The 46716-nt window shown below is 45.0% G+C and carries 50 protein-coding genes and 1 rRNA gene (1 of these 51 cut by a window edge); 16 read left to right on the top strand and 35 right to left on the bottom strand.

Annotation, left to right across the window (positions count from 1 at the left end; translation table 11 throughout):
- Window positions 1–126, bottom strand: a 16S ribosomal RNA gene (locus CVV77_RS18040); the annotation flags it as partial.
- A 293-nt stretch (window positions 127–419) separates the two neighbouring features.
- Window positions 420–1304, bottom strand: coding sequence for a nucleotidyltransferase-like protein (locus tag CVV77_RS18035; protein WP_019257848.1), 885 nt, complete (start codon window positions 1302–1304; stop codon window positions 420–422).
- Window positions 1305–1511: 207 nt separating this feature from the next.
- On the opposite strand from CVV77_RS18035, the gene CVV77_RS18030 reads away from it, so the two are divergent.
- Window positions 1512–1865, top strand: coding sequence for a YgzB family protein (locus tag CVV77_RS18030; protein WP_014113119.1), 354 nt, complete (start codon window positions 1512–1514; stop codon window positions 1863–1865).
- Window positions 1866–1899: 34 nt separating this feature from the next.
- On the opposite strand, the gene perR is transcribed toward CVV77_RS18030, so the two are convergent.
- Together perR and bcp are read right to left on the bottom strand one after the other, a co-directional pair.
- Window positions 1900–2337: a peroxide-responsive transcriptional repressor PerR gene (perR, locus tag CVV77_RS18025; RefSeq protein ID WP_003223285.1), complete on the bottom strand. Its 438-nt coding sequence runs from the start codon at window positions 2335–2337 to the stop codon at window positions 1900–1902.
- 132 nt (window positions 2338–2469) lie between these two features.
- Window positions 2470–2943 (bottom strand): thioredoxin-dependent thiol peroxidase, encoded by a 474-nt coding sequence (gene bcp, locus CVV77_RS18020; protein ID WP_100276110.1) that lies wholly within the window; start codon window positions 2941–2943, stop codon window positions 2470–2472.
- Between the two features lie 152 nt (window positions 2944–3095).
- On the opposite strand from bcp, the gene CVV77_RS18015 reads away from it, so the two are divergent.
- Together CVV77_RS18015 and CVV77_RS18010 are read left to right on the top strand one after the other, a co-directional pair.
- Window positions 3096–4385 carry a glutamate-1-semialdehyde 2,1-aminomutase gene (locus CVV77_RS18015; protein WP_100276109.1) on the top strand — a complete coding sequence of 430 codons (1290 nt, stop codon included), beginning with the start codon at window positions 3096–3098 and terminating at the stop codon, window positions 4383–4385.
- Between the two features lie 219 nt (window positions 4386–4604).
- Window positions 4605–5666: an aromatic acid exporter family protein gene (locus tag CVV77_RS18010; RefSeq protein ID WP_019257844.1), complete on the top strand. Its 1062-nt coding sequence runs from the start codon at window positions 4605–4607 to the stop codon at window positions 5664–5666.
- Window positions 5667–5741: 75 nt separating this feature from the next.
- Here CVV77_RS18010 and CVV77_RS18005 read toward each other — a convergent pair whose 3' ends face one another.
- The 5 genes from CVV77_RS18005 to fabL form a co-directional block, all read right to left on the bottom strand.
- On the bottom strand, window positions 5742–7484 hold the full coding sequence (locus CVV77_RS18005; RefSeq protein ID WP_142397326.1) for an ABC transporter ATP-binding protein: 1743 nt from the start codon (window positions 7482–7484) through the stop codon (window positions 5742–5744).
- A gap of 84 nt (window positions 7485–7568) precedes the next feature.
- Window positions 7569–8099, bottom strand: a complete 531-nt coding sequence (ntdP, locus tag CVV77_RS18000) for a nucleoside tri-diphosphate phosphatase (protein WP_003239685.1) — start codon at window positions 8097–8099, stop codon at window positions 7569–7571.
- A 143-nt stretch (window positions 8100–8242) separates the two neighbouring features.
- Window positions 8243–8503, bottom strand: a complete 261-nt coding sequence (locus CVV77_RS17995; RefSeq protein WP_003239687.1) for a YgaB family protein — start codon at window positions 8501–8503, stop codon at window positions 8243–8245.
- A 172-nt stretch (window positions 8504–8675) separates the two neighbouring features.
- The gene (gene sspE / locus CVV77_RS17990; protein ID WP_003239689.1) at window positions 8676–8933 is read right to left on the bottom strand and encodes a gamma type acid-soluble spore protein SspE; all 258 of its coding nucleotides are present in this window, start codon (window positions 8931–8933) and stop codon (window positions 8676–8678) included.
- 67 nt (window positions 8934–9000) lie between these two features.
- On the bottom strand, window positions 9001–9753 hold the full coding sequence (gene fabL / locus CVV77_RS17985) for an enoyl-[acyl-carrier-protein] reductase FabL (RefSeq protein WP_003239690.1): 753 nt from the start codon (window positions 9751–9753) through the stop codon (window positions 9001–9003).
- An 82-nt stretch (window positions 9754–9835) separates the two neighbouring features.
- Between fabL and CVV77_RS17980 the strand changes: the two genes are divergently transcribed.
- A complete protein-coding gene (locus CVV77_RS17980) occupies window positions 9836–10060 on the top strand; it encodes a hypothetical protein (RefSeq protein WP_003223257.1) in 225 nt (74 codons plus the stop codon).
- 6 nt (window positions 10061–10066) lie between these two features.
- Here CVV77_RS17980 and mutY read toward each other — a convergent pair whose 3' ends face one another.
- On the bottom strand, window positions 10067–11176 hold the full coding sequence (gene mutY / locus CVV77_RS17975; RefSeq protein ID WP_100276107.1) for an A/G-specific adenine glycosylase: 1110 nt from the start codon (window positions 11174–11176) through the stop codon (window positions 10067–10069).
- Between the two features lie 216 nt (window positions 11177–11392).
- On the opposite strand from mutY, the gene CVV77_RS17970 reads away from it, so the two are divergent.
- Window positions 11393–12376, top strand: a complete 984-nt coding sequence (locus CVV77_RS17970; RefSeq protein ID WP_088111281.1) for a metal-dependent hydrolase — start codon at window positions 11393–11395, stop codon at window positions 12374–12376.
- On the opposite strand, the gene CVV77_RS17965 is transcribed toward CVV77_RS17970, so the two are convergent.
- The 6 genes from CVV77_RS17965 to CVV77_RS17940 all read right to left on the bottom strand — a co-directional run bounded on the left by CVV77_RS17965 (window position 12369) and on the right by CVV77_RS17940 (window position 18443).
- The gene (locus CVV77_RS17965) at window positions 12369–14954 is read right to left on the bottom strand and encodes a YfhO family protein (protein WP_100276106.1); all 2586 of its coding nucleotides are present in this window, start codon (window positions 14952–14954) and stop codon (window positions 12369–12371) included. The genes CVV77_RS17970 and CVV77_RS17965 overlap by 8 nt on opposite strands.
- 71 nt (window positions 14955–15025) lie before the next feature.
- A complete protein-coding gene (locus tag CVV77_RS17960; protein ID WP_003239699.1) occupies window positions 15026–16015 on the bottom strand; it encodes a glycosyltransferase family 2 protein in 990 nt (329 codons plus the stop codon).
- A gap of 231 nt (window positions 16016–16246) precedes the next feature.
- Complete coding sequence (locus tag CVV77_RS17955; RefSeq protein WP_088111283.1) at window positions 16247–17107, bottom strand: alpha/beta fold hydrolase; 861 nt, start codon at window positions 17105–17107, stop codon at window positions 16247–16249.
- Complete coding sequence (locus tag CVV77_RS17950; protein ID WP_088111284.1) at window positions 17094–17426, bottom strand: SdpI family protein; 333 nt, start codon at window positions 17424–17426, stop codon at window positions 17094–17096. Before CVV77_RS17950 ends, CVV77_RS17955 begins: the two co-directional genes overlap by 14 nt.
- 87 nt (window positions 17427–17513) lie before the next feature.
- Window positions 17514–18029, bottom strand: coding sequence for an SH3 domain-containing protein (locus tag CVV77_RS17945; protein ID WP_100276105.1), 516 nt, complete (start codon window positions 18027–18029; stop codon window positions 17514–17516).
- A gap of 144 nt (window positions 18030–18173) precedes the next feature.
- The gene (locus CVV77_RS17940) at window positions 18174–18443 is read right to left on the bottom strand and encodes a YfhJ family protein (protein WP_003239709.1); all 270 of its coding nucleotides are present in this window, start codon (window positions 18441–18443) and stop codon (window positions 18174–18176) included.
- Window positions 18444–18567: 124 nt separating this feature from the next.
- Here CVV77_RS17940 and CVV77_RS17935 point away from each other — a divergent pair, with 124 nt between their 5' ends.
- Window positions 18568–18720 carry a small, acid-soluble spore protein K gene (locus tag CVV77_RS17935; protein ID WP_010330867.1) on the top strand — a complete coding sequence of 51 codons (153 nt, stop codon included), beginning with the start codon at window positions 18568–18570 and terminating at the stop codon, window positions 18718–18720.
- A 33-nt stretch (window positions 18721–18753) separates the two neighbouring features.
- Here CVV77_RS17935 and CVV77_RS17930 read toward each other — a convergent pair whose 3' ends face one another.
- From CVV77_RS17930 to recX, 3 genes are all read right to left on the bottom strand, one after another.
- Entirely contained in the window at window positions 18754–19947 is a 1194-nt protein-coding gene (locus CVV77_RS17930; RefSeq protein ID WP_088111285.1) for an MFS transporter, read from the bottom strand.
- Between the two features lie 137 nt (window positions 19948–20084).
- Window positions 20085–20405 (bottom strand): YfhH family protein, encoded by a 321-nt coding sequence (locus CVV77_RS17925; protein ID WP_084994304.1) that lies wholly within the window; start codon window positions 20403–20405, stop codon window positions 20085–20087.
- An 8-nt stretch (window positions 20406–20413) separates the two neighbouring features.
- Window positions 20414–21205, bottom strand: a complete 792-nt coding sequence (gene recX / locus CVV77_RS17920) for a recombination regulator RecX (protein ID WP_019257833.1) — start codon at window positions 21203–21205, stop codon at window positions 20414–20416.
- Between the two features lie 88 nt (window positions 21206–21293).
- Here recX and CVV77_RS17915 point away from each other — a divergent pair, with 88 nt between their 5' ends.
- The 3 genes from CVV77_RS17915 (at window position 21294) to CVV77_RS17905 (ending at window position 22628) form a co-directional block, all read left to right on the top strand.
- A complete protein-coding gene (locus CVV77_RS17915; RefSeq protein ID WP_100276104.1) occupies window positions 21294–22205 on the top strand; it encodes a TIGR01777 family oxidoreductase in 912 nt (303 codons plus the stop codon).
- Between the two features lie 54 nt (window positions 22206–22259).
- Complete coding sequence (locus tag CVV77_RS17910; RefSeq protein WP_003223230.1) at window positions 22260–22370, top strand: YfhE family protein; 111 nt, start codon at window positions 22260–22262, stop codon at window positions 22368–22370.
- Between the two features lie 66 nt (window positions 22371–22436).
- On the top strand, window positions 22437–22628 hold the full coding sequence (locus CVV77_RS17905; protein WP_019257831.1) for a YfhD family protein: 192 nt from the start codon (window positions 22437–22439) through the stop codon (window positions 22626–22628).
- Between the two features lie 38 nt (window positions 22629–22666).
- Here the strand turns inward: CVV77_RS17905 and CVV77_RS17900 are convergent, their stop codons facing one another.
- From CVV77_RS17900 to CVV77_RS17885, 4 genes are all read right to left on the bottom strand, one after another.
- Window positions 22667–23251, bottom strand: coding sequence for a nitroreductase family protein (locus CVV77_RS17900; RefSeq protein WP_100276103.1), 585 nt, complete (start codon window positions 23249–23251; stop codon window positions 22667–22669).
- Window positions 23252–23337: 86 nt separating this feature from the next.
- Window positions 23338–24219 (bottom strand): PhzF family phenazine biosynthesis isomerase, encoded by an 882-nt coding sequence (locus CVV77_RS17895; protein ID WP_100276102.1) that lies wholly within the window; start codon window positions 24217–24219, stop codon window positions 23338–23340.
- Between the two features lie 112 nt (window positions 24220–24331).
- The gene (locus CVV77_RS17890) at window positions 24332–25363 is read right to left on the bottom strand and encodes a FecCD family ABC transporter permease (protein ID WP_100276101.1); all 1032 of its coding nucleotides are present in this window, start codon (window positions 25361–25363) and stop codon (window positions 24332–24334) included.
- A complete protein-coding gene (locus CVV77_RS17885; RefSeq protein WP_019257828.1) occupies window positions 25360–26361 on the bottom strand; it encodes a FecCD family ABC transporter permease in 1002 nt (333 codons plus the stop codon). The genes CVV77_RS17890 and CVV77_RS17885 overlap by 4 nt, the downstream gene beginning before the upstream one ends.
- A gap of 132 nt (window positions 26362–26493) precedes the next feature.
- On the opposite strand from CVV77_RS17885, the gene CVV77_RS17880 reads away from it, so the two are divergent.
- Window positions 26494–27471, top strand: coding sequence for an ABC transporter substrate-binding protein (locus CVV77_RS17880; RefSeq protein ID WP_019257827.1), 978 nt, complete (start codon window positions 26494–26496; stop codon window positions 27469–27471).
- Window positions 27472–27488: 17 nt separating this feature from the next.
- Here the strand turns inward: CVV77_RS17880 and mprF are convergent, their stop codons facing one another.
- Entirely contained in the window at window positions 27489–30059 is a 2571-nt protein-coding gene (mprF, locus tag CVV77_RS17875) for a bifunctional lysylphosphatidylglycerol flippase/synthetase MprF (protein WP_100276100.1), read from the bottom strand.
- A gap of 172 nt (window positions 30060–30231) precedes the next feature.
- Between mprF and CVV77_RS17870 the strand changes: the two genes are divergently transcribed.
- Together CVV77_RS17870 and CVV77_RS17865 are read left to right on the top strand one after the other, a co-directional pair.
- Window positions 30232–30714 (top strand): MarR family transcriptional regulator, encoded by a 483-nt coding sequence (locus CVV77_RS17870; RefSeq protein WP_003239733.1) that lies wholly within the window; start codon window positions 30232–30234, stop codon window positions 30712–30714.
- Between the two features lie 111 nt (window positions 30715–30825).
- On the top strand, window positions 30826–32382 hold the full coding sequence (locus tag CVV77_RS17865) for an MFS transporter (RefSeq protein ID WP_100276099.1): 1557 nt from the start codon (window positions 30826–30828) through the stop codon (window positions 32380–32382).
- On the opposite strand, the gene bstA is transcribed toward CVV77_RS17865, so the two are convergent.
- On the bottom strand, window positions 32379–32915 hold the full coding sequence (gene bstA, locus CVV77_RS17860) for a bacillithiol transferase BstA (protein ID WP_084994319.1): 537 nt from the start codon (window positions 32913–32915) through the stop codon (window positions 32379–32381). The two genes, CVV77_RS17865 and bstA, sit on opposite strands and share 4 nt — an antisense overlap.
- A gap of 122 nt (window positions 32916–33037) precedes the next feature.
- Here bstA and CVV77_RS17855 point away from each other — a divergent pair, with 122 nt between their 5' ends.
- Both CVV77_RS17855 and CVV77_RS17850 read left to right on the top strand, forming a co-directional pair.
- Window positions 33038–34291 carry an MFS transporter gene (locus tag CVV77_RS17855; protein ID WP_100276098.1) on the top strand — a complete coding sequence of 418 codons (1254 nt, stop codon included), beginning with the start codon at window positions 33038–33040 and terminating at the stop codon, window positions 34289–34291.
- On the top strand, window positions 34257–34874 hold the full coding sequence (locus CVV77_RS17850; protein WP_100276097.1) for a TetR/AcrR family transcriptional regulator: 618 nt from the start codon (window positions 34257–34259) through the stop codon (window positions 34872–34874). The genes CVV77_RS17855 and CVV77_RS17850 overlap by 35 nt, the downstream gene beginning before the upstream one ends.
- 37 nt (window positions 34875–34911) lie before the next feature.
- Here CVV77_RS17850 and CVV77_RS17845 read toward each other — a convergent pair whose 3' ends face one another.
- Window positions 34912–36000, bottom strand: coding sequence for an acyltransferase family protein (locus CVV77_RS17845; RefSeq protein ID WP_100276096.1), 1089 nt, complete (start codon window positions 35998–36000; stop codon window positions 34912–34914).
- Window positions 36001–36220: 220 nt separating this feature from the next.
- Window positions 36221–36853, bottom strand: coding sequence for an esterase EstB (gene estB / locus CVV77_RS17840; RefSeq protein ID WP_100276095.1), 633 nt, complete (start codon window positions 36851–36853; stop codon window positions 36221–36223).
- A 284-nt stretch (window positions 36854–37137) separates the two neighbouring features.
- On the opposite strand from estB, the gene padR reads away from it, so the two are divergent.
- Together padR and CVV77_RS17830 are read left to right on the top strand one after the other, a co-directional pair.
- Window positions 37138–37686: a transcriptional regulator PadR gene (padR, locus tag CVV77_RS17835; RefSeq protein ID WP_100276094.1), complete on the top strand. Its 549-nt coding sequence runs from the start codon at window positions 37138–37140 to the stop codon at window positions 37684–37686.
- 51 nt (window positions 37687–37737) lie between these two features.
- Window positions 37738–38337, top strand: coding sequence for a GNAT family N-acetyltransferase (locus CVV77_RS17830; protein ID WP_100276093.1), 600 nt, complete (start codon window positions 37738–37740; stop codon window positions 38335–38337).
- A gap of 36 nt (window positions 38338–38373) precedes the next feature.
- On the opposite strand, the gene lnrN is transcribed toward CVV77_RS17830, so the two are convergent.
- The 8 genes from lnrN to CVV77_RS17790 all read right to left on the bottom strand — a co-directional run.
- On the bottom strand, window positions 38374–39531 hold the full coding sequence (gene lnrN / locus CVV77_RS17825; protein WP_100276092.1) for a linearmycin resistance permease LnrN: 1158 nt from the start codon (window positions 39529–39531) through the stop codon (window positions 38374–38376).
- 14 nt (window positions 39532–39545) lie between these two features.
- Window positions 39546–40736, bottom strand: coding sequence for a linearmycin resistance permease LnrM (lnrM, locus tag CVV77_RS17820; protein ID WP_100276091.1), 1191 nt, complete (start codon window positions 40734–40736; stop codon window positions 39546–39548).
- 12 nt (window positions 40737–40748) lie between these two features.
- A complete protein-coding gene (lnrL, locus tag CVV77_RS17815) occupies window positions 40749–41684 on the bottom strand; it encodes a linearmycin resistance ATP-binding protein LnrL (RefSeq protein ID WP_100276090.1) in 936 nt (311 codons plus the stop codon).
- Window positions 41685–41827: 143 nt separating this feature from the next.
- Complete coding sequence (gene lnrK / locus CVV77_RS17810; protein ID WP_003239759.1) at window positions 41828–42490, bottom strand: two-component system response regulator LnrK; 663 nt, start codon at window positions 42488–42490, stop codon at window positions 41828–41830.
- Window positions 42487–43689, bottom strand: coding sequence for a sensor histidine kinase (locus CVV77_RS17805; protein WP_100276089.1), 1203 nt, complete (start codon window positions 43687–43689; stop codon window positions 42487–42489). The genes lnrK and CVV77_RS17805 overlap by 4 nt, the downstream gene beginning before the upstream one ends.
- Before the next feature lie 123 nt (window positions 43690–43812).
- Window positions 43813–44994 (bottom strand): Gfo/Idh/MocA family protein, encoded by a 1182-nt coding sequence (locus tag CVV77_RS17800; RefSeq protein WP_100276088.1) that lies wholly within the window; start codon window positions 44992–44994, stop codon window positions 43813–43815.
- Between the two features lie 9 nt (window positions 44995–45003).
- Window positions 45004–45945, bottom strand: a complete 942-nt coding sequence (locus CVV77_RS17795) for a sugar phosphate isomerase/epimerase family protein (protein ID WP_100276087.1) — start codon at window positions 45943–45945, stop codon at window positions 45004–45006.
- A 27-nt stretch (window positions 45946–45972) separates the two neighbouring features.
- Window positions 45973–46716: the 3' portion of a sugar porter family MFS transporter gene (locus tag CVV77_RS17790; protein ID WP_100276086.1), read on the bottom strand. Its footprint extends 705 nt past the window's final position; the window shows 744 of its 1449 coding nt (coding positions 706–1449); the start codon falls outside the window, past its right edge; it ends in the stop codon at window positions 45973–45975.

Genomic DNA, 46716 nt, shown 5'->3' with positions numbered 1-46716 from the left:
TACCCACGTGTTACTCACCCGTCCGCCGCTAACATCAGGGAGCAAGCTCCCATCTGTCCGCTCGACTTGCATGTATTAGGCACGCCGCCAGCGTTCGTCCTGAGCCAGGATCAAACTCTCCGATAAATGGATCACAGGTTAAGTCCACCGCATTCTGCGGCGACACCTGTGTGACCTGCATCGCGCAGGCCCTAGTTTGACTGACTACGCACATCGCTGTGCGATTTATTTAAAAATGAATTAACAGGTACGTTTTGTCTTGTTTAGTTTTCAAAGATCATTTTCACTTCTTGTTGAAGCGACTTTATTAATATAACATTTCGACTTTCTTTTGTCAAATGTTTTTTTGATTTATTTCTCCGCCGCTGTGAGCTTGTTTTTTCAGAAGCGCATCAGCGACGTTTAATAATATAACATGGTCAAGAATCAGAGTCAACATCTTTTTTAAAAAAATATCCTCGGTGATAGACAGCCTGTCCTTTCGTTTCTATCTGGCAAACGTTGATAAGTCCCTTTTCCGTCAGGTAATCAAGCATAACGCCAAGGTCTTGCGTATAGTGCTTTAAGTCAGGATGCTGAAGAAGCTCACCAAATTGCCAAATGTCTTTTCCTTTCATTACTTCGAAAAGATGTGCTGAACCGATCTCAGCTTTGGAATGGATGAGAAAATCATTTGCTAAGAATAATAATTCGAGTCTTTTTTCCAAGCTCTCGTGACTTTCAATCAGCTCGGAATATAATTTGTACACTTGGGGCTCCATCTGGCGCACTTGGCTCCATACCGTTGTTTCCGGGTGAAATCCCCTATCGATCACTTCAATACGCGCTAAATGATGCAACGCATGAACAACCGCGTTGTAGGCATCTAAAAATTGATTCGCTTCAAAAAAAGCTTTTCCTTCAACATATCTTCTGATTAATTTGCCGTATTCGAGTCCGATCTTCAGTTTGCGTTCGGCAAACGGAAATGTATTCAGCCTGTCAATCAGCTCGGCAATGTATTCATTACGGTCAAACATGACTCTGCCATTTACAATCCAATCTATGATTCTTCTATTTGTCCCGAGCAAAATCCATTCTTGAATCTGAGAATCTGTTACCACATGCAAAGAAGCTGTTTTTTGATCAAATTCATAATGCTTTATAAAAACAGGCTCGTCAGCCTCCTTTACAATTACCAGCAGAGCAGCATCAAAGTTATCTGTTAAGGAAGATGTTTTGTTTCTTCTCTCAATCATAATGACAGCCAATGTATTGGGATGACTTGCTCTTTCTTGGTAAATTGGACGGAGAAGATTATCCATCACTATTCCTCCAATGCAATTGTTCAAATTTTTTTATTCTCTATTTGATTCAATTCTATGGTTAAAACGAAATTCCTTTTTTCTAAACACATTGAACTATTATAAACAATTTCACAGTAAGTCTCCATATGTAAATTCCAGTTCGATCGAAAACATGAAGAAAATCCCATTGGGTTTGTGCTATAGTTAAATCAGAGGGGGATGGACATGGCGAAATACTCCAGCAAAATTAATAAAATCAGAACATTTGCGTTAAGTTTGGTTTTCGTTGGGTTTATCATTATGTACATCGGGATCTTTTTCAAAGAGTCAGTTTTGCTTTCTAGTTTGTTTATGATACTTGGGCTTTTATCCATCGGTCTCAGTACGGTTGTTTACTTTTGGATCGGAATGCTTTCGACCAAAGCGGTTCGCGTTATATGTCCGGGCTGTGAAAAAGAGACAAAGGTTTTAGGAAGAGTAGATATGTGCATGCATTGCAGAGAGCCGCTGACTTTAGATAAGGGATTAGAAGGAAAAGAATTTGATGAGTCTTATAATAAAAAGAAAATGTCCAAATAAAATAAGCTGACCGTTTCGTGCGGTCAGCTTATTTTTAATGGTTCTCTTTTTTCGAACACTCTTGGCAGACGCCGTAAATTTCTAAACGGTGGTGGCTTACTTTAAAACCTGTGACATGGGCAGCCAGCTGCTCCACTTCGTCAAGGCCCGGATAGTGGAAGTCCACAATTTTACCGCAGTTTTCACAAATCGCGTGATAGTGATCGGATGTGACAAAATCGAATCTGCTTGAAGCATCGCCGTATGTGAGCTCCTTCACCAAACCGGATTCCCGGAACACACGCAAATTGTTATATACCGTCGCTACGCTCATGTTAGGAAATTTCCCTTCCAGAGCTTTATATATATCGTCCGCTGTTGGATGAGCCATAGAGTTAACGAGATATTCCAGAATCGCATGACGTTGAGGAGTAATGCGAACTCCGGTTTCCTTCAACGTTTCTAAGGCTTCTTTTAGTTCATGTGCAGCCATCCGTCATGCACCTCTCTTCTAAAAAAAATTCTTACATTGTAATGTTTATAATTAGTGTAACTCTTTTTACGATAATTTGTCAATTGATATTAGGGCAAAAGTAAGCATATCATTTGAGGCTGAGAGACGAATTTACTTTTCCGACATATCTTTGAGGGTTTGAAGCGCTTCGGCTACATGGTCTTTCACTCTTACCTTTCTCCATTCTTTAACGAGCCGGCCTTCTTTGTCAATCAGAAAAGTAGAGCGCTCAATTCCCATATATTCTTTTCCGAAGTTCTTCTTTAGCTTCCATACGTCAAACGCTTCCGCCAGTTTGTGTTCGTCATCAACAAGAAGCAGAAAAGGAAGGTTATGCTTCTCTTTAAATTTTCCGTGCTTTTCCTGGCTGTCCGGGCTGACGCCGATAATAACGGCATCCAGTTCAGCGAAGCTTTCGTGGCTGTCCCGAAAATCGCATGCCTCAGTTGTGCATCCCGGTGTCATGTCTTTTGGATAAAAGTAAAGCACGATATACTTTCCTTTATAATCCGATAATGTTACTGTTTCCCCATGATCGCCTTTTAACTCAAGATCAGGCGCTTTTTGTCCGATTTCTATCATCATTACGTTACCTCCGAGTGTTTTTTTATTAAGCGTATCCAATTCTTGTCCAGATTACAACTATCGTCCCTGCAACTTGAGCCTGAATCCATTGTTCTTGTTTGGAAGCATGCTACAATAGAAAGGACGCATGGAGATATAGGAGGTTTTTATTCTTGCATACAAAATCAATTGAACTTCACAATGAGGCATTAGAGCACATTGTCGGCGGTGTAAACAGCCCGTCTAGATCATATAAAGCGGTCGGCGGCGGTTCTCCCGTCGCAATGGAAAAAGCAAACGGCGCTTATTTTTGGGATGTGGACGGCAACAAATACATCGATTATTTAGCGGCGTATGGTCCGATCATTACCGGACATGCCCACCCGCATATTACAGAAGCGATTAAAAAAGCAGCAGAGAACGGTGTATTGTATGGAACACCGACGAAACATGAGGTTACATTTGCAAAGATGCTCAAGGAAGCAATTCCTGCTATGGACAAAGTAAGATTCGTCAATTCGGGAACAGAAGCTGTTATGACGACCATCCGAGTGGCTCGCGCATATACAGGCCGGACAAAAATCATTAAATTCGAAGGCTGTTATCACGGACATTCAGATCTTGTGCTTGTCGCCGCCGGCTCTGGCCCGTCTACTCTCGGCACACCAGATTCAGCCGGTGTACCAAAAAGCATTGCAAACGAAGTGATCACAGTTCCATTTAATAATATCGAAAGCTATAAAGCGGCCCTTGATAAATGGGGCAGTGAGATCGCGGCGGTTCTCGTTGAACCGATTGTCGGCAACTTCGGAATTGTTGAGCCGAAAGAGGGCTTCTTAGAAAAAGTAAATGAATTGACACACGATGCGGGTGCTCTCGTTATTTACGATGAAGTCATTACAGCTTTCCGCTTTATGTATGGCGGCGCACAGGATCTCTTACAGGTGAAACCTGATTTAACAGCTCTCGGAAAAATTATCGGCGGCGGACTTCCGATCGGCGCCTATGGCGGTAAAAAAGAAATCATGGAGCAGGTAGCTCCGCTTGGACCGGCTTACCAAGCTGGAACAATGGCCGGGAATCCCGCTTCCATCCTATCAGGCATCGCTTGTCTGGAAGTGCTCAAAGAGGAAGGCGTGTATGAAAAGCTTGATCATCTTGGCGCTATGCTGGAGGAAGGCATTTTACAGCACGCAGAAACACACGGCATCACGATTACCGTCAACCGGTTAAAAGGCGCACTCACAGTTTATTTCTCTGATGAGAAGGTCGAAAATTACGAGCAGGCTGAACGCAGTGACGGAGAAACATTCGCTAAGTTTTTCAAGCTGATGCTGGAACGCGGAATTAATTTAGCACCTTCTAAATATGAAGCCTTGTTTATTACAACAGCACATACAGAGCAGGATATTAAAGACACGCTTGTGGCGGTTGAGGATGCTTTTAAACATCTTAAAAACTAGAATCAGACACCCTGAACAGGAGCTTTATGCTCCTGTTTTTTTATTCATTTAAACAGCGTGTAAGATTTTGGTCTTTTTCTTGAAAAATAGCTTGAATATTTGTATCGATCCCTGTATATTACTTAATTGTTTAGCAAATAAACTGACCGGGAATTTTAAGGATTAGCCCATTTGCTATGTCACACAATTTACTATAGAAAGGAATGCACGCACAAACCAATGAAACTTGGTGCCCGCATTTTCAAAACCGGGATTGCGATTACACTCGCCCTTTATTTGGCTTCGTGGATCGGGCTTCCCGCGCCGATTTTTGCTGGAATTGCAGCGATATTTGCGATCCAGCCGTCGATTTACCGCTCTTTTCTCATTATTATTGATCAGGTTCAGGCAAATATTATCGGAGCTGTGATTGCCACAGTGTTCGGCCTTATTTTCGGACCCAGCCCGATTATGATCGGGTTGACAGCAGTTATTGTCATTACAATCATGCTGAAACTTAAAATTGAACATACAATTTCGATTGCTCTTGTAACAGTTATTGCGATATTAGAATCTGCCGGTGACGACTTTTTAATGTTCGCCCTGGTCAGAACAAGCACAGTCATCTTAGGGGTGCTTTCTTCCTTTATCGTTAACCTTGTGTTTTTGCCTCCTAAGTATGAAACAAAGCTGATTCATAATACGGTCGAAAACACAGAAGAAATTATGAAGTGGATCAGGCTGTCCATGCGGCAGTCAACAGAGCATTCGATTTTGAAAGAAGATATTGAAAAACTGAAAGAAAAAATGATCAAGCTTGATCAGACTTATCTTCTATATAAAGAAGAAAGAAGCTACTTTAAGAAAACGACCTATGTGAAATCAAGAAAGCTTGTCCTGTTCAGACAGGCCATTATCACTGCAAACCGGGCGCTTGATACATTGAAGAAGCTGCATCGTTTGGAAAACGACATCTATCATATGCCGGAAGAGTTTCAGGAAACACTGACTGAAGAGCTTGATTACCTGCTTTACTGGCACGAACTGATTTTGATGAGGTTTGTCGGCAAAATCAAGCCGCATGATGACGCGGATGAAGAAGGCATTCGATATAAGCAGCTTTTAACAAAGTCATTTTTGAAAAATCAGCAAAACACGGATGATGAGCTTATTGATTACAACATGCTCAATATTATGGCAAGTGCCGTAGAATATCGCGAGCAGCTCGAACATTTAGAAACGCTCATCACAAGTTTTCAAACGTATCATCCGAAAGACTGCGAAATAGAAACAGAAGAGTAACCCGGTTGAACAGCCGGGTTTTTTTATATACAAAAAAATCTTATATCCTTCGTTAAAAGGATATAAGATTGATGTTCAGCTCAAGTTTTGAATGGTAAATAAGTGCTTGTACTGACTGTCATAGTCCATGAGTTCATCATGGGTTCCGACTTCAATGATTGTGCCGTTTTCCATGACAACAATCTTATCCGCATGTGTGATGGTCGATAAGCGGTGGGCGACAACAAAAGTTGTTCTGTCCTTCGCCAGTTTGTCCATCGCTTCTTGAATGTAATGCTCACTTTCCAAATCAAGAGCTGATGTCGCTTCATCTAAAATGAGGAGCGGCGGATTTTTCAGAAATACCCGAGCGATTGAGATTCGCTGCTTTTGTCCGCCTGACAGCTTAACGCCTCTTTCTCCCACCCGGGTCTCATACCCTTCAGGAAAGCCCATAATAAATTCATGGGCATTGGCAGCTTTAGCGGCTTCGATAATCTCTTCAAGCGTGGCATCAGGTTTGCCGATTGCGATATTTTCCCGAATCGTTTCACTGAATAAAAAGGTATCCTGAAGCACCATGCCAACCTGGTTGCGAAGGCTTCTCGCTTCATAATCGCGAATATCTGTCCCGTCAATCAGCAGTCTGCCGGTTGTCACATCATAAAATCTCGGGATCAGGCTGACGAGTGTTGATTTGCCTCCTCCACTCATGCCGACGAGAGCTACAGTTTCTCCTTTATTTACTTTTAAAGAGACATCATGGAGAATGTTTTCTTTTTCCTTCTCATATTGAAACGAAACGTTTTGAAATTCCACTTCTCCGCGGATCTGATCAGCCTTAATGGCATTTGGTTTGTCAGTGAGTTCATATGGCTCGTCAATAAATTCAAACACCCTGTCCATTGATGCGATTGACTGTGTCAATGTTGTAGACGAATTAATCAGCCTTCTGACAGGGTTGTACATTCTATCAATATATCCGACAAACGCGACCATTGTTCCGACTGTCAGCGGTCCATTAATGACAAAATAGCCGGCGCACGCAATCACGATGAGCGGCGCCAAATCTGTAATGGTATTGACGACTGCAAAGGTTTTAGCATTCCAATTCGTGTGGCGGATGGCTTTATCTAAGAAATGGCTGTTTTTCTCATTAAAATGAGCCTGTTCATGATCTTCTATCGCAAAGCTTCTGATGACCGGCATGCCTTGAATACGCTCGTGCAAATGTCCCTGCACTTGAGCGAGCGCCTGCGAACGCTCCCTTGTCAGCTTTCTTAATCGGCCGTAAAAATACTTCACTGATATGCCGTATAATGGAAACAAAACGATAGAGATCAGCGTTAATTTAATGTCCAGTGTCATCATGATAGAGATCACAATCAAAATCGTCAGCATATCGAGCCATATATTCATCAGCCCTGTGATAACAAAATCCTTTGTTTGTTCAACATCATTGATCACTCGGGAAATGACTTCCCCTGTTCTCGTATTCGCATAAAAACGAAGGCTCAGCTTCTGTATATGATCAAACAGCTTGGCTCTTATATCATAGAGCACCTTGCTGGCTGTCCACTGGGCAAAATATTGCCGATAATATTCTACAGGCGGGCGCAAAATTAAAAATAAGGCGAACATGATCGCCATAATGGTGAACAATGACGTTGTTTTGTCATTGGCCGTGCCGCCTCCTTGAATAATGTCGTCTACTACGTACTTCAGAAGCAATGGGAGAGCAAGCGGAATGGAGAATTTTACGATCCCAATTAATACTGTGACGAAAATTTGCTTCTTATAAGGTTTGACGAATTGCATGTAGCGTTTCATAACCCCCACGTTGATTCCCCCTCTCTTTATCATGATGTGTGTGAGCCCATGTGAAAAACCTGTTGTACCCCGCAACAGGTTTTTACGTAACGATTATTTTGTATAGCGCAAATACCGTTCATACCACATATCGACAAACTCGGGCGCAAACGGTCCCTGCCGCTGGTGAATCCAATGGAGCAGCGTGTTTAAGTAGTCTCTTAAAATACTGTCGATTTCTTTTGGATAATTCATGGATTTCCGATGATCATCATATTCGTCTTCATCGAGAATATTGTAGGTCATGTCAGGAAAAACCTTAACATCTAAGTCATAATCAATATATTTAATTGCTTCGCCATCATAGGCAAACGGTGAACTGATGTTGCAATAGTAATGAACCCCGTCTTCCCTCAGCATCCCGATGACATTAAACCATTGTCTTGCGTGAAAATAACAGATTGCGGGCTCTCTGGTTATCCATGTCCGGCCGTCTGATTCGGTTACCATCGTCCGGTCATTGGCTCCGATGACACACATTTCTGTACTTTTTAAGATTGTTGTCTCATTCCAAATTCTATGAATCAGCCCGTTGTGCTTATAGCTGTGAATTTGAATGGTTTCTCCTTCCTTGGGATAGCCCATATTTCTCCCCTACTTTCTATAAAGCCCTACAGTTAGTATGTCCAAATTTGCTTACCGACAACGTCTTTTACCTATTATAACGTTACAAATTGAAAAATGAAAATAAAAGAGCCATTCCGGCCGGGGAATGGCACATTCCTGCTCTACACAAAGGAAGACGGCTTTTCTGAGCTGCGATAAGAACGAATCACTTGCTCTGTCTGCTTTTGAAACATATCCTGTATATCGGCAAGATGTTTCCGTTTTACCGCAATTTCATTCTGAATTCCGAGCAGCCTTGCATCCCTTTCCAAATGCCGGAGTTCTGCTTCAATTTGTTTGCAGCGGTCGAGCTCTGATTGGAGATCGAGAAGCTTGTCCATCGTTTTCATCTGTTCACTTACCAGCTTTTCAAATTCCGTCATCGGTTCCTCCTTCAGCCTGGTGAAAGTATAAACGTTTCCTCCTTTAATCATTTCGATCTCAATAAAGCAAACCCTTTGACTCATTCTGTAGACCTTTCACAAGTTTTGTCGTTTTTCAAACAGAAAAAAGCACTTCCACCCGAAGATGAAGTGCTTTTTTCTGTTTCAGTGATTAGCTGTTTTGTTGTTTGTTTTGTTCAGCAGATTGGTTTTGCTGTCTTACCTGCTGTGCGTCAGTTTCACTAGCGAATTCAGTGCCGAATTGACCTTGTTGGCCAGCAGCTGATTGCTGGTTTTGTTTTTTGACTTGCTGAGCGTTTGTTTCGCTAGCAAATTCAGTGCCAAATTGACCTTGACCAGCAGCTGATTGTTGGTTTTGTTTTCTAACTTGTTGAGCGTTAGTTTTGCTTGAATTATTTGAGTTAGCCATTGTTATCACCTCCACGGTCATTAGAATGTGCAGGTGATCGTATGGCTATTCCTCTTTTTTAAAATTTTTAAACGAGCAGTGAGCGTCCGCCGTCAACGATAATTGTCTGTCCGCGGATCATGTCAGCCTTGGAAGACACTAGAAATTCAACAGTATCAACCATGTCTTTAATTTCGACCATGCGTCCCGCCGGCGTGTTTTGACGCGCATCCTCAAGCAGATCCTCTCTGTTCGGGAAGTGTTTGAGCGCATCAGTGTCAATCGCTCCGCCTGAAACGGCATTGACGATAATTTGTTTTGGTGAGAGCTCAACCGCAAGATAACGGGTTAAAGCTTCTAATGCCGCTTTTGATACACCAACCGTCGTGTAGTTTTCAAGGTAGCGGATAGAACCTAATGAACTGATGCTGACGATATGCCCGCCTCCGTTCTTTTCCATTAGCTTGGCAGCTTCCTGAGCGCAGAAAAGCAATGCTTTCGCATTAATGTTCATCGTCCAGTCCCAGTGTGTTTCTTCTAATTCCATGACAGGTCTCAGAACGCCTGAAGCGGCATTATTGACAAAAACATCAAGTCTGCCGAACGTTTCTTCAATTTGCTGAAACATTTCTTTGATTTTTGCAGGCTGTCCTACGTTTGCTTTAACGACAAGCACTTTGACGCCAAGCTTTTCGATTTCTTCCGCTGTTTCCAAAGCGGCTTTTTTGCTGCGTGCATAGTTAATAACGATGTTATAGCCATTCTCAGCAAGTCTAAGCGCTGCCGCTTTTCCGACACCGCGGCTGCTTCCTGTTACGAGTGCGCATTTATTTTGTTCCATTTTTTCCTCATCTCCTTGTAGCGTATAGTTCTTTTATTTCCACAAACAATAATGGCAAGAACTTAAAAGGGGGTCTTCTGTTATGTATGTCGGACGTGATATGAGCGAATTAAACATGGTTTCCAAAGAAGATTGGAAAAACAGTGAACTCGCCTATTTTCATCATGCCTTTCAGCAAATTATGCCTTATTTGAACGAAGAAGGCCAATCAAAATACCGGGAATTAACGCAAGAAATTGAAGCGCGCGGCGGAATGAAGCGCAATGAAGCAGACTACAGCCACGGCACGCGCGTCTCCTACGATTAAGAATGTTTACGGAGCGGCCGAGTATACGGCTGCTTCCACTGCCATCTTCCAGATTTTTTGATGTGACACCGGGAACGCAAATTGTTCGAGCTCTTCTTTCGTTACTTTTTTCAGCTCTGAGGTATCCGACACTTGTTTTACTTTACCGAAAAACACAGAAATATTCCATACCAGGTGGGTGAAAACGTGCTCGACTATACCTTGCAGATCACTGATATCAGCTTGTATCCCGCATTCGTTTTCTAAAAATGCAGTAAGCTGTTCACGCTCGGTTTTGATCCCTTTTTGTGTTTCGAGATTAGGGAATTCCCACAGGTTGGCGAGCAAACCCTTTGACGGCCGTTTGTGTATATACACTTGTCCGTCTTCATCAGTCAGTACGATCGCGGCCATTGTTTTGATCCCGGGCTTTTTCTTTTTGCTTTTTACCGGAAGCTCCCGTTCAGTGCCCTCTTCAAATGCTGAGCAATGCTGCTGAACCGGGCATAGCAGGCATGAAGGCGATTTCGGCGTACAGATCAAGGCTCCAAGTTCCATCAGGCCTTGATTGAATTCAGATGGTTTTTCTTTTGAAATAAATGCACGGACTGCATCTTCAAAGATCGTTCTTGTTTTTGGTTTGGCAATATCATCCCAAATGGAAAGAATTCTGGACATGACACGCATCACATTTCCGTCAACCGCGGGAATGGGTTTATTGTAGGCGATGCTGAGCACAGCTCCCTTTGTATAAGGGCCGACACCTTTTAAGCCGCCAAACTCTTTCTCGTCTGGAGGAACAATGCCCCCATACTCCTGTTTCACTTCTTTTACCGCGCTTTGCAGATTCCTGACTCGCGAATAATAGCCGAGCCCTTCCCATGCTTTCAGTACTTTTTCTTCATCAGCATCAGCGAGTGCTTCCACTGTCGGGAATTGTTCCACAAACCGAAGAAAGTAAGGAATCACTGTCTCTACTCTCGTTTGCTGCAGCATCACTTCAGATACCCACACTTTATATGGATCTTGGTCCTCTCTCCACGGCAGAATGCGCTGCTCTCGTTCGAACCATGAGATTAAATCATCGCGAAATTGCTGTATGTCTTTTTGTTTTAATTTGTCTTCAAGTACGTTCATATGTGTTTCTCCCCAGTCTTTCGCGCCCCGCTTTTCTTTAGACTGTTTTTTGTTGTACACTAAGGGCACAGTACGATAATATGTTACATTAAATAGAAGTAAAGAAAAAGCGGAAACATATGAGAAAGATTGAATCGGTTTAAAAATCGGGTATATGAAAATGGGGAATATCTTACAAAAGTGAATGTGCAGGACAATTCTGCAAGGAGGTCACCTATGGATACGGGCACACATGTCGTGATGGGCATCGCACTAGGCGGTATTGCGACGCTTGACCCTGTTGTCGGAGCAGATCCGGCAATGGCTCACGCTGTTATGATCGCAACGCTTGCGGGCTCTCAGGCTCCGGATATTGATACTGTGTTAAAGCTTAAAAATAATGCTGTTTATATAAGAAATCACAGAGGATTTACCCATTCAATTCCCGCCGTTTTGTTTTGGTCTGTCATCATTCCGGCGATTCTGTATTTATTTTATCCGCAGGCCGATTTTCTGCACCTGTGGCTGTGGACGCTGCTGGCAGTCGTTCTGCATGTCTTTGTTGATATTTTCAACGCGTACGGAACACAAGCGATACGTCCGTTTTCGAAAAAATGGGTTGCGCTCGGGCTGATTAATACGTTCGATCCGTTTATTTTTATCAGCCATCTGGTGGCTATCGCGATTTGGTACGCCGGCGGCAGTCCCGGCATCACGTTTCTCAGCTTATATATCATATTGGCTGGCTATTATATGGTGCGCCTGATCATGCAGCTGAGAATCAAACGAAAGCTTCATGAGATGATTCATGATGAGATCGAAAGCATTATTATTTCACCGACGATGAAATTCAGGCAATGGCGGATCGCCGTAACGACAGCCCATGCTTTCTATGTAGGAAGAAGCATGGAAGGGCATGTAGTGATTCTGGATACGTTTAATCGGGTGCCAGTTCCTGAAACCGAAGTGATGCAAGCGGCAAAGCAGGATGATAACATTGCAGCGTTTCTTTCATTTTCTCCGGTTTACCGGTGGGAAGTGGATACGTTCAAAGACCATTATGAGGTGAGATTTATTGACCTGCGTTATCGGAGCAAAGGCCATTATCCGTTTGTGGCCATCGTTCATATCGGCCATGATCTCACGATTCGCTCATCCTATACAGGATGGATATTCAGCGAAGAAAAGCTTCAGAAAAAATTAAAGCTCGGCTCTATTTAGAGCCGGGCTTTTTTCGTCTTATATATAAGACAGCAAGCAGCAGACTGACGAGAGATATGAGCGCCGATATTTTGAAGTATGGCGGATAGTAGGCCAGTTCAATGTCATTGTCTCCCTTTTGCGCCCTAAAGCCTATGAAAGCATAATCCGCTTTTTCAATCGTCTGTGGTTTCCCATTGATCTTCAGCTCCCAGCCTTTTTCATAGGGGATCGGAAGCATGATGTACTGATTTTTTGGAAGACGATATGCGAACGTCAGCTTATTTTTATCCCATTTCAGATTGTCTGCTTTGTCTGTTTTATTTTGCAGCGCTGCGCTTTTCAGCGTTTGGTAATTTTCTTCATAGAGCGCTATGTTTCTCAGCTCATACGTTCCTTTCGGAAGTTTGATTGAGATATGGCCTGATTTAGGCACTCTGATCGTTATATCATTTACTCCGGTTTTATAAATCGATTGGTTCGATTTCCTCGTTGTGGCATAATCATTTACCTTTAACGTAAATCCTTTGTCTTTTGCTTTGCTTTTCAAATAAAAGCTGACATAGTAGTCTCCCGGTGCGGATGAAGCCTCTTTCGGAGTGATGATCAGTTCTCCTCCGTTTTCTCCAGTCACAGTGAACAGTCCGTTTTGATACTGGGCATGTTTTGACGTGATGTCGGACTTAGTAATCAGATTGGCCAGTTTTGGTGTCTGTTCCGTTTTCCCCGATGGATCCGCTACTACAATTCCTTTCAGCATTGCCTGTTCTTTCGCAAGAGCAGGCAATTTGTTCAGCTCGCTTTCGCTGTATATGGCATCGGCTGTTTTGATGAAAGGAAGCATGTATTGATTTTCATAAACGACATAATGCTCCGATTCCAGATGCTTTTTGAAGCCGTACGGGACATTGGCTTCGTTTGTTTTTTCCGTCATATAATATTTGCCGTAAAGCAGACTGTACAAATTCGCCCTGTCTCCCAATGACGCATAACGACTGACGCTTTCCCTTCCCATATCGATGCTCAAATCATTCCAATAGAAGGTCAGCAAATGTTTGTTTAAAATGCTGGAATAGGCGCTGAAACCATTGAATCCGTAAATGATTGGCGTATTATTGCGAACCCCGTTCATCCAGTCGATTCTCATGAGCGGATCATCGTCTTCCTTCTGTAAACGTCTGATGATCTCAGATGATTCTTGCCCTTTGTATTCCTCACCCGTGAGATATGCTTTTGTCACACTGTCCAGGCCGCCGCCTTCTGAGAGTGTGTATTTTTGATAGGTGTTGGCGACAAACAGCGAAGAAAGAATGATCACACCGTACACCGCCACCGTTGCTTGTTTTTTCGCAAAAGCTGCGGTAAACAAAGCAGCGATTGTCAGAAATAAGAGCAATAGAATGCTTTCATTCGCAGGCTTCCATATATCAAGCTCATACCTTTGGATATGATACAAGTAAAGAAGAAGGACAACGGCGGCAGCCGGGAGCAGTTCTTTCCGTTTCAGTTCAGACAGCTGTGACAGGCCTGCCGCAGCTGCTCCCGCAATCGTAAAGGCCAGAACATATTCAAATCGGTTTTGAGGGGCGGAAAAGCCGTTAAATACGCTTGCCGCATACGGACTGAAATGAAAAAGAATAAACAGCAGGCTCAATCCGGCAAAGAGTCGAAACACGCGGTTTTTGTAAAAAGAAACAATAAACAAAAACAGCAGAAAGGCTGCCGGCAAAATGATGATCCGGCTCGAAAATAAGATATTATCGTCGAAATTGAGCCACTCTATTTTCTGGCTGTACGGAGGGCGCAGGTTGTTTAAAAAACCGTATACCACCGGCACAAACGCCGCCGCACTGATGCCGAAAGAAATGATCCCTGAAACCAAAAACATTCTGCATTGAATCCATCTTTTCTCTTCGTGCTTCTCCAGTCTTATCAGCCATCTGAACAGCATGTAGATGCCGATGAAAATGAGGTTTATGTATGCAAAGTAAAAATTGTTGATTAATGTGAGCGAGCACGCAATGATAAACCATGCCGGACGCCGCTCTCTAATGATTTTTTCAGCTCCGAGCACAAGCAGCGGAAGCCAAATCATAGTATCGGTGAAAAATTCCCAATACGCTTCGTGGCGGAAATAAATGATCGAGACACCGTATAAAACAGCCCCCGTGAACGACGCTGCTCTATGTTTGAGAATATAGTGAAAAACAGAAGCGGCCGTAAAGATGATCACGCTCAGTTTGAAAATACTGATAAAAACAGCTGACTCCGCCCAAAAAAGTGTATTCGCTTCTCCAATCAGCTGAACGGCTTGAAGAAGCCAGACGGCGGCGGATACCGCAAGAAAAAGAAAGGAAGCAGAAAAATAATAGCCAAGCTGACTGAATGTGCCGCCGCCAAGTCCGAATGAATAATTGTAGAAAAAATTCCCGTGGGTATATTGTTCAAATAGTAATTTTTTAAATACGATCATTTGCGCAAGCCCGTCTCCCGGACCTGTCATATATCTGCCGTCCGCCCATCCTTTCACAAAAAAAGCATGTGCCAGAACGGATGCCAGCAGACTGGCCGCATAGATCATGACATATTTTCTTTTCATATAATTTCTCCAGTCTTGCTTTTGAAATGGTAGACACGCAAAAAAAGCACTGCCAATGGCGCTTGGTGATTTCAGTGCATTTTTGTCAGACGCCGCACGCTTTTCAATTCGTTCGTTTCAGGCAGGTCTTTGTTCGGGATATTCGCTTCTTTAATCAAATAATGCGGGCGTTTTTTTGTTTCATAATAGATTCGGCCGATATATTCGCCTATGATTCCGAGGCTTAACAGCTGTACTCCCCCGAGAAATAACACTGCTGAGATGATAGTGAAATATCCGGGCACAGAAATGCCGTTAGTCAGAATTTTAACGAATGTGGCAATGATATAAATGATGGAAAGCAGTAAAATGAAAATGCCGGTATAAAAGCATATTCTCAGCGGCTTATGATTAAATGAAACGACACCGTCCATTCCGTAGTTAAACAAACTGCTGAATGACCATTTGGATGTACCGTTTTTTCGTTCGACATTTTCATAAAACACAATTTTCTGATCGAAGCCAATCCAGCAAAACAGACCTTTTGAGAAGCGATTGCCTTCGCTCAGCTTCAAAAGGGCGTTCACGGCTTGGCGGCTTAACAGCCTGAAGTCTCCGACACCGTCACGCAAATCAACCTCCACCGCTTTATTGATGAACTTGTAATACAGAGATGACAAGAGTGAGCGGACAGGGCTGTCCCCTTTTCTGTTCCTTTGGGCAATGACTTGATCATAGCCTTCTTCATAGCCTTTGATAAAATCCTTTAGCAAATAGGTCGGATGCTGCAGATCGGCGTCCATTACAATAACCGCCTCGCCTTGAACATGCTCAAAGCCCGCCAGAATCGCGGCTTCTTTTCCGAAGTTTCGAGAAAAAGAAATGTATTTTACCCGGCTGCATACGGCTGCCAAGTCTTTGATCTGCTGAAGCGTGTCATCAACACTTCCGTCGTTTATGAAGAAAATTTCATAATCATAATGAATGCTCTTGAATTCCTTTTTTAAAGATTCATGAATGAGTTTGACATTATATCCTTCATTGTAAGACGGGATTATAATCGAGATTAATCCTTGCTTCATTAAGGCACCTTCTTTTTATTATTCTTTTTAAGTATTGCCTTAGGGGAGTTTCACACAAATCTTCAGTAAGGCTATTCCTTTTTTTAAAGTCGTTTAAACCTGTTTTTTGTTACATTTTTATGGTGACATTCATGATTTTTAATGTTATTTTGTCATGTTTAAAACAGAGTATGAAAAAACCGCACAGAAAAAGTCTGCCATTATGACAGACGAATGGAGAGAAAATCTGACTTATTGTTTTTTAAGATATTCCAAAATAAGCTGATTGACGATGGCAGGTTTTTCGTGGTTAATCCAATGGGAAGCTTCATCAACAAAAATGAGATGTCCATTCGGGCAATGCCTTTCCGTTTCTTTCGCAAGCTTTTTGCTTAAAAAGCGGTCCTCCATTCCCCAGATCATCCGGTAGGGTGCTGTTTCGCAAGTGGTTTTCTCTGAAAGGCTTCCTTTTCTGAGGGCTCTGTACCAGTTCAGCATAGCTGTCAGCGCGCCCGGCTGTTTCCACGCTTCTTTGTACCTGCTGACATCCTCAGACGAAAAAAGCTCAGGACGGGTCGATAATCCAATCGCTTTGTCTAATGTTTCATAATCATTTTCCTTTAGTGATGCCTCCGGTATGTCGGGAAGCTGGAAAAATGCGATATACAAGCTTTTCAGCCATTGCGGCGGATAAACCGGCGTTACGGTTTTCATGATGTGCGGGTGCGGGATGTTGATGGCGATCAGCTTTTCAAGATATTCCGGGCGTGTGGATGCCAAATGCCATGCGACAGCTCCTCCCCAGTCATGCCCGATGACTATTGCCTTTTCATCTGTGAATTGCGTAATAAGCCCGATGATATCATCTCTTAATGTATCAATCCGATAGGCATCAATACCGTCCGGTTTATCACTGAGATTGTAGCCTCGCTGATCAGGAGCAATGACACGATACCCCGCATCGGCGAGCGGTTTGATTTGATTTTTCCAGCCGTACCAAAACTCAGGAAATCCGTGGAGCAGGACAATTAACGGGCCGTCCTCCGGCCCTGCGGCTGCAACGTGGAGCGTGATTCCGTTTGTTTTGACAAACTGGCAATTAACTCCGTCCACTCATATCTCCCCCTTGACTGTGCGTGATGTTTTTCAGCCTTTTCTCCGTTAGCATAAACGTGATGACACAGGCGGCAAGCAGCAGGATCAGCTGAAGAATGATCAAGTTTGATCTCAGCAGCAAGCCCAACGCCGCAATCACCAAGCCCGACATGATCATCAATGATGCACTGTAACGGTTCGCTTCATTCCATAATCTTTGATCTGACATTGAGCGTCTCGTTCTGTATCCGTACACACTGTTGATGGATTTGGGAGGAAACAGTTTGATCAGTATACCCGCAATGACCATTAGCCCTCCGCTGATTAAACCAGCCATATCATCATCCCCTTTCTCATTGTTACGTGCAGAAAGAAGAAATGTTTCATATCCAGGCAAAAAGACAAGCCTCGGCCTGCCTTTTTATCATATTTGTAAGTCCTTTGTGTGAATATAGCCTTTGACTCCGCCGTAATCAACGAATGCCCAGGTAAAGTCAAATCCGCCGTTTTCACTGAACCCCCACCCGAGTATTGTCACCTCTGTTCCGGAAGAAAGCTGTTTGGCTTTTCCGTTTTCGGGTGTCGGTGCATAGAAGGCTGTCTGTTTCGCTGTTTTCGCTTGGCTTGCGGTTTTCATTAAGAAGTGTGTTGAAATATATGCTTTTTTTCCTTTGAATTGAATTTGAGCCCAATCGGCATTTGCGAAACCATTGACTGTAACTTTTTGTTCTGATGATATAGTGCCAAGAATGTCACCTTTATGATTTGGCTCAGTCCGGACATTCAGCTTTCCTGCTTTTATGATGTAAGAATCGGATGATGGCATGCTGACAGATATGTCATGAAGGGGCGCAGCTTTTGCTGCGGGAGCGGAATAAGTTGCTGTCAAACCCAGTCCTGCGGCAGCTGTTAAAGCGAGCAATACTTGTTTCTTTTTCATATAAAGCTCCTCCTCGCATTTGACAAGATATAAGTGGTATTCCCTGATTGACCGATGGTTGAAACACGTTTTGTTTATTTTTTCTGCCTGTTAAGGTAATTTTAAGGAAATGAAAAAAACTGCCGGATGCTAACGGCAGTTTTTTTAATGCAAAAGGCCTCTGCTTTGGTTTAAGTAATCATTTACGTCGTCACGGGAGCTTTGGAAAAGGTGGAGCTGACCGCCATAGTTTTCGATCCATTGTGTGACGATTTTTTCGGTCATCTTTTCACCCTGATAGGCATGTCCCGCTTTTGCATAGGTTGCTTCGAAATCGCTCCATAGCAATTCCACCCATGTTTTTGCCTGTATATAGCTGATCATATCGTTCTTTTCCAGAAGCAGATTTGTCAGTTTCTCAATGTACGTATTCATGTGTGCAGTCTCCTTTCTTCAGGAAAAAAATGACGCTTTAAAACGTGCTGTTCTCCATATACTAACCTTACGTCTTCATCTGGAAAGACGCAACTTTTTGATCTCGAACCTAGGGGGAAATGACATGGTCCGAAATAAAGAAAAAGGATTTCCTTACGAAAACGAAAACAAATTTCAGGGTGAACCGAGAGCAAAGGACGACTATGCTTCAAAGCGTGCTGACGGATCAATCAATCAGCATCCTCAAGAAAAAATGAGAGCCTCCGGCAAACGGTAAAGAAGAACAGCTGCATGCGCTGCAGCTGTTTTTTTACCCTTTATTGACTTGATACTCATAGATGCTCTTCTTTTCTGATACATGTGCGAAGGTAGAAAGCACGAGTCCGCATGCGGTCATAAGCGCTCCGCCTGCAAACAGCCAGGAATAAGAACCTGTTCCGCTTAAAATCATTCCGCCGATCCAGGCACCGAGTGCATTAGCAAGGTTAAACGCTGATACGCTGACAGCGGCGGCAATGGTTGTGCCGCTCTCAGATGAGGAAATAACCTTCGTTTGCAGCAGAGGCGGCGTGCCGAATGCGCATGCTCCGAATAAGAACGTTGCAACAATAGCTGCGGCCGGGTAAATGGCGATGTAAGGAAATACGGCCAGCACACCGATTAAACCGATCATCACGCCGATCATCGTCCGAGTCAGCAGAGGAAGCGGCACTTTTCCCGCAAAGAAATTCCCTGCAACGCCTCCCAAGCCATACGCAAAGAGAGCGCCTGTAATGCCGATCGTGCTGAATCCGGCTGAATGTCTCAAAATCGGTTCGATAAAGGTGTAGGCGATAAAGACGCCGGAATAGCCTAAAATCGTAATCGCGAAGGAATACAGCACTTGTTTGTGTTTAAATACTCCCCACTCATTCATAAGCATTGGGATCACTTTTGGTTTTCTGTTCGGCACGGCAGCCATGAGGCCTAAGAATCCGATGACACCAAGTGCGGTAATGATAGAAAATACCGCTCTCCAATTCAGGACATCTCCGAGATAAGAGCCGAATGGAACACCAAGCATCAGAGCCACTGTCAGCCCGCCGTTCATTGATGCAGCAGCTGCGGCACGCTTTTCCGGCGGAACCATTTCACTCGCGAATACCATGGCAATCGCGAAGAAAGCGCCGTGAATGGACGCAGATAAGATTCTTGAGACGGCCAATACCGTAAAATTCGGCGCCAGCGCGCTCATCAGATTGGAAAGGATAAAAACCGCCATTAATCCAAGCAGCACAGGCTTTCTTGGAAGCTTGACGGAAATGATGGTGACGACCGGGCCAGTCAAACAGACGCTTGCCGCATAGGCCGTGACAAGTAGCCCCGCAGATGAAACCTGTATATGAAAGTCGTTGGCAATCGACGTCAAAATACCCATCACCGCGTATTCTGTGTATCCGATTGAAAATGTACAAATCATAAGAACAAATATAATGAATTTTACAGAGGGGTTTTTGATACTCAACGTCATCGCCTCCTTTGATTTTAAAAAACAACGAGTTTCATCTTAAAAGATTTTTGGAGTGAATTCAATGATTTTTTCTTTAAGATTTCGTGTAAATGTGCTGCATATAAAAAAGAGGCTGATATTCAGCCTCCCTGTTACGCTTGCTTCTTTTCTTGCAATACTGAGATTGGCAGCGCTTCCTCTTGATGAGGAGACGAGGTTCTTTGCCCCCAAGCGAAAACGCCATTTAAATAGCTGATGGTAAACTCGTCTTCAGAGTCTTCCACACGATACGTTTCTCCCGGTGAGAAATCTTCCGGGTTCAGCAAATATGCTTTTGCCATCGTAATTTTCCGTTCGAGCACTGCCAGTTCGTTTATGATTCCATGCTGTTCGGCTTTTCTTGCTTTTTCAGAAAGTGATGCAATTTCGGTATTGAGTTCGTGCGGTGTCATTTGACTGTATCGTTTCTCCATTTTTTCAGCTACTCCTCTTCCTGCAGAAATTGCTCGATTAAATCGAGTGAGAATCCTTTACGGAATAAAAATTGTTTGACCTTCATGGCGCTTTCATATGAGCCGTCATAGCGATATTTTCTAAACGCTTTTTCCGCGTGAAGGCGCAGCGCTTCTTTCTCTGTGTCTTCATCATTTTCATATTCAATCTGCTCCAGCGCCGCGCTGATGACATCAAATGAGAAACCCTTGCGCTGAAGCTGCATCTGGGCGCGCTGTTTGAGTTCTTTTGTCGAAAGTTTTTTATCTTTTTTGAGAAGCTTTTCAACATGCTTGACCGCTTCTCTTGTCTGGTCCTCAAAGGAAAAGGAACTTAGCGCCTCCTTAATTGTATCGTCGTCGATCCCCTTCGCTCTCAGCTCTCTGAACAAAACGTCAGGGCCTTTTCCGTTCGTTTTTTTGTGGGTGCTGACATAGGCTGCGGCAAATTCCTGGTCATTTAAGTACTTATAGTCGTTGAGCTTATGGATGACTTCCGCAATGACGGGCGCCGAGATTTCTTTTTTCTTTAAGTGGTCCTCAACCTCTTTCGTTGACCTCATTCGGTAGGATAAAAAATCAAGCGCACGGTTGAAGCCTTTCTTCACTTCATCGCCGTATTGAATCTCAATGATGTCAAGGTCATCAAGCTCTTTTCCCTTTTTGAGCTCAAATTTCACGAGCACGTCCGCGTCCACGCTGAAGGCGTATTTTTCATCCAGAAAAATATTGAACCGTTCCGTATTCTTTTTTTGCGTTGATATTTTTGTAATAAATGGCATCTTAATCTCCCTTCTCAGGCCTGAAACGCGTTTTCTTTCATTAAAATGAGGTAAAGTATATTTATTAGAACGACGAGGAGAGATAATCATGAATATAGCAATGACGGGCGGAACCGGTTTTCTCGGCCAGCATCTGACAGGCATTCTTACCCGCCAGGGACACCATGTTTATATTTTATCAAGAAACGCAAGGGAAACTGAACAAAAAAATATCACATATGTCCAATGGCTGACAGAAGGAGCCGCGCCTGAGCAGGAACTTCCTCATATAGATGTCTGGGTAAATCTTGCGGGAAAATCGATTTTTGGCCGCTGGACAGAAAAAACGAAGCAGCAAATTCTCTCCAGCCGTATCAATGCGACGCGTGAAGTGCAGCGGCTTATTCAAAAACAGAAGGAAAAACCGAAAGCGCTGATCCAGGCCAGTGCGGTGGGCATTTACGGCACAAGTCTTGAAAAAACCTTTACAGAGGATTCCACGACGTCAGATGAGGATTTTCTCAGCCATACTGCACATATGTGGGAAAAGGAAGGACAGAAAATTGAGGCGATGGGCATCCGGACGGTTTATGCGAGATTTGGCGTGATGCTTGGAGAAAAAGGCGCTCTTCCGCTTATGGTTCTTCCCTATAAGCTTCTGGCCGGCGGCACGATCGGAACAGGCAGACAGTGGCTGTCATGGATTCATGTCGAGGACGCAGCCCAGTTGATCTGTTATGCGATGGAAAACGCCGGCATCTCAGGTCCAATGAATGTCACCGCGCCTAATCCTGTGGAAATGGAGCAATTCGGAAAAACGATTGCAAGGGTGAAGCATCGCCCGCACTGGCTCCCTGTTCCGGAATTCTTTTTATCAAAAGCATTGGGTGAAATGAGTCTTCTGATTGTGAAAGGGCAGCGCGCTCTGCCTAAAAAAGCGATGACCTCTGGATTTCGTTTTACATATTCGGATCTTGAATTCGCACTCTCACAGCTGATAACGGAACGAAAGGCTGTATAAAAACGGAAGGAAGCGTCAACCTTAAGAATAACATGGTTGAAGGAGGTCCTTTTTATGGAAAAGAAGAGGGAGAAGCATCAGCAAGGAGCCAACCTGAAGAAAATGCAGGAAGTGCTTTATTCAGGCGAATTTAAAAAAGCGGAAAAAGCTGCTAAGCGGAAGTAGGAATACATAGCCCCTTAAAGCCAGATACTATGTTTGTTTGATATCACTTTTTAGGGGGAATTTGATATGGGCAGAAATCATATCCACAAAAACCGTGATAAAAACAAACAAAAACTTCCTCAAGTTCCTGATGCATTAAAAAGGGAAACAGACGGCGTTTACGAAGAATATTCAAGCGAGCTTGCTGACGCGGATGACCGCGAAGCGCAAGAGCGTGCGAAAGCAGCCGACAACAGAGCGAAAAAGAAAAAACGTTAATGAAAAACCCCTTGTCTCCGTTTGAGACAGGGGTTTTTTTACATGTCGGTGAAGCGTTCACGAATCGGCGTGCGTTCTTTTACTTCCGGCGCTTCGTCAGGATAGCCCGTTTGTATGATGGCGGCGAATCGTTCATTATCCTGTAAACTAAAGGCCTGATGCACTTCTTTGTCGTAAAGGATTTTTCCGCTTTTCCAAACCATGCCGATTCCTTTTTCCCAGGCAAGAAGCTGAAGATTTTGGATCAATGAGCTGGTTGCCGCAAAATCATCATCTCTCGCTCTTTCGTTTTCATCTTCTTGAAACACGACGAGCAAAAATCCTGGGACACGTCCGAGTGTGTTTTTAAAATTTTGAAGCTTTTCCTCTGTCAGATCCGGCTTGGATTTCTTAGAGAACGCCGCAAATGTGTTGATCAGGTTTGCTTTTCCTGTTTCACTGGAAACGTAAATAAATCTCCATGGCTCTGTCACTCTGTGATTTGGCGCATATTTTGCTGTTTCAAGCATGTCAAGAATGACTGCTGAAGGCACTGGCTCTTGTTTAAATTTTCGAATCGATCTTCTGCTGCGTATAATGTCCCGCAGTGCTGAATGTTGATCTATCTGTTCGGATTGAGGCATACCGTCTCACCTTCCTAAGCAATTGAAAATGATTATCATTAGTAATAATAACGGAAAGTGCATCTTTTTGTAAACCATCATCCGTATTAGATTTTAAGAATACGGGTTTCTGAGTACACGGCCGTTCCTGTCATGTTCACTTTTACATGGCCGCCGTCTTCGTTCATTTCGATTTCCACTTTTCCGTCTTTCCCGATTTCCTGCCCTTGTTCAATGATAAATTCACGCTGCTCGGCATTGCCGTACTGTTTCATATAAGCCCCCATCACGCCGGATGCTGTGCCGGTCACGGGGTCTTCTATCGTTCCCGAATACGGAGATGAAAAGTGGCGTCCGTGCAGGTCGCTGCCGGTATGAACGGTTTCAAAGGTAAACGGGTGAACTGAAGCCTTTGGCAGATCGACTAACACGTCCGGAAATTGTTTGTTATCAGGCACCATCTTTTTGGAGGCCTCTAATGATCTAAGCGGAACGATGGCTGTCCATATGCCAGTGCTGCCAAAAACAATCGGAAGGTCTTCATGAAAATCTTCTTCGGTGATTCCCAATGCGCCTGCAAGTTTTTCCCGATCGCCTGTAAATGGTTTGAATTGCGGAGAAGCCTGTTCAAGCGTAATATGTATGCGGCCGCCTTTTTCAGAAATTTTCACAGGCAGGATACCGGCTTTCGTTTGGATGCTGTACGTTTTACCGCTCTCCAGCATTCCTTTTTCACATAATGCGTAAAGAGAAGCGACTGTTGCATGACCGCACAAATTCATTTCGTGTCCGGGGGTAAAGTAACGGAGTTCAAGATCAGCCGACTCGCTTTTCCGGATAAAGGAGGTTTCTGAATATCCGGCGCGCTCAGCTATGATCTGCATCTCTTCTTCAGTGTAATCGTCCCCCTGCAATACGACTCCCGCGGGGTTTCCTTTACCGGGACTGCTTGTAAATGCTTCATATTTTAATACCTCTGCTTCTTTCACTTGTCTGCCGCCCTTTCTTTATCAATGTCTCTGTCAGTATAGCAAAAATGATTGTGAATTTTCAGTCATTATCAAAAAAACCCATTTTCTTTTTTGAAAATGGGAGTAAAAATTAAGAGTTTCTCGTTTTATAGAGCAAATAAATAAAATAAGGGGCGCCGATAGCTGCTGTAAAGACGCCTGCTGGCACTTCCACCGGAGCAAATAAGGTTCTGCCGACGATGTCAGCTGTTAAGACGAGCAAAGCTCCAATGAGTGCCGACGCCGGGAGCAGCGAGCCATAAGATGAGCCGACGAGCCGCCTTGCAATGTGGGGCGCCATCAGTCCGACAAAACCGATTGTGCCGGCAACCGAAACCGCACAGCCCGTAAGAGCCGTACTCAAAAGAAGCAAGAAAAAACGATTTCGCTGCACGGCGCTTCCCGCACCCGCCGCAATATCTTCGCCCAGCACCTGTATATTCATATTTTTTAGCGCGATAAAACAAATAAATAAGAGAATGACAGATAAGATAACAGCTATTTTCACATGCTGCCAGTTTGACCCATAAACAGACCCAGTGATATACACATTGGCTTGTGATGCTCGGTAAATCGGGCCTTTGATCATCAGCAGGGTAGTCATCGCCTGCGCCGACATTGAAAATCCGATTCCGATAAGCACCAGCCGAAATGTGGAGGCACCATTTTTGTATGCCAGTAAATAGACGATGAGTCCAACAGCTGAGGCCCCGATAAATGCGGCCGCCGGAAGCCATGACAGACTGATCGTAAGTGAACTGCTGCGGTCTGAGAAGAACATCATTAAAAGCACGACAGCTACCGCCGCTCCTCCCGTTATTCCGATAATATCCGGTGATGCGAGAGGGTTTCTGACGAGCCCCTGCAATATCGCGCCTGCCGCTGCCAGGCAGACGCCGGCGCATAAAGCGGTCAAAATTCTTGGCATGCGGAACGACATGATCATCAGCTCATCCAGCTTGGAACCTGCACCAAAAAATGTTTTTGCTACATCCCAGGGAGGAATAAACCTTTGTCCGAGACCGGCACTAATGATCAGTACAGCTGCTGTTAATCCCAGTAAAATAAAAAAGACGATCCATGCTTTCTTTTCAGCCGCGGTAACGCCAAAATGAAGTTTCATAGCTTTGCCCCCCTTCTTGCAATGTAGACAAACACAGGCATACCGATGATGGCTGTCATGACCCCGACAGGAACTTCCTGAGGCATAATGATATATCGCGCCCCGATATCCGCGGCAACGAGCAAAATCGCACCCAAAACAGCGGAAAACGGCAGAACCCAGCGATAATCATTGCCGACGATAAATCGGGCGAAATGCGGAATAATGATGCCGATAAATGAAATCGGCCCGGCAATGGCGACAGCAGATCCGGCGAGCAAGACAACACAAAGCGCCATCACAAATTTCAGCAGGCCCGTTTTTTGGCCGAGTCCTTTTGCCACATCTTCTCCCATGACGAGGAGATTAATTTTTTGGCCAAGAAAAAAGCAGATCACAAGCGCTGCAGCTGCATACGGGAGCATCGTGATCAGCAGTTCCAGACTCCTGCCCTGCACAGAGCCGGTCAGCCAAAATAGCACCTGAGCAAGCTCGAGTTCATTGACAGAAAGCAAGCCTTGTGTCAAAGAAGAAAACATGGCCGCCATGGCAGCTCCCGCCAGCGTCAGTTTGATTGGCGTCAGTCCTTCTCTTCCAAGCGATCCTGCAGCGTAGACGATCGCAGCGGTAAATGTTGCCCCAAGAAACGAGCTCCATACTAGCGCCTGAGGTGACTGAATATGCAGAAAAAACGATCCGGCAACAATAAAAAAGCCTGCACCGGCGTTAATTCCGAAAATCCCCGGTGACGCAAGCGGATTTTTTGTGAGCGCCTGCATGAGAGCGCCCGCGGCTGCAAGCGAGGCGCCGACGACTGTCGCAACCAAAGCGCGCGGAAGCCTGACATCTTTGATGATGACATGCTCATTTGTTCCGTTGAAGGAAGTAAACGCCTGATAGACCTGTCTCCATGACGTACCTGTATAGCCGTAAACGACGCTTGCGCAGACAGCCGCCAGTAAAATGAAAATCAGACATACTAACACAATCCATTTTGAAGATGCCTTTTTGCAGATCATGATCTAATTCTCCTAGGTTTATTTACTATGTAATGTTTGTTTTTGAGAATAATCCTCAATTAGGGATTGACACTCTTAACACTGCTTATTATGATCTAAATGATAATGAATTTCAATATTGGGAGGAAAAAGATGAAAAAGCATATCAGCATGCTATTCGTATTTTTAATGGCCGTTATGGTACTTTCTGCCTGTAATAGTTCAGAAAGTTCAAGTAACAGCGAGGGGTCAAGCAGCAAAACAAGAACGGTCAAACATGCAATGGGGACATCCGACAACATTCCCGCCAATCCAAAACGGATTGTTGTTTTAACTAATGAAGGAACAGAGGCGCTCTTAGCGCTTGGCATTAAGCCGGTCGGAGCCGTAAAGTCATGGAAGGGCGACCCGTGGTATGACTATCTGAAAGATGACATGAAAGGTGTTAAAAACGTCGGTCTTGAAACGGAACCGAATGTGGAAGCCATCGCAGAATTAAAGCCTGATTTGATTATTGGAAACAAAGTGCGCCAGGAAAAAATTTATGATCAGTTAAATGCGATTGCGCCGACAGTTTTCGCTGAATCTTTGGCTGGGAACTGGAAGGATAACCTGACTCTATACGCCAACGCGGTGAATAAGGCGGACAAAGGCAAGGAAGTTATTGCCGATTTTGATGAGCGCGTTTCTGATTTGAAAGACAAGCTTGGCGACCAGACAAACAAAACCGTTTCTGTCGTACGCTTTTTATCCGGCGAGTCAAGAATCTATTATACCGATTCATTCCCTGGGATTATTTTAGACCAGCTTGGCTTCAAACGCCCTGAAAAACAAGTGGAGCTGTTTAAAAAACAAAAGGACCAATTTACATTCTCAACAGACAGTAAAGAATCTATTCCTGATATGGATGCTGATGTGCTGTTTTATTTCACTTATAAAGCCGATAATGCAAAAGAAAATGAAAAATGGGCCAATCAGTGGACAAGCAGTTCACTATGGAAAAACCTGAAGGCCGTGAAGTCAGGTAACGCCCATGAAGTCGATGACGTCGTGTGGACAACCGCAGGCGGAATTAAAGCCGCAAACTACCTGCTTGATGATATTGAAACCTATTTCTTAAAGGCGAAATAAAAAAAGACTCCGTCTGGTTAGACGGAGTCTTTTTTGCTTTTTCCGATCAGCCGCGTGACGAGGAACATGGTGACAGAAAGAGATCTGTTTTTCCGGTACGCCAAGTATTTGCCGCGCCACTCCGGTTTGTATTTTTCTTTAAAGGCCCTGAGGCCGCTGAAGCTGTACATGTATCTGACATTATTAAAAATGATAGCGGCAAATCTTTCTGACCAGAAGGATGTAAAGGCGGTGCCGACATTGGCCAAGGGCGCCATTCCCATGTTAAACGACGTGCAGCCTTCCTCCTTCGCCCATAAAAACATCCGGATGAACAATGCATCCATAATGCCGTTCGGGGCGTCATCGCGGTAGCGCATCAGATCAACTGATATCTCTCCTTCCTGATACATCGGCATGACATTTGCGAATGCAACGATCTCCCCTTCTGCATTTTTCATGTAGGCGATCGGCGCTTTCTGTAAATAGGAAGGATCAAAAAATCCGAGCGAGAATCCCTTCTCCTTTTTTGAGCCGAGCCATTCATCTGAAATTTGTTTCAGTTCCTCCAAGAACGCATCAGAAAATGGGGGATGATCCACATGGAAGGTATATTCCTCCCGCTCAAACCGGTTATTGATTGCCCGAAGGCCGGCTTTTTTCTTCCCTGTGAGGGTAAATGTGTTTAAGTCCACATAGGCTTCCTCGCCCAGCTTAAAGAAGTTATAGCCAAAATCGTGATACAGCGCCATGTCCTCTCGTTCAATTTGATAGAACAAAACACTGAATCCCTTCTGGTGTGCTTCGTTCAGAAATTCTTCCAGCACGAGCGGGAACGATTCTCTTTGTCCTGACGGATCGCCGAGTACGACCAGCCTTCTGGCGATTTTTCCAAACATCAGCAGTGCATTCCCGTCACTTGAAAAATAAAACCGCTTATCTCCAAGATAGCCGAGATGGCTCAGCGCGTTGCCTCCGTTTTCATTTAAAAACGAAGCAAGGCGTTCGGGATCAGCTTTTTCCCCGATGGGTTTTGTCTTCTTATGATACACCATTGTAAATATGAAGAAGAACAGCGGCACGATGATAATTGCCATGATCGTCGCATGCGTGATATGAGAATCGCTGTGGACGAAATACTCGTGGCGCAGCACCTTCTTCATCCGGTCCCAAATGAAACCTGCGATGATGTTGTAGTTAAAGAGCGCCACAGTGAAAAGCGCTGCAGCGAAAATCATTTGTCCGAGCGTATAGGATGCCTGTTCTCGGACAAATTGTTTTTTCAAAAGCACAAGCAATACAATAATCATCGGCAGTAGGAATATCGCACTGATGTTGAGTCCTTTTAAGAAGCTGAACACAAAGCCGCCGACAAGCGCTGTAATCGCCATTGTATAGGAGCGTTTTGTCCGTTTATAAAGCTCGATCGGCAAAATCAGCAGAATGAGCGCTGAGCTTAAGGACAGGCCATTGAACAGCAAAAGGGCCGGGCGCGGAATGTGCGGAATAACGGTAAGCCTGTCAATCGGCAAGGATACTGAAGCCAGGACAATCAAACCTGCAACGAATATAATAAGGGAAAGTGAGCCTTGTAAAATTCTCACTAATATCGCCCGCTGGACAACAAGCAGAACGTTTGTCGTCTCAATTGCCGGTGCGATGCGCGGGTTCGTTTCGAGCCGTTTCATTGTATTTTCAGTCAGGTCGCCGGCAGCAAAGAACAGTCCCAGGCCGAATGGGATAAATGAATAGACGATCCTGTACAAAACAATAGATGTAACAATGGCCTCCTGATGATAGCCAAGCTGCTCCATCCCGAGCAAAAACAAAAGGTCAAACGAACCAAAGCCGCCCGGCACGAGACTGATCATCCCTCCGATCGCCGCAATGACGAATACCCCGAACACATACCTGATATCAGCATGAATGCCCATAGCGAACAAAGACAGATAGATGACGATTCCAGCCATAACCCATTCGGCAACGGAAGCGCCAATATAAGCGAAAATCGGATTTTTCACTTGTTCCGCATTCTCTTCGTCTCCGCCTTTGCGGCCTTTGATTTTAGACACTGCCAAGGATAGCGGCAAAATCAGTGCGAAACCGATAACGACTGCCCACAGCCAAGGCTTTTCATGAAGCACTTCATCCACTGGCAGCACTCGTGCGGCGACGAAAATGCTGAAAACAGATAATCCGAGCAGCATAGATGATGTGAGCCAGGCGATTCCTTTTACTAGCGCCTTATGGTCTTTCGTATGCTCTTTATAAAACATCATTCTTAACCCGACTCCTGCTAAACCGCCGAATCCGAGCACGTTATTAAATGAATTGGCGATCCAGGAAACCCTGAATACCTTTCCGTTTGTAATCGATAGACGAAGTGAGTATTTCAGGACGTAATCATACAGCGACATGGCAGCAACAGCCAGCAGGCCTATCAATACAAGGATGAATAAGTCCGTTCGTTCCAGCCCATTGATGACCATGAGCGTGCGTTTGAATGACAGATTTGTCAGTTCTTTTTTCGATTGATAAATAACAAATAGTAAAACAGCAATAGGAAAAACAATTTTTAAAATTGATAAAGCATTCTTTTTAATCAGCAATGGTCTCTCCAATCATATTCTAGTTCGATCTTCTTCCCCCAATAATCTCCAACTCATTATACACTACCTCTATTTTTCGGACAAAGTCCCTGATGCAGTTTCTGCTCACTTTCTTTCAGCAGTGAAAATCGAGTAATATGGTAAGAGGAGCGAATGATGAGGAAGTGATGAAATGGAATATAATTTACATGATACAACGGTGTTAAACGAAAACATTCTTTCATCTGAGGAACGGGAAATATGGGTGCTCTATATGAAAGTCTTAACCTCAGCCGGTCTCGGTGATGTGTCCGAGTGGATGAAGCTTGATATGAGCATGCCGCAAATGAAAGTGATGATGCTATTAAACAACCATGGAACACTAAAGGTCAGCGACATTGCTGAAAAAATGGGGGCTTCCCTGTCCAATACAACAGGGCTGCTTGACCGTCTTGAGAAATCAGGGTTTGTCAAACGATCACATTCTGAAGAGGACCGCCGTTCAGTGGTTGTTCAGTTGACGGAGAATGCAAAAAATATTTTTCGGGGTCTATATGAAAAGGGCCATCTGAAATTAAAGCGTTCATTGGAGCTGCTGTCTCCTGAAGAAAAGCAGGCGGTTTCCGAAGGGCTTTCTATCCTTTCCAAAGCATTGGAGAATGCAAAAAAAGAATAAGTCTTTAAGTCTGTCATCCGCAAACTGCGGAAGCAGGCTTTTTTTATTTGACATTTAGTTCACTTAAAATGAATAATATATTCGAAGTGAATTAAAAAGGGGTTGATGAATATGTCTGAAGCATTGACAGAGCAGAAAAGCCAAAAGTGGGCGATCAGCCTGTTTACGATTGGTGTGTTTATGGCTGCGCTGGATAACGGAATTATTTCGGCTGCTTTAACAACGATAAACGAGTCATTTGCCGTTTCTCCTTCCTGGGGATCATGGGGCATTACCCTCTATACGCTCGGTCTTAGCGTCAGTGTGCCGATCGTCGGAAAGCTTTCAGACCGCTACGGCAGAAAGAAACTCTTTCTCATTGAGGTTTGCCTGTTCGGACTTGGTTCTTTGCTTGTTGCTTTGAGCCAAAGCTTCCCGCTCTTTCTGATCTCTCGGCTGATTCAGGCGCTTGGGGGCGGCGGGATTTTCATTATCGGCAGCTCGCACATTCTCGCTACCCTTCCAAAGGAAAAGCAGGGGAAGGCGCTTGGGCTGCTTGGCGCAATGAACGGGATGGCTGCTGTGCTCGGGCCGAATATTGGAAGCTTTCTGCTTGATTGGACCGGGTCTTGGCATTGGCTGTTTTTGATTAATTTGCCGATTGCAGTGCTATTGGTTGTTTTCGGTGCATGTTTTATTGCGGAAACAAAAGCGCCTGAGGCTAAACGCCTCGATACGGCCGGAATTTTCCTTCTGTCTCTGTCGATTTTAGCTGTGATGTACGGCATGACGAATCTTGACGGGGCAAATCTTTTAAACAGCTTGGGAGAACCAGAAGTGTATGGATGTATTGTTTTTGGCATTCTCTGTTTTGCAGCGCTTATCTCGTTTGAAAAGAGGGTTGAAATGCGCGGGGGCGATCCGATTTTGGCGTATTCTCTGCTGAGAAACCACATGTTTCAGCGCACGCTTATCATCGGTTTATTATCCGGCGGACTCTTGGCGGCGGTCATTTTTATCCCGTCATATGTTGAGCAGTATTTGGGCGTTCCTGCTGCAAAAGCAGGCTATTGGATGACACCGCTTGCGTTAGCTTCCGGAATCGGCGCTTGGCTTGGCGGAGCGCTCACCGACAAAAAAGGGCCGGTGAAAACCGTTATTCTTTCGGGCATCATTTCATGTGCGGGATTTGCTTTATTTCCGCTCTGGGTGACGGAAAAATGGGAGTTTGTAATCGCTAGTGTAGTGGCTGGCATTGGTTTTGGCTTCCTGTTAGGCGCTCCGCTGAACGTCCTTGTATCAGAGGCGGCTAAAACGAATAAGGGCACGGCGCTCGGCACGCTTTCATTGGTAAGGCAAATCGGACTGACATTGGCGCCTACTCTTTATGCAGGTTTTATCACAGCCGGGTTTGACCAAATAGATGATGAAATCAGCAGCCGCTTATCGGAGAGCGGACATTCAAGAACGGCGATGCAGATGATTCCGGAGATCGACAGTTCTGATGTTTCTTCTTTACAAGAACAAATCGAACGGATTCCCGTGCCTGAAGTCAAAACCGCGATAAGCGACGCCATTCATGCGAGTGTCGCCAGCGGCTATGATCATTTATATGCCGCCGCTGCTGTGATTTCACTGCTGGTGATTGCTGCTATCAGTCTTCCGGCTTTCCGCCGGCAAAAGCGTTAAGACCACCCCATCCGTTTGGAAAGCTCCGTAATATGAGCGATATGATGATGTGAGTGCCAGACATACAGCCCGAGCGCGTTTTCTAGGGTCATGATCTCCTTTGTATCGGGATGGTAAAAGCCGCGCTGAAATTGCTGATCCGTCAGGGTGCGGAGAAGAGCCGTCCATCTCCCGTGAAGCTCCTGCAAAAGTGCGAGTGAACCGCTTGGATCTGCTGTTTTCGAGTCCTTTAGCTCCGACCACGCTTTTTCATCATATGGACGGATGGCCGGTGTCTCTTCCGTCAAGCTCAATTTAAACCGAATATAGCTGTTCATATGACTGTCAGCCAGATGATGAATAACTTGCCGAACGGTCCATCCCCCGTCTCGGTACGGTGTGTCAAGCTGGCTTTCCGTCATACCTTCAACGGCTTTCTTCAGTTTGGCCGGCACTTTTTCAAGCGCTTGAATCCATTCATCTTTTTGCTCCTTCGATACCGATTCCCTCGGCTGGTATTCTCCTATTGGATAGCTTAGATTGGCTGTTGTCATGTATGTTCTCCCTTCTGTTCAATCTTCTCCTTTATTTTACAAGAAAAAGATTGTATATTGTGTCTTTTTCCCATACAATAAAAACGACACAAGTGTCATTTTAATGATCAGGAGGATGAATCATGGAAAAACCATTTTTTCGCAATCAAAAAGGACTGATAACACTGTTAGCCTCGCAAACCATTTCTTCACTTGGAGACTGGCTTCACATTTTGGCCGTGCTAACATTAGCCGCTTTTCAGCTTCATGCTTCACCATTAGATATGTCGCTTTTAATGATGTCGTTTGCTTTGCCTGTCATTGTACTCGGACCTGTATCGGGTCTGCTTGCCGACCGTTTTGACAGAAAAACGATCATGTTTCTGTCTGAAATCGGCCGTGCCCTGACCGTTATCAGCTGCGTTTATGTCAGTGAGCTTTGGCAGCTTTACGTATTGCTATGCCTTCAGAGCTGTTTTTCTTCACTTTTTTTACCTGCTAAAAATGGAAAGCTTAAGGAATTGGCTCCGGAAGCACACATTCAGCAGGCCGTTTCCATCAGCAGCATCATTGATAACAGCGCAAAAATCTTCGGCCCTGCCCTTGGCGGCACGCTGATCGCTGCTTTCTCGATACATTCTGTTTTTTATATAAACGCCGGCGCCTTCTTTCTTTCCGCTGTCATTTTGTTTTTCCTTCCCAGAGATGCTTTTTTACAAAAAGCCAATACACCTCAAGAAAAAACATCAGCACTTACTTCTATCAAGGAAGGCCTTCAGTTTTTGAAACGGATGCCGCTTCTATTAACAGGCTTACTCACAGCTTGTGTCGTTCTCTTTGTTTTGCAGATTGGTGATTCCCAAGCGATTATTCTTATCCGCTCCTTTTCAGGAGCTCCGCCCGAGCTTGCAGGCTGGTGCATGGCCGTAAGCGGAGCCGGGATGCTCCTTACAGCGGCCATTACCGGCAAACGGCAAATCACTTCTTACTTGCTTTATTTCTCAACTGGGACCCTTCTTCTTGGACTAGCGACTGGAGGTGCACCATTTCTAAGCGGAATGGGAATTGCCGGCATTGCTCTTTTTATTTTCGCTTTTTTCATCATGGGAGCGGCTTTCGGTCTGGTCCATATTCCATTTCAAATTCTCGTGCAAACAACAGTGCCTGTCGATTACAGCGGCAGGGTGTTTGGCGCCATTCAGAGCGCGACAACCCTCGCCTCCATCCTCGGCATGGCGGGCGGGGGCGTGCTGGCGGAATGGATCGGTGTATCACTTGCTTTTCTTGTCTGTGGCTGCTTGCTGATCATGGTCGGGTTGATTACACTTGTAGGTAAGAAAGTTGCAGAAAGCAGGCGATATCTTGTCACCGAAAGTAACAAAGGAGCACAAGGATAAACGGCAGGCAGAGATTTTAGAGGCTGCCAAAACGGTTTTTAAACGAAAAGGATTCGAATTAACAACAATGAAGGACGTTGTGGAAGAGTCAGGTTTCAGCCGAGGGGGTGTCTATCTTTATTTTTCAAGCACCGAGGAGATGTTTCGGCGAATCATTGAAGCAGGGCTAGATGAAGGGCTCCGAAAGCTTGATGACTCAGCTGAACACCGAAGTGTTTGGACCGCCATTTCCAGCTATTTTGATGAACTTGCTGAGGGCCTGCGTGATGCAGCGGACACACTGGCGCCGGTGCAATTTGAATATTTAGTGACGGCTTGGCGCAATGAAGAACGAAGGAAGTATTTAGAAAATCGGTATGATCTTTTTGTGGCAAGGTTTTCAAAGCTATTGCAAAAAGGAATCGATCAGGGGGAATTTCAGCCTCTGCAGCCTCTGGCGACGATCGCGAAATTTTTCCTCAATATGAATGACGGCATCATCCAGAACGCGCTATATTTCGATGAAGAAAAGGCTGATGTATCTGGACTTGCTGAATCTGCAAAACTGTATTTAAAAACGGTACTGCAAGTAGATGAGAAATAAAGAAATGCGGCAGGAACCTCTCTCCTGCCGCTTGTTTTCATCCTGCGTGATCACGCACTTCTAATGTGGCTTTCTTCTGTTTTGGCTGATAGATCTTCCCCACAAATAAATAACCGTATTTGAATTTATTCAGTGCCCATGAGGTCAGAATCGGGCCGGCTGTGCACACGGCAAACAACAGGAGAACAGCCGGTACGGCGGGAATCCCGGGCATATTTAAAAGCAAAACGTAGCCTATGATCATAAAATAAGCATGAAGCAGATAAATCGAAAAGGAATAGTTGCTGATAAACATAATGATTTTCGGTACATGCTTCATTTTAGAAAACAAGTGAAAGCACAGGAAAATCATGCTTGTCGAATACAGCATGATATCAGGCCGTTTCGAGCTGATCATGCCGATTTCACCGACATAAGAAACAGTGACAACCAGCGCAGCAGAAGCTAGCGCGGCGCCGTATATCACTATGCGGTATTGGTTCAGCAAGGCTAAAAAGCGCTTATACTCCTTTCCGCAATAGTAGGCAAGACAAAAGTAGAAAAGCCAGCCTGCGAACGGAACCCAGAAGAACGGAAACCCACCGCCCTCTTCTGAAGCGGGAGCCGGGCTGACTGCTGAAAAATAGCTTAAATAGGCGGCTGTCACCACAAATGAGATGGACAGCACCCATTTCGGCGATGCTTTTTTCAAATACTCATGAAACATCATATGCAGAATGTAAAATTGAAAGATGACGAGAATAAAGTATCCGATAAAGTTTCCTAACAATACGTTCGTCAAATACTTTTGCACAATCGCGAGAAAGGTGATCTCTCCCCCCATCGCACTGGTCATCAGCAGTGCATCGATGGCCGCGATAAATAAAAAAGGAACGAAAATCACTTTTCCCCGCTTCTTTAAAAAACCGTTTGGCACCCCGTCAGGATAAGAACGGGCCAGCAAAAATTCAGAGATGAAAATGAAGGCAGGCGTGCTGAACATCAGAAGTGTGCGGAAAGAATCTACGGTGTGAGAAATATCTGCGAGAGCTTCTGCCTGAAGCATCAGGACCATTGAAATGATATGGAGCAAGACGACACTTAAGCACGAAATGCAGCGGATCATAAAAATTTCTTTAATTTGCATAACTGCGCTCCTTTTATTTCAAATTTTTAGAAATCGATGGTTGTACCTTAACATGTCTGCTTTATTTGAAAAAGTGCCTGATGTCATACATTGGGGTATGTATTATAGACTAAGGCAATAAAAACCCCTGACTTTTTGGTGTATCTTTCTCAGACGAGATTACTAAGAGGATCTCAAAAAACCTGCTGTAACAGAGACGGCAGGTTTTTTTATGGAGATATTAATTTGTATTGAGGCCTCCGCCATTCAGCCCTTCTTTTATATAACCATTCACTAAACTATTAGAAAGCAAGCCAATATGGCCGATGCCATAAAGCTGAATATTTCTTGCTCCTTGCAGTCTGGAAAGACTATTAACCACTATTTCATCATTTAGACTGTAGATAGATGTATAGAGGATTTTCTGATTTGGATCTGTGCCCGGCAGTGCTGTTGACGAAACTAAACCATTAGCCCCTCCAAGCGTTACGACATTTTGAATCTTATTGCCTCCGCCTAAATATTTAATATAGTACAGCGTGTTTGCGCCTCCCATACTATGAGCCACAATATCTACTTTTTTGGCTCCCGTTTCTTTTAGAACGCGGTCAACATATGAAGCGAGCTGCGGGCCGTTATTTAGATTGTTCCCTGTTTTATCATAAAAATCAATTGCATACAGTTTGTTGTTTTGCCAGCCTTGAGAAATTAAGTAGTTTTTAATAGCGAAAAAGTTGTATGAGGCACCACTTATTCCATGAACAAGAACAACAGGATTATGTACTGATTCAGCTCTTGCGCTTGACGGCGAAGTAGCTAGAACAGATAGAATCAGCGATAAACAGATAGCGAATGTAATCAATACTTTTTTCACATTCATTCCCCCTTAAAATGTTTATACCACCAATTTCCTATTATACATAAAACATCAATATAGTTAATATTTTTTCAGAAAATTAAATATATCATTTTTTATGATCGATGGAAATGAATCCGATATCTTCTTAAATCATTACATACCTTATATCTTAATTTCACAAGTAGACCGGGTTGTGTTCCCTTCCTCCCTTTTCTATAATAAGGGGAATAGGCAGTTAGGATCACAGATGAGCACTTGCTCATCTTTTGTGCGAAACAGCCATAGACACGGAGGATAGCATGAGAGTATTAAAATACGCCATATTAGGGCTTTTGCGAAAAGGCGAATTGAGCGGATACGATATTACGAGTTATTTTAAAGAGGAGCTTGGCCAATTTTGGAGCGCCAAGCACAGTCAGATTTATCCTGAGCTCAAAAAGCTGACAGATGAAGGATTTATCACGTTCCGGACAACAATTCAAGGCACAAAGCTGGAGAAAAAAATGTACACCCTGACAGACAGCGGAAAGCAGGAGCTGCACGACTGGCTGATCCGCCACCAGCCGATACCAGAGACGGTGAAGGATGAATTTATGCTGAAGGCTTATTTCATTTCTTGTCTATCACGGCAGGAGGCTTCCGACTTGTTCACAGACCAGCTGCTGAAACGCAAGGTCAAGCTGTCTGATCTGCAGGGAAGCTATGAGAAGCTTATGGCTTCAGCAGAGCCGATGTCGTTTTCTTCACCGGACTTCGGCCACTATCTCGTGCTGACGAAAGCGCTGGAGCGGGAGAAAAATTACGTTTCTTGGCTGGAATCAATTTTGGCCATGATAGATAAGGATTGACCGGGAGCGGCCTTCTGGCTGCTCCGATATTTAATGCGGGGGGACGGACAATTGAAGGTGACATTGCGTGAATTAACAGGGGAACTGATCCGAGCGGTGCCGATGGATAAAAGCCATATTCAAGGTTTATATGAAGCTGCAAATGATGAAAACATCTGGGCGCATTTACCGAAAACCATCAGAACGCTGCATGATATGGAGGCTTTTGTTGAGGAAGCACTGCAAGCGAAAGATTCGGGTGCAGAATGTCCATTCGTGATTATACAACGCGAGACTGGCAAAATCGTCGGCACGACACGATTTCTGTATATGTCATCCGCTGCAAGAAGCCTTGAGATCGGCTGGACGTGGTTTCACCCTTCAGTGTGGGGCACCTCGGTCAACACTGAATGCAAATATTTGCTGTTACAATATTGCTTTGAACAGCTGAACACGATTCGGGTGCAGTTCAAAACAGATGAGCGGAATATCAGATCGCAAAAGGCCATTGAACGGCTGGGAGCAGTTAAAGAAGGCATATTGCGAAACCAAATGATCAGAAAAGACGGAACATTCCGCAACTCGGTATTTTACAGCATCATCGACAGTGAGTGGCCGTCCGTGAAACAGCATTTGGAACAGAGACTGCAGCTTACAGAAAAAACAAAATGATTGCGAAAAACATCTGCCCCGGGGGCAGATGTTTTTTTAGGCGCGGAGCGCTTTCAGCCCCACTATGAAGGTAATTGCAGCAAAAGCAAGCAAGATACCGCAGATCCCGAAAATATCTGTGACGTGCGCACCGTTAGCGATAATCTCAGTCAGCCCGCTCATCGCCCACTTTTGCGGAAGAAATTCAGCGATAGACTGCATAAATGTTGGTTCAATGTCTATCGGCCAATACATTCCGCTTACCATACATGTTGCGATGACGAATAAGTTGCCGTACGCAAGCTGCTGTTCCGGCGTTCTGACATTGGCCGCAATCACCAATCCGATGCCGACAACGGTCAGCAGAAAAAGCGACACTAACACAATAACCGCAGCCGGATTCCCCCAGTTGATGCCAAACAGCCAATGGGATGCGAGAAGCAAGATGCCAAATTGAATCCAGCCTATGACAAAGAAGGACAGCACATACCCAGCACCGATTTCCGCTCGGCTGACAGAGGCTGTAAGCAATCTGGACCAGACGCCGTTTTTTCTTGCTTCAAGAATGGTTCCCGCCGCCCCCATCATAGTCAGCATGACAAACAGGATGGAAAAGCCTGCTGCTCTGGAAGCTATGTCACTTGCGTCTGCACCCTCTTTTTGATTGCTGAGCGTCTTTCGCTTTACGGCTGGCGCTGCATCTTCGTGATCTTTGGCGATAACCGTTTTATAAGCCGCCTTCCAGTTCTCTCCCGCTGCCTGAGCTGCCGTTTTCGCCGCGGCAACTTGAATATTGAGCTTTGCCAATGTGCTTTCCGCGTACTGTTTGGCCATCGGCGCTTCCGACAGCTCCGGGCCGTGGCGGAAGATCAGCTCAGGATGTTTTCCTTTTTCCAGCTGTGCTTGGAAGGAGCGGGAAATGACGATGATCCCGGCAATTTTCTTTTGTTTCAGCTTTTCTGACGCTTTGCTTTCAGACATGTTTTCGAATGTATACATATCATCGTGTGACTTCAGCTGCCGAATGTAATGCTGTGAGAGAATCGTGTCGTCCTGATCAACGATCGCAAGCCGCAGCTTGTCGTCATTGCCGCCGAGCATACTTCCAAATACAAAGGTCAGCAAAAGCGGGGCAGCAAACATCATCAAATAGTTCTGCCGCTTCTTGAAAATGAGAGAAAGCTCAATGCCGCAAATGGCTATGATTTTTTTCACCTTGGTGTACCTCCTTATCTTGTATGAAGCCGTCTGATACCAAGCACGAGCGAACAAAGGCCAATCGCCGCAAAAAGAAGCACAGGCTTTTGAAGGCCAGCCCAGCCTCCCCCTTCCATTAAAGATAGAAAGCCGTCAAGCGCCCATCGATTCGGTACCGCTTTGGATACAGACTGCAAGAAGTCAGGAAATTGGTACAGCGGCAGCATGGACCCGCCGAGAACCGCAAGCAATTGAATGCCGAAGCCGCCTATCGCATCGGCCGATTTCATATCGCTGATGCACGACGCAAGCAGCATGGAAATGCCGGATACAGCTGCAGCGTATGAAAGCCCGAGTACACTCACAAACAGCAGATTATCGCCCCAGTCCACACCGAATACATTGATCGTGACGATCAGAAAAATAAAAAATTGTATGATGGCAAACAGATAGGTTCCAAGCCATTTTCCGAAGAGAATGGCGTATTTTTGCACAGGCGTCATCAGCATTCTGGCAAGCGTCTCCGTATCCTTTTCCTGTAAGAATGATTTCGCCCCGACTGTCATATGAAACAGCATAAACATGCAAAGCATTGCTGCCGAATAGTATTGAAAACTCGTAACGGCCTTGCTGCCGACTGATTTTTCCGCAATAGTCAGTTTGTCACCCGTTTCTTTTTCAAGCGTCTTTACCAGCTTTTCTGCAATCTGTGAGGGATCAAGTTTTCCTTGCTTTACAGCTGACGTTTTGCTGACGTAGTCCATTGAGGCTGACGCGGCTTCCCGAACCGCTTTATATTGCTCTATAAAAGAGCCGGCGGCTGTTTCGGTGATGGAACTTTTTAATGTTTGATCAGGGTCAGCATAGACAAAAGCTGACGTTTTGCCGGCTTCCCAATGGCTTGGGATAACGATACCGACATCGATTTTCTTTTCATCAAGCAGTTTCTTCATCTCTTCTTCACTGCTGGCTTGTGTGACCTTTATCGACTTCATTTTTTTGAGCACATCTGTTTTAAACATGTTCGCTGCATCTGACTGGCCTGATTGGACATAGCCGACTTTGATGTCGTCAATCTGGCTGCCTCCGTCAACAACCGATCCGAGCGCCGCCCCTAAAATACAGGTCAGGATCAGCGGCATTAAGATAAGCATCATAAACCCTTTTCTGTCCGTGATTCTGATTTTGACATCTTTCCATGCGATCCATATGCTTTTTTTCATAGCCGTCCCTCCTTAATCCCGCAAAGTGCGGCCGGTCAGATTCAGAAACAGGCGCTCCAGATTCGGTTCCTGCACCTGAAGAGACAGCAGGTTTGTATGATGGGCGGTTGCTTCCGCAAGCAGACTTGTGACGACTTTCTCATGATGAGCCGCAGCAATTCCAATTTTGAGCTCTGACTCATGTACTGTTACATCATTGACATGAGCCAGAGAACGGATCGCAAATAGAAACGCTTCGTCGATCCCGCTAACCGTGAGCTGAATGATGGTATCGCCTCCAAGGCGGCTGCACAAATCGGTTTTTGTGCCGATCGCAATCATTTCTCCCTGATCAATAATGCCGATCCGGTCGCATAAATACTCAACCTCTTCCATGTAATGACTCGTGTAGATCACCGTCATGCCCGTTTCATTGAGCTGTTTCACCGTTTCTAAAATATGATTTCTCGATTGAGGGTCGATTCCGACAGTCGGTTCATCCATGATCAGCAGCTCAGGCTTGTGCATTAAGGCGGCACCAATGTTGATTCTCCGTTTCATTCCGCCTGAGAATGTTTCAATTTTATCTTTGGCCCGCTCAGTCAGGCCGACATATTCAAGGACCTCTGCCGATCTTTTTTTGGCCTCGCCATGCGTAAGTCCGTACATTTTCCCCCAAAACATAAGATTTTCATGAGCCGTCAGCGTCGGATATAAAGCAATTTCCTGCGGGACAACGCCGATTTTTTGTTTCGCTTTAGCTGTTTCTTTTCCGATGACATAGCCGCCCACTGTGATGTTCCCGCTGTCATGCGGCACGAGGCCGGAAATCATCGAGATGGTTGTGGACTTCCCCGCACCGTTTGGCCCGAGCAGCCCGAACGACTCTCCCTTTTGGAGGGAAAAAGAAATGCCTTTCACGATTGTTTTTTTCCCATAGGCCTTTTTGATGTTTTCTGCTTGCAGCACGTCGTTTCACTCCTTTTTTAATCCCATTGCCATTGTAGAAAAAAGAAGGGCGTGCGGCATGTAGCGCCGGATAGAACATAAGGCATGAAAAAAAGGCCTGTAAAAGGCCTTTTCAGAGAAATGTATATGCTGAACGTCATATGTCAAAAGACAGATACGCCATATCTGACTGAATAGATGGCGGCTTGGGTTCTGTCTCTGACAGACAGCTTGCTGATAATGTTTGAAACGTGATTTTTCACTGTGCCTTCTGTAATGTACAGCTTCTCGGCAATTTCTTTGTTATTCAGCCCGTACCCCAGCTCAGCGAGAACTTCCATTTCACGATCGGTCAGGTCGTGCAGCTCCTTAGGTTTTTCTTTCTCGTTTATTCCTTTCAGCTGTCTTTCACGCTTCCATTCATTCAGCATTTGGGCAGTCAGTTCCGGAGGAAGCACCATACCCCCAGATTGAACAGTCATCACCGCTTTTACAATCGTATCGGCTGACATGTCCTTTAGCAGGTACCCGCTCGCTCCTTCTTCAAGCGCTTCAGCAATCAGCTCTGAATCCTTGAAGGTCGTCAGCATCAAAACCTTTACGCCGGGCAGCGAGCTTGTAATCAATTTTGTCCCTTCAACTCCGTTGGAAACCGGCATTCGGATGTCCATTAACACAATATCGGGCTCAAGTTCTTTCGCCTTTTCGAAGGCTTCCTGCCCGTTTCGCGCTGTTGCGATCACATCAAGCTCTTCTCTGAGCTGAAGCAGCGATGCCAGCCCTTCTCTGACGATATCCTGATCGTCGGTAATGATGATCTTAATCATGATAAACTCTCCTTTTGCTGCGCGGGCCCGAAGCTCCATTTTTTATTAGCCAGTGAAAATTTGGCGATCACAGTAAATCCTTGATCCCGTTCGCTCTCAAAGCGGATCATTCCGCCATGCTCCGCTGCCCGCTTTTTCATGTTCAAGAGACCAAAGCCGAGTGCCGCCTCGGGATTTCCTTTTCCGTCATCCTTAATGACAAGGCTGATGCTGTCCGGTGCGCAGGCAAGCTGTATCGAACAGGCTGTGGCGCCGCCGTGCCGTTTAGCATTGGTCAGCGCTTCCTGCACTGTTCTGACCAGAGTCGGATGAAGAGACAGCGGGATCATCGCCGGATCACCGCTGACCGCAAAATCGGTTGTGATTCCCGCATTTTTGTAAAAGTCTTCTGTCAGCTGTTTCAGCGTTTCGATTAACGAAGGTTCGTTTTCCGTTTGAAGGGTGCGCACTGATAAACGGACATCATCAAGTGCTTCACGGGCAAGCGTTTCACATACCCCGACTGTCTCCTCCGCTTTTTGGCTGTCTCTTTTTTGCCATTCACGCAAAAGCTGCAGCTGTACGAGGAGCGCCGTCATTTTGTGCCCGACTGTATCATGGATGTCCCTTGCCATTCTGTTCCGCTCATGAATGGCAGTCAGCTCTTCAACCTGCTTCGCATATAAATGCAGCTCCTGGTGCGCAGCAGACAGCGCCAAGTGTGACTCCGTCAGTTCCTGAAACTGCTGTTTTGCCGTTTCCTGCGTATCCAACAGCTTGCGGATTAATTTACCGACAACTCCGCAAAAGACAACGAATGTCATGCTGATACAATGATCCATCACATATTCATCGCCGAACATACGATATGTACGAATGAGCACAATCAGCCACATGATAAAACAAAAACAAAGGACAGACCATACTGTTTTCCGGTCAAACCCTTTCAAAAAAAAGGTAACAGCAACCGGGCTGAGCAATGTGATATATAAACCTGTACCCGGAAATATAAAACCGAATGAAAAGCCAACTGCAATATCAATCAGACAAAAAATAACGGCATATTTTTCTACTCTTAATAAGAGATGATTTGCTAAGAACACACCCGCACCGCCAGCGATGAACAAATACTCAAACCAGCGGTCATCTTTTACAAGAAAAAAGTAAACCGAACAACTTACCATTAAGGTGAAAATCCTAGTAAATATAAGAGCCTTCACGCTCATCACTCCCGTTACCCAATTCCTTTCTTATCATACCTGCCTCAGGTCATTTTTGACAGGAGTTTCTGGAAAATAAAAACCGCATATGAACTTAATGTCATATGCAGCGCTTTCGTTTATTTATTTGAATTCAACCCATACTGATCCTTGGTCTGCTGAACGCACGCAATTCTCAATCCAGCGGATGCCCTCGATTCCTGCATCAATGTCAGGATACACCAAGTTGTTCAAGGTTTCTTCATCTTCGCGGTTTTTCGCATCAATCGCAACGGCAAACTTAAGATAAATATTGGCCCACGCGTCTGACAGCCCTTCGCTGTGTAAGGCGCCCAGACGTTCATCAGCACTGCACGCACGGTCTAAATACGGCATGCCGCGAACGAGTGTCTGAATCGGCTCTCCCTGCACTTCATACGTCAGTTCGTTTGGCTTGCTGTCCCACCATTCGATGCTTGCTTTTGAGCCGACAATCCGGATTCTATGGCCATCCATACATCCGGCATTGATTGATGATGTCCACATCGTTCCGACCGCTCCGTTTTCATAATGCATGAGCACATGTGCGTTGTCCTCCAGCGGCGCTCGGCTGCCGACGAAGCTCTGGCGGTCACACAGCAGCTCTTTGATTTTCATCTGCGGCATAATGAGCTGCGACATATAATACGTGTGGGTAGATAAATCGCCCAGCACAAAGCTTGGCCCGGCGATCGCAGGGTCGACACGCCATTTCTGTGCAGCGCTTATGTTTTCGCCCTCATCTGCTGCACAAAAACCGTGTGTGTACTGCAAGTCAACCACACGAATATCGCCGATCTTGCCTTGCTCAATCATCGCACGCATTTGAAGGAGCATTTGATTGCCGGAAAAACCGTATGTCACGCCGACAATTTTCCCTTTTTTCTCTGCGAGCGCTTTGATTTCATAGCCCTCTTCTGAAGTGAAGAACAGCGGTTTTTCACAAATGACATGAAGATCTGCTTCAAGCGCCGCCTTACAGATCTCATAATGAGTGCCGTTCGGCGTGGCAATCGATACAACCTCTATGCCATCCTCTTTTTTCGCTTCCTCCGCAAACATTGTTTGATAGTCAGGATAACAGCGTTCCGCATCCACTCCGAGGTTCACCCCGAAGTCTTTTCCTCTTTCGGCATCGATATCAAAGGCGCCTGCAATTAATTGAAAGGCAGTATTGTCTCTCAGCGCTCCAATACGATGTTTATATCCAACCTGGCTGAGCCGCCCGCCGCCTACCATTGCCCAGCGCAGCGGTTTTGAAATGATTCTTTCTCCATTTAGCATCAGAAAAACCTCCTATTGGCTGATGGTTTGTTTTAAAGCTTCTATCGATGTGCGGATGCCCGCTTCCGGTGACATCGTTAAGTCCTCCATTTCTAAGGAAACCTCACCGTCATACCCCATCATTTTTACGACTGAAAAAAATTCCTTCCACCACTGTAAATCCTGTCCGCAGCCGACAGCTACATAATTCCATGCCCGGTTTGCAGGATCTGTCACTTCTTTTGTTTCTAACAGCCCGTTAACTGCAGCTAAATGTCTTTCAATTCTGACATCTTTTCCGTGAACATGGTGAATGGCTTCTCCGAGCTCCCTTGCCGCGATGATCGGGTCTGCGCCCATCCATAATAAATGGCTCGGGTCAAGATTCAAACCGACCATCGGGCCGACTGCATTTCTGAGCCGAAAGAGAGTCTCAGGATTATAGACTAATTGAGAGCTGAAATTTTCAAGCGCGATTTTTTCAACACCGCAGGCTTCCGCTTTTTGGACAAGCTCCTTCCAATAAGGAATCGCAACATCTTCCCATTGATAGTTGAGGATATCTTTTAAAACGGGAGGCCAGCTCACTGTGTATGTGATCCAGTTCGGCACTTTGTCGTCCGGGCCGCCTGCTGGCAGGCCGCTCATCATGATCACTTTTTTGACGCCTAATAATCCAGCCAGCTCCATCGTTTTGTCCGTTACTTCTCTGTGCAATTTGCCCAGTTCGCCTGAATCCAAAGGATTCCCCGAGCAATTTAAAGCGCAAAGTGTCATATTCCGCTTTTCCAGCGCTGCTGAAAACTCTTCTCTTTTGTGGCTGCTTTGCAGCAGTTCATCAAGATTCAAGTGAGGCGCAGGCGACCAGCCTCCAGTTGTCATTTCAAGCGTATCAATGCCAAGCTCCGCGGCAAAATCGAGCATTTCTTCAAAAGGCAAATGTCCTAAGCTGTCTGTTACATAAGATAGTTTCATTGATAGATTCCTCCTGGTATCTGCAGATTACGATAAGTGAGTTGTTTGATTTTGGATTTCCTGATCAGCGCGGCGGCCATACTGGCGAAAGGAATGCTCAAGCTGTTCAAGTGACCGCCCTTTTGTCTCAGGCACATATTTTTTCACAAATAGAATCGCTAGGATATTCATAGCGACAAAGATAAAAAATGTCGCCGACATCCCAATATGATTGAGCAAAATGGGAAAGGTGAATCCAATGAGAAAGTTAGCTGTCCACAAGCAGAAGGTGCTGACCCCCATGCCAAGCCCCCGCACATGCATAGGAAAGATTTCCGAGAGCATCAGCCACGTCACCGTAGAAATGGCAGCCTGCTGAAACGCAAGAAACAAAACGGTCAAACTCAGCACAACATACGGCAGGGCGGGTGTTCCTTCAAGGACAATGGATAAAATCCCGATCAGCAGAAGGGCTGTCATCGTGCCAATCTGTCCGATGATCAGCATGGGCCGGCGGCGGACTTTGCCGAGAAGCCATATCCCAAAAATGACCGCGATAACTGAAATAACACCGTTTGCAATATTGCCGATTAATGCAGCTTCTGTTTGAAAACCGGCTTCTCTCAGAATTTCTGTCCCATAGTACATGATCGAATTGACACCGGTAATTTGCTGTACGATGGCTATTCCGATCCCAATGAATAGAATGCGTCGGATCCACGGCTCTTGAAAACCATGAAAGCCGGCCTTTTTTGCTGTGCCCTCAATCGCATGTTTGATTTCTTTTATTTC

The sequence above is a fragment of the Bacillus sp. SN1 genome, from assembly GCF_002796895.1.
Classification (GTDB): Bacteria; Bacillota; Bacilli; order Bacillales; family Bacillaceae; genus Bacillus; species Bacillus inaquosorum.
The sequence above is the reverse complement of the archived record's forward strand: the minus strand, read 5'-3'. Positions and strand labels throughout refer to the sequence as shown.

Coding starts and splice junctions, on each gene's coding strand:
- CVV77_RS18035 (WP_019257848.1), bottom strand. CDS start 1,304: ATGGATAATCTTCTCCGTCCAATTTACCAAGAAAGAGCAAGTCATCCC.
- CVV77_RS18030 (WP_014113119.1), top strand. CDS start 1,512: ATGGCGAAATACTCCAGCAAAATTAATAAAATCAGAACATTTGCGTTA.
- perR (WP_003223285.1), bottom strand. CDS start 2,337: ATGGCTGCACATGAACTAAAAGAAGCCTTAGAAACGTTGAAGGAAACC.
- bcp (WP_100276110.1), bottom strand. CDS start 2,943: ATGATGATAGAAATCGGACAAAAAGCGCCTGATCTTGAGTTAAAAGGC.
- CVV77_RS18010 (WP_019257844.1), top strand. CDS start 4,605: ATGAAACTTGGTGCCCGCATTTTCAAAACCGGGATTGCGATTACACTC.
- ntdP (WP_003239685.1), bottom strand. CDS start 8,099: ATGGGCTATCCCAAGGAAGGAGAAACCATTCAAATTCACAGCTATAAG.
- CVV77_RS17995 (WP_003239687.1), bottom strand. CDS start 8,503: ATGACGGAATTTGAAAAGCTGGTAAGTGAACAGATGAAAACGATGGAC.
- sspE (WP_003239689.1), bottom strand. CDS start 8,933: ATGGCTAACTCAAATAATTCAAGCAAAACTAACGCTCAACAAGTTAGA.
- fabL (WP_003239690.1), bottom strand. CDS start 9,753: ATGGAACAAAATAAATGCGCACTCGTAACAGGAAGCAGCCGCGGTGTC.
- CVV77_RS17980 (WP_003223257.1), top strand. CDS start 9,836: ATGTATGTCGGACGTGATATGAGCGAATTAAACATGGTTTCCAAAGAA.
- mutY (WP_100276107.1), bottom strand. CDS start 11,176: ATGAACGTACTTGAAGACAAATTAAAACAAAAAGACATACAGCAATTT.
- CVV77_RS17970 (WP_088111281.1), top strand. CDS start 11,393: ATGGATACGGGCACACATGTCGTGATGGGCATCGCACTAGGCGGTATT.
- CVV77_RS17965 (WP_100276106.1), bottom strand. CDS start 14,954: ATGAAAAGAAAATATGTCATGATCTATGCGGCCAGTCTGCTGGCATCC.
- CVV77_RS17960 (WP_003239699.1), bottom strand. CDS start 16,015: ATGAAGCAAGGATTAATCTCGATTATAATCCCGTCTTACAATGAAGGA.
- CVV77_RS17950 (WP_088111284.1), bottom strand. CDS start 17,426: ATGGCTGGTTTAATCAGCGGAGGGCTAATGGTCATTGCGGGTATACTG.
- CVV77_RS17945 (WP_100276105.1), bottom strand. CDS start 18,029: ATGAAAAAGAAACAAGTATTGCTCGCTTTAACAGCTGCCGCAGGACTG.
- CVV77_RS17940 (WP_003239709.1), bottom strand. CDS start 18,443: ATGAATACGTACATTGAGAAACTGACAAATCTGCTTCTGGAAAAGAAC.
- CVV77_RS17935 (WP_010330867.1), top strand. CDS start 18,568: ATGGTCCGAAATAAAGAAAAAGGATTTCCTTACGAAAACGAAAACAAA.
- CVV77_RS17925 (WP_084994304.1), bottom strand. CDS start 20,405: ATGGAGAAACGATACAGTCAAATGACACCGCACGAACTCAATACCGAA.
- recX (WP_019257833.1), bottom strand. CDS start 21,205: ATGCCATTTATTACAAAAATATCAACGCAAAAAAAGAATACGGAACGG.
- CVV77_RS17915 (WP_100276104.1), top strand. CDS start 21,294: ATGAATATAGCAATGACGGGCGGAACCGGTTTTCTCGGCCAGCATCTG.
- CVV77_RS17910 (WP_003223230.1), top strand. CDS start 22,260: ATGGAAAAGAAGAGGGAGAAGCATCAGCAAGGAGCCAACCTGAAGAAA.
- CVV77_RS17905 (WP_019257831.1), top strand. CDS start 22,437: ATGGGCAGAAATCATATCCACAAAAACCGTGATAAAAACAAACAAAAA.
- CVV77_RS17900 (WP_100276103.1), bottom strand. CDS start 23,251: ATGCCTCAATCCGAACAGATAGATCAACATTCAGCACTGCGGGACATT.
- CVV77_RS17890 (WP_100276101.1), bottom strand. CDS start 25,363: ATGAAACTTCATTTTGGCGTTACCGCGGCTGAAAAGAAAGCATGGATC.
- CVV77_RS17885 (WP_019257828.1), bottom strand. CDS start 26,361: ATGATCTGCAAAAAGGCATCTTCAAAATGGATTGTGTTAGTATGTCTG.
- CVV77_RS17880 (WP_019257827.1), top strand. CDS start 26,494: ATGAAAAAGCATATCAGCATGCTATTCGTATTTTTAATGGCCGTTATG.
- CVV77_RS17870 (WP_003239733.1), top strand. CDS start 30,232: ATGGAATATAATTTACATGATACAACGGTGTTAAACGAAAACATTCTT.
- CVV77_RS17865 (WP_100276099.1), top strand. CDS start 30,826: ATGTCTGAAGCATTGACAGAGCAGAAAAGCCAAAAGTGGGCGATCAGC.
- bstA (WP_084994319.1), bottom strand. CDS start 32,915: ATGACAACAGCCAATCTAAGCTATCCAATAGGAGAATACCAGCCGAGG.
- CVV77_RS17855 (WP_100276098.1), top strand. CDS start 33,038: ATGGAAAAACCATTTTTTCGCAATCAAAAAGGACTGATAACACTGTTA.
- CVV77_RS17845 (WP_100276096.1), bottom strand. CDS start 36,000: ATGCAAATTAAAGAAATTTTTATGATCCGCTGCATTTCGTGCTTAAGT.
- padR (WP_100276094.1), top strand. CDS start 37,138: ATGAGAGTATTAAAATACGCCATATTAGGGCTTTTGCGAAAAGGCGAA.
- lnrM (WP_100276091.1), bottom strand. CDS start 40,736: ATGAAAAAAAGCATATGGATCGCATGGAAAGATGTCAAAATCAGAATC.
- lnrK (WP_003239759.1), bottom strand. CDS start 42,490: ATGATTAAGATCATCATTACCGACGATCAGGATATCGTCAGAGAAGGG.
- CVV77_RS17795 (WP_100276087.1), bottom strand. CDS start 45,945: ATGAAACTATCTTATGTAACAGACAGCTTAGGACATTTGCCTTTTGAA.